Annotated in this window: 49 protein-coding genes and 4 tRNA genes (1 of these 53 running past the window's edge); 31 read left to right on the forward strand and 22 right to left on the reverse strand. The window is 43.6% G+C overall.

What is annotated here, in order from left to right; translation table 11 throughout:
• Positions 1-186 precede the first annotated feature (186 nt).
• The 3 genes from CWC03_RS04480 to CWC03_RS04490 are packed head-to-tail and all read right to left on the reverse strand — an operon-like array spanning position 187 to position 3,642.
• A complete protein-coding gene (locus CWC03_RS04480) occupies positions 187-1,404 on the reverse strand; it encodes an MFS transporter (RefSeq protein ID WP_138580742.1) in 1,218 nt (405 codons plus the stop codon).
• Positions 1,405-1,418: 14 nt separating this feature from the next.
• A complete protein-coding gene (locus CWC03_RS04485; RefSeq protein WP_138580743.1) occupies positions 1,419-2,474 on the reverse strand; it encodes a sugar phosphate isomerase/epimerase family protein in 1,056 nt (351 codons plus the stop codon).
• Between the two features lie 7 nt (positions 2,475-2,481).
• The gene (locus CWC03_RS04490; RefSeq protein WP_138580744.1) at positions 2,482-3,642 is read right to left on the reverse strand and encodes a Gfo/Idh/MocA family protein; all 1,161 of its coding nucleotides are present in this window, start codon (positions 3,640-3,642) and stop codon (positions 2,482-2,484) included.
• Positions 3,643-3,799: 157 nt separating this feature from the next.
• Here CWC03_RS04490 and CWC03_RS04495 point away from each other — a divergent pair, with 157 nt between their 5' ends.
• The gene (locus CWC03_RS04495) at positions 3,800-4,534 is read left to right on the forward strand and encodes an AraC family transcriptional regulator (protein WP_138580745.1); all 735 of its coding nucleotides are present in this window, start codon (positions 3,800-3,802) and stop codon (positions 4,532-4,534) included.
• Here CWC03_RS04495 and CWC03_RS04500 read toward each other — a convergent pair.
• Positions 4,514-5,374, reverse strand: a complete 861-nt coding sequence (locus CWC03_RS04500; RefSeq protein ID WP_138580746.1) for a glucosamine kinase nucleotide-binding domain-containing protein — start codon at positions 5,372-5,374, stop codon at positions 4,514-4,516. The genes CWC03_RS04495 and CWC03_RS04500 overlap by 21 nt on opposite strands.
• Positions 5,371-6,117: a copper homeostasis protein CutC gene (locus CWC03_RS04505; RefSeq protein WP_138580747.1), complete on the reverse strand. Its 747-nt coding sequence runs from the start codon at positions 6,115-6,117 to the stop codon at positions 5,371-5,373. The genes CWC03_RS04500 and CWC03_RS04505 overlap by 4 nt, the downstream gene beginning before the upstream one ends.
• A gap of 384 nt (positions 6,118-6,501) precedes the next feature.
• On the opposite strand from CWC03_RS04505, the gene CWC03_RS04510 reads away from it, so the two are divergent.
• Positions 6,502-9,486 carry a TonB-dependent receptor gene (locus tag CWC03_RS04510; protein ID WP_138580748.1) on the forward strand — a complete coding sequence of 995 codons (2,985 nt, stop codon included), beginning with the start codon at positions 6,502-6,504 and terminating at the stop codon, positions 9,484-9,486.
• A gap of 144 nt (positions 9,487-9,630) precedes the next feature.
• Positions 9,631-12,471: a discoidin domain-containing protein gene (locus CWC03_RS04515; protein ID WP_138580749.1), complete on the forward strand. Its 2,841-nt coding sequence runs from the start codon at positions 9,631-9,633 to the stop codon at positions 12,469-12,471.
• Positions 12,472-12,564: 93 nt separating this feature from the next.
• On the opposite strand, the gene pheA is transcribed toward CWC03_RS04515, so the two are convergent.
• Positions 12,565-13,719, reverse strand: coding sequence for a prephenate dehydratase (gene pheA, locus CWC03_RS04520; protein WP_138580750.1), 1,155 nt, complete (start codon positions 13,717-13,719; stop codon positions 12,565-12,567).
• A 370-nt stretch (positions 13,720-14,089) separates the two neighbouring features.
• Between pheA and CWC03_RS04525 the strand changes: the two genes are divergently transcribed.
• Positions 14,090-17,053, forward strand: coding sequence for a bifunctional diguanylate cyclase/phosphodiesterase (locus tag CWC03_RS04525; protein WP_138580751.1), 2,964 nt, complete (start codon positions 14,090-14,092; stop codon positions 17,051-17,053).
• Between the two features lie 42 nt (positions 17,054-17,095).
• Here the strand turns inward: CWC03_RS04525 and CWC03_RS04530 are convergent, their stop codons facing one another.
• On the reverse strand, positions 17,096-17,425 hold the full coding sequence (locus tag CWC03_RS04530; protein WP_138580752.1) for an SUI1 family translation initiation factor: 330 nt from the start codon (positions 17,423-17,425) through the stop codon (positions 17,096-17,098).
• Positions 17,426-17,568: 143 nt separating this feature from the next.
• Here CWC03_RS04530 and CWC03_RS04535 point away from each other — a divergent pair, with 143 nt between their 5' ends.
• From CWC03_RS04535 to CWC03_RS04550, 4 genes are all read left to right on the forward strand, one after another.
• Complete coding sequence (locus CWC03_RS04535; protein WP_010371095.1) at positions 17,569-17,874, forward strand: STAS domain-containing protein; 306 nt, start codon at positions 17,569-17,571, stop codon at positions 17,872-17,874.
• A 21-nt stretch (positions 17,875-17,895) separates the two neighbouring features.
• Positions 17,896-19,554, forward strand: a complete 1,659-nt coding sequence (locus tag CWC03_RS04540; RefSeq protein WP_138580753.1) for a fused response regulator/phosphatase — start codon at positions 17,896-17,898, stop codon at positions 19,552-19,554.
• A 127-nt stretch (positions 19,555-19,681) separates the two neighbouring features.
• Positions 19,682-20,347, forward strand: coding sequence for a GAF domain-containing protein (locus CWC03_RS04545; RefSeq protein WP_138580754.1), 666 nt, complete (start codon positions 19,682-19,684; stop codon positions 20,345-20,347).
• Between the two features lie 179 nt (positions 20,348-20,526).
• Positions 20,527-21,717 (forward strand): amino acid aminotransferase, encoded by a 1,191-nt coding sequence (locus CWC03_RS04550; RefSeq protein WP_138580755.1) that lies wholly within the window; start codon positions 20,527-20,529, stop codon positions 21,715-21,717.
• Between the two features lie 95 nt (positions 21,718-21,812).
• Here CWC03_RS04550 and CWC03_RS04555 read toward each other — a convergent pair whose 3' ends face one another.
• Positions 21,813-22,133: a YebG family protein gene (locus CWC03_RS04555; RefSeq protein WP_138580756.1), complete on the reverse strand. Its 321-nt coding sequence runs from the start codon at positions 22,131-22,133 to the stop codon at positions 21,813-21,815.
• A gap of 270 nt (positions 22,134-22,403) precedes the next feature.
• On the opposite strand from CWC03_RS04555, the gene CWC03_RS04560 reads away from it, so the two are divergent.
• The gene (locus tag CWC03_RS04560) at positions 22,404-22,712 is read left to right on the forward strand and encodes a ComEA family DNA-binding protein (RefSeq protein ID WP_138580757.1); all 309 of its coding nucleotides are present in this window, start codon (positions 22,404-22,406) and stop codon (positions 22,710-22,712) included.
• 51 nt (positions 22,713-22,763) lie between these two features.
• Here CWC03_RS04560 and CWC03_RS04565 read toward each other — a convergent pair whose 3' ends face one another.
• From CWC03_RS04565 to CWC03_RS04575, 3 genes are all read right to left on the reverse strand, one after another.
• The gene (locus tag CWC03_RS04565; RefSeq protein WP_017216140.1) at positions 22,764-23,069 is read right to left on the reverse strand and encodes a DUF6170 family protein; all 306 of its coding nucleotides are present in this window, start codon (positions 23,067-23,069) and stop codon (positions 22,764-22,766) included.
• Between the two features lie 12 nt (positions 23,070-23,081).
• Positions 23,082-23,591, reverse strand: coding sequence for a disulfide bond formation protein DsbB (gene dsbB / locus CWC03_RS04570; RefSeq protein ID WP_138580758.1), 510 nt, complete (start codon positions 23,589-23,591; stop codon positions 23,082-23,084).
• A 195-nt stretch (positions 23,592-23,786) separates the two neighbouring features.
• Complete coding sequence (locus CWC03_RS04575) at positions 23,787-25,286, reverse strand: amidohydrolase family protein (protein WP_138580759.1); 1,500 nt, start codon at positions 25,284-25,286, stop codon at positions 23,787-23,789.
• 145 nt (positions 25,287-25,431) lie between these two features.
• On the opposite strand from CWC03_RS04575, the gene CWC03_RS04580 reads away from it, so the two are divergent.
• From CWC03_RS04580 to CWC03_RS04590, 3 genes are all read left to right on the forward strand, one after another.
• Positions 25,432-27,189, forward strand: a complete 1,758-nt coding sequence (locus CWC03_RS04580; protein WP_138580760.1) for a winged helix-turn-helix domain-containing protein — start codon at positions 25,432-25,434, stop codon at positions 27,187-27,189.
• Positions 27,190-27,763: 574 nt separating this feature from the next.
• Positions 27,764-28,477: a fatty acid metabolism transcriptional regulator FadR gene (gene fadR / locus CWC03_RS04585; protein ID WP_138580761.1), complete on the forward strand. Its 714-nt coding sequence runs from the start codon at positions 27,764-27,766 to the stop codon at positions 28,475-28,477.
• A gap of 320 nt (positions 28,478-28,797) precedes the next feature.
• Complete coding sequence (locus tag CWC03_RS04590; protein ID WP_010371125.1) at positions 28,798-29,403, forward strand: peroxiredoxin; 606 nt, start codon at positions 28,798-28,800, stop codon at positions 29,401-29,403.
• Between the two features lie 255 nt (positions 29,404-29,658).
• Here CWC03_RS04590 and CWC03_RS04595 read toward each other — a convergent pair whose 3' ends face one another.
• Both CWC03_RS04595 and smrB read right to left on the reverse strand, forming a co-directional pair.
• The gene (locus CWC03_RS04595) at positions 29,659-29,901 is read right to left on the reverse strand and encodes a hypothetical protein (RefSeq protein WP_045990797.1); all 243 of its coding nucleotides are present in this window, start codon (positions 29,899-29,901) and stop codon (positions 29,659-29,661) included.
• A gap of 236 nt (positions 29,902-30,137) precedes the next feature.
• The gene (gene smrB / locus CWC03_RS04600; RefSeq protein ID WP_095727417.1) at positions 30,138-30,689 is read right to left on the reverse strand and encodes an endonuclease SmrB; all 552 of its coding nucleotides are present in this window, start codon (positions 30,687-30,689) and stop codon (positions 30,138-30,140) included.
• A gap of 96 nt (positions 30,690-30,785) precedes the next feature.
• On the opposite strand from smrB, the gene prmB reads away from it, so the two are divergent.
• From prmB to CWC03_RS04615, 3 genes are all read left to right on the forward strand, one after another.
• Positions 30,786-31,721 (forward strand): 50S ribosomal protein L3 N(5)-glutamine methyltransferase, encoded by a 936-nt coding sequence (gene prmB / locus CWC03_RS04605; RefSeq protein WP_138580779.1) that lies wholly within the window; start codon positions 30,786-30,788, stop codon positions 31,719-31,721.
• 47 nt (positions 31,722-31,768) lie between these two features.
• Positions 31,769-32,866, forward strand: coding sequence for a chorismate synthase (aroC, locus tag CWC03_RS04610; protein ID WP_017216128.1), 1,098 nt, complete (start codon positions 31,769-31,771; stop codon positions 32,864-32,866).
• A gap of 65 nt (positions 32,867-32,931) precedes the next feature.
• Positions 32,932-33,363, forward strand: a complete 432-nt coding sequence (locus CWC03_RS04615) for a hypothetical protein (protein WP_138580762.1) — start codon at positions 32,932-32,934, stop codon at positions 33,361-33,363.
• A 60-nt stretch (positions 33,364-33,423) separates the two neighbouring features.
• Here the strand turns inward: CWC03_RS04615 and folD are convergent, their stop codons facing one another.
• Positions 33,424-34,278 (reverse strand): bifunctional methylenetetrahydrofolate dehydrogenase/methenyltetrahydrofolate cyclohydrolase FolD, encoded by an 855-nt coding sequence (folD, locus tag CWC03_RS04620; RefSeq protein ID WP_128726821.1) that lies wholly within the window; start codon positions 34,276-34,278, stop codon positions 33,424-33,426.
• A 420-nt stretch (positions 34,279-34,698) separates the two neighbouring features.
• Between folD and CWC03_RS04625 the strand changes: the two genes are divergently transcribed.
• From CWC03_RS04625 to CWC03_RS04675, 11 genes are all read left to right on the forward strand, one after another.
• Positions 34,699-34,775 (forward strand) — tRNA-Pro (locus tag CWC03_RS04625).
• Positions 34,776-34,816: 41 nt separating this feature from the next.
• Positions 34,817-34,893: transfer RNA gene (locus CWC03_RS04630), tRNA-Arg, on the forward strand.
• Between the two features lie 24 nt (positions 34,894-34,917).
• Positions 34,918-34,993, forward strand: a tRNA-His gene (locus CWC03_RS04635).
• A 19-nt stretch (positions 34,994-35,012) separates the two neighbouring features.
• A tRNA-Pro gene (locus CWC03_RS04640) sits at positions 35,013-35,089 on the forward strand.
• 276 nt (positions 35,090-35,365) lie between these two features.
• Positions 35,366-36,670: a trigger factor gene (tig, locus tag CWC03_RS04645; RefSeq protein ID WP_138580763.1), complete on the forward strand. Its 1,305-nt coding sequence runs from the start codon at positions 35,366-35,368 to the stop codon at positions 36,668-36,670.
• 332 nt (positions 36,671-37,002) lie between these two features.
• Positions 37,003-37,620: an ATP-dependent Clp endopeptidase proteolytic subunit ClpP gene (gene clpP / locus CWC03_RS04650; protein ID WP_010371147.1), complete on the forward strand. Its 618-nt coding sequence runs from the start codon at positions 37,003-37,005 to the stop codon at positions 37,618-37,620.
• 122 nt (positions 37,621-37,742) lie between these two features.
• A complete protein-coding gene (gene clpX / locus CWC03_RS04655; protein WP_010606725.1) occupies positions 37,743-39,026 on the forward strand; it encodes an ATP-dependent protease ATP-binding subunit ClpX in 1,284 nt (427 codons plus the stop codon).
• Between the two features lie 292 nt (positions 39,027-39,318).
• Positions 39,319-41,676 (forward strand): endopeptidase La, encoded by a 2,358-nt coding sequence (gene lon, locus CWC03_RS04660; RefSeq protein WP_138580764.1) that lies wholly within the window; start codon positions 39,319-39,321, stop codon positions 41,674-41,676.
• 216 nt (positions 41,677-41,892) lie between these two features.
• Complete coding sequence (gene hupB, locus CWC03_RS04665; protein ID WP_010371157.1) at positions 41,893-42,165, forward strand: nucleoid-associated protein HU-beta; 273 nt, start codon at positions 41,893-41,895, stop codon at positions 42,163-42,165.
• 173 nt (positions 42,166-42,338) lie between these two features.
• Positions 42,339-44,249, forward strand: a complete 1,911-nt coding sequence (locus tag CWC03_RS04670; protein WP_138580765.1) for a SurA N-terminal domain-containing protein — start codon at positions 42,339-42,341, stop codon at positions 44,247-44,249.
• A 301-nt stretch (positions 44,250-44,550) separates the two neighbouring features.
• A complete protein-coding gene (locus CWC03_RS04675; protein WP_138580766.1) occupies positions 44,551-45,840 on the forward strand; it encodes a polysaccharide deacetylase family protein in 1,290 nt (429 codons plus the stop codon).
• 46 nt (positions 45,841-45,886) lie between these two features.
• Here CWC03_RS04675 and CWC03_RS04680 read toward each other — a convergent pair whose 3' ends face one another.
• The 8 genes from CWC03_RS04680 to pspF all read right to left on the reverse strand — a co-directional run bounded on the left by CWC03_RS04680 (position 45,887) and on the right by pspF (position 54,498).
• Entirely contained in the window at positions 45,887-47,011 is a 1,125-nt protein-coding gene (locus CWC03_RS04680; protein WP_138580767.1) for a nuclear transport factor 2 family protein, read from the reverse strand.
• 69 nt (positions 47,012-47,080) lie between these two features.
• Complete coding sequence (locus tag CWC03_RS04685) at positions 47,081-48,109, reverse strand: helix-turn-helix domain-containing protein (protein WP_138580768.1); 1,029 nt, start codon at positions 48,107-48,109, stop codon at positions 47,081-47,083.
• Between the two features lie 18 nt (positions 48,110-48,127).
• On the reverse strand, positions 48,128-48,889 hold the full coding sequence (locus tag CWC03_RS04690; protein ID WP_138580769.1) for an ATP-binding cassette domain-containing protein: 762 nt from the start codon (positions 48,887-48,889) through the stop codon (positions 48,128-48,130).
• The gene (locus CWC03_RS04695) at positions 48,874-49,881 is read right to left on the reverse strand and encodes a peptide ABC transporter ATP-binding protein (RefSeq protein WP_128726418.1); all 1,008 of its coding nucleotides are present in this window, start codon (positions 49,879-49,881) and stop codon (positions 48,874-48,876) included. Before CWC03_RS04695 ends, CWC03_RS04690 begins: the two co-directional genes overlap by 16 nt.
• Positions 49,881-50,774 carry an ABC transporter permease subunit gene (locus tag CWC03_RS04700; protein ID WP_128726419.1) on the reverse strand — a complete coding sequence of 298 codons (894 nt, stop codon included), beginning with the start codon at positions 50,772-50,774 and terminating at the stop codon, positions 49,881-49,883. Before CWC03_RS04700 ends, CWC03_RS04695 begins: the two co-directional genes overlap by 1 nt.
• The gene (locus tag CWC03_RS04705; protein WP_010371177.1) at positions 50,761-51,795 is read right to left on the reverse strand and encodes an ABC transporter permease; all 1,035 of its coding nucleotides are present in this window, start codon (positions 51,793-51,795) and stop codon (positions 50,761-50,763) included. Before CWC03_RS04705 ends, CWC03_RS04700 begins: the two co-directional genes overlap by 14 nt.
• 1 nt (position 51,796) lies before the next feature.
• Positions 51,797-53,404: an ABC transporter substrate-binding protein gene (locus CWC03_RS04710; RefSeq protein ID WP_502705366.1), complete on the reverse strand. Its 1,608-nt coding sequence runs from the start codon at positions 53,402-53,404 to the stop codon at positions 51,797-51,799.
• 2 nt (positions 53,405-53,406) lie between these two features.
• Positions 53,407-54,498: a phage shock protein operon transcriptional activator gene (pspF, locus tag CWC03_RS04715; protein ID WP_138580771.1), complete on the reverse strand. Its 1,092-nt coding sequence runs from the start codon at positions 54,496-54,498 to the stop codon at positions 53,407-53,409.
• 183 nt (positions 54,499-54,681) lie between these two features.
• Here pspF and pspA point away from each other — a divergent pair, with 183 nt between their 5' ends.
• From pspA to CWC03_RS04740, 5 genes are all read left to right on the forward strand, one after another.
• Positions 54,682-55,341 carry a phage shock protein PspA gene (gene pspA, locus CWC03_RS04720; protein WP_138580772.1) on the forward strand — a complete coding sequence of 220 codons (660 nt, stop codon included), beginning with the start codon at positions 54,682-54,684 and terminating at the stop codon, positions 55,339-55,341.
• A gap of 77 nt (positions 55,342-55,418) precedes the next feature.
• Entirely contained in the window at positions 55,419-55,652 is a 234-nt protein-coding gene (gene pspB, locus CWC03_RS04725) for an envelope stress response membrane protein PspB (RefSeq protein WP_138580773.1), read from the forward strand.
• Positions 55,649-56,050, forward strand: a complete 402-nt coding sequence (gene pspC / locus CWC03_RS04730) for an envelope stress response membrane protein PspC (protein WP_138580774.1) — start codon at positions 55,649-55,651, stop codon at positions 56,048-56,050. The genes pspB and pspC overlap by 4 nt, the downstream gene beginning before the upstream one ends.
• 48 nt (positions 56,051-56,098) lie before the next feature.
• Positions 56,099-57,511 carry a YcjX family GTP-binding protein gene (locus tag CWC03_RS04735; protein ID WP_138580775.1) on the forward strand — a complete coding sequence of 471 codons (1,413 nt, stop codon included), beginning with the start codon at positions 56,099-56,101 and terminating at the stop codon, positions 57,509-57,511.
• Positions 57,508-57,671, forward strand: partial view of a TIGR01620 family protein gene (locus CWC03_RS04740; RefSeq protein WP_138580776.1) — the 5' end (the start) only. The gene runs 859 nt beyond the window's last position; the window shows 164 of its 1,023 coding nt (coding positions 1-164); its start codon is at positions 57,508-57,510; the stop codon falls past the right edge of the window. The genes CWC03_RS04735 and CWC03_RS04740 overlap by 4 nt, the downstream gene beginning before the upstream one ends.

Raw genomic sequence — 57,671 nt, forward strand, 5'->3', positions numbered from 1 at the left:
GCGTAGGAGCACTAAAGAGCCTTTAATACCAATTGAATTAATTCTCTAATCAATTTGAAGGGTGAAATAGCATATTAGCTTCGTTAAAAATTTCTCATTTAGAACAACTAAATAGCAATATTTTCGCCTTGTTATCGACAAGATTTTCTCGCCTCAAAATAGATCACTTAATTAAGCGAATTGGTATTACGCGTATTTCTCAACGCGTTTATTTTTATTGATATAAAGGTAAAGGCCGATAAAAGCGGCAATGAGAATAGCTGGGAATAACAGGATATTTTCAAGCACCGCTTGACCTGCAACTAGTTCTGATTGCTGCGCAGTTAAGTTTGCTGCTTGGGCTTCGAGTCGTGCTGAATCAATCCAACTACCAATTACTGGATTCCACATGCTGACAGCAAACATCCCCGCGCCGCCCATTAAAGACATACCAAGTGCGCCTGTTTTTGGGGTGTATTCAGCAACGCAGCCCAGCATGGTTGGCCAAAAATAAGTGACACCCAAGGCAAATAATATTGCGGCCAAGTAGATTGCTGACCCTTGTGCTTGGCTCATCATGAAAATCCCCGCGGTTGCTAATACTGCAGAGCCGAGTAACACACCTGTTGGGTTAAAGCGATGGACTATTGGGCCGGCAAAGAAGCGACCTAATGCCATCAAGCCTGTGATCAGTGCAAGGATCATCATAGGAGAGGCGCCTGACGCTCCCAGTATGCGTTCAATCCACTGCTGCGTACCAAGTTCAGTTGTTGCTGTTAAGGTCATACAGCAAATTAAAAATAGGTAGAGCGGAGAAAACAGGTGCTTGAGATTGCTGGTGGTGGAATGAACAGTGCGGTCAAATTCAGGAAACTGTGACTTGATCATCATCGCACCGTAAATCAGCGTTGGAATTAATATCAAAGCAACTTGCCATTGCCAATTAAAGCCCGATGCAGTCATGGCATTCGATGCCAGAGCACCAATCACAATGCCGCCTGGAAACCAGACATGGAATCGGTTAAGCATAGTCGTGGTGTTTTTTGGATACATTTCGGCAATCAGTGGATTACAGCCAGCTTCTACTGAACCATTCGCAAAGCCGATTAAAAACGTCGAGATCAGCAGTAACCAAAAACCATCAGCGGTAATGGTTAAAACCAACCCAGCAAAGTGGCAAATAAAGGCGAGGGCAACTAACTTTTTGGCGCCAATGGCGTTGTAGATTGCGCCACCTAACATGGTTGCGACGGGAAAGCCCAGAAATGCCATGGCGTTAACCCAACCAAGTTCTGTATCTGAGAGTCCAAACTGCTCACCTAATTGCCCCAAAATGCCTGCGCGAATAGCGAACGTCATTGATGTGACGACCAGTGCAAGGCAACAGAGCTGAAACACGGTCCGATTATGATTATTATTATTCATGGTCGTAGTCCTGTTTATTTTATGCCGAGGATTTGATTATTGCGTTCGGTATCGGTGCTACTTCCTGCAAAATCATCGAAGGCTTTTTCGGTTGGTCTTATCAAGTGCTGTTTGATAAATTCAGCACCTTCTTTGGCCCCATCTTCAGGGTGCTTAATACAGCATTCCCATTCCAATACAGCCCAACCATCAAAACCGTACTGTGTTAACTTACTAAATATTTTCTTAAAGTCGACCTGTCCGTCACCTAATGAACGGAACCGTCCTGGCCGTTGTTGCCATCCTTGGTATCCGCCGTAAACACCGCAGCGGCCATTGGGGATAAATTCGGCATCTTTTACATGGAACGCTTTGATACGTTCATGATAGATGTCGATAAACGCTAAGTAGTCCAATTGCTGTAAGACAAAGTGACTTGGATCGTAAAGAATATTGGCTCGCGGGTGATTATTCGTCGCCGCTAAAAAGCGTTCAAAAGTCACGCCATCGTGTAGATCTTCACCAGGATGAAGCTCATAGCACACATCGACTCCAACCTCGTCAAAGCGGTTTAAAATAGGCAACCAGCGTTTTGCGAGCTCCTCAAACCCTTGTTCCACTAAGCCATTTGGACGTTGTGGCCAGGGGTAAAAGGTATGCCAGAGCAAGGCGCCAGAAAAGCTTGCGTGACTGATTAGCCCAAGCTTAGCGCTGGCACTGGCTGCTAGCATTAGTTGCTCTGTGGCCCACTCCATTCGAGCCTGAGGCGAGCCATGCACTTTTGCTGGTGCAAAACCGTCAAACATTTGGTCATAAGCTGGATGCACCGCCACTAATTGACCCTGCAAATGGGTTGATAGCTCTGAAATAGTAAGGCCATGCTCTGCGGCAATACCAGTGATCTCGTCGCAATAATCTTGGCTTTCAGCGGCTTTTTGCAGATCGAACAGTCGCTGTTCCCAACTTGGTAGCTGAATACCTTTATAACCTAGGTTACTTGCCCACTGGCAAATACTATTAAAATTGTTAAATGGCGCCTCGTCCGAGACAAACTGCGCGAGAAAAATAGCGGGTCCTTTAATTTGCTTCATTCTTATTTTATCCAATGGTAAAGGGGTGCCACTTAGTGTCTTTTGCACTAGCTGCGACCGCGTTTTCAATAAATGCCATGCCACGGACTGCAGCGTTAATACTTGGCACGTCAAATTCTTCGTGCTGCACATCGGGTTGTTGCTGATGCGCACGAATAAGGCTGGCGAAGTTAAGGTAGATATTTGCAAATGCTTCCAGATATCCCTCAGGGTGACCGGCTGGCACACGAGTTGCGCTAATGGCTGCTTGGCTAAGTGAACCCACTCCTGTGCGGAGCAACTGAGCTGGAGCATTTGCCTCGCGTAACCACAAACTATTAGGCTCCATTTGCGACCATTCGATACTAGCTTTGTCACCATAGATTTTTAAGGTGAGATTATTTTCTTCGCCAAGTGCTATTTGGCTTGCCATCAACATGCCCTTAGCACCGTTACCAAAGCGCAGTAATACTGTGCCGTCATCGTCGAGCTGTCGGCCGGACACAACCGTGTTTAAATCCGCACAAAGCGCCTCTATCTCCAAGCCACTCACATATTCGGCGAGGTTCGCTGCGTGTACGCCGATATCGCCCATACAACAACTCACGCCAGACTTACTTGCATCTAGTCGCCAGCTGGCTTGCTTGCTGTTTTCGTCATCAGTGCTTGCAAGCCATCCTTGACTGTATTCAACGACGACTTTGCGTATTTTGCCAAGTTCGCCATTTGCGATGCGGTGGCGTGCTTCTTTCACCATCGGGTAGCCAGTATAGGTGTGTGTTAATCCGTACAAGCAATTGCTCTTTTGAAGCTGTGTTTGTAGACGAAGAGCTTCAGATAAATTGAGCGTTGCAGGCTTATCACTCAAGACATGAAAGCCGTGTTCGATAGCGGCTGTAGCAATCGGAAAATGCAAATGGTTTGGGGTCACGATGGCAACAAAGTGGATGCGCTCCGACTCTGGTAGTTCCGCCTCTTGTTGTAAGAGTGCTTGGTAGTTGGCATAGCAACGTGATGGGTTAAGCCCGAGTTGCTGGCCCATTGCTAGGCTTTTGTTTGGATCGGCGCTAAATGCGCCTGCAACAAGTTCAATTTGACCATCTAAACGCGCAGCTATGCGGTGCACTGCACCTATGAAAGCGCCTTCTCCACCACCGATCATGGCCATGCGGATTTTGTTATTATCCATCGTTTAGCTCCGTCGAGTTATCGAGGTAAGTTAATCTGATGTTATTGATAATAGGTAACAGTGGCGCCAAAGTGATAATAAAAATTCGGTTGACAATGCAACAAAATCGGCGTTTAAAATAAATTATTATAATTATAAAAAGGCGGTAATTAGGGCAATGGAAGAGCAAACAATATTGAATAAAGCTGGGGTAAATCAATTGATTGCAGCATTTGACCTGATCCCAGACATCCTCTTTTGGGTCAAAGACACAAAAAGTAGAATAGTGCATGCGAACCAACACTTTGTTGAACATCAGGGCTATAAAACCCTAGATCAAATCTTATTGAAAACCGATTTTGATTTTTCACCGCAACACTTGGCATTCCAATACGTTAACGATGATAAACGAGTGATGGAAGGCTTTATCGTGACGGATAGATTAGAACTCAACCAAACCACAAATGGGGAATTGGCGTGGTTTTCCACGTCAAAAAAAGTGTTACTTGATGACGAAAATGCGATTATGGGCACCTATGGTGTTACGCGACATCTAGCGAAAACGTCAAAGGCGTTGTCTCACGTAAGAGCCATTGAAGCGCCCGTTGAATTTATTCGGGCGCATTACCATCGTCATATTTGTATCGAAGAATTGGCGGAACTTGCTCACCTTTCAGTAAGCGCACTGGAGCGCAGATTTAAAAAACATTTAGCCAAAACTCCCAATCAATTTATCAACGAAGTAAGATTGGAAAATGCCCGTAAATTATTGGTCGAAACACGCTTACCAGTATCACAAGTCGCTTATCAGTGTGGCTTTTCAGAGCCAAGTTATTTTAGCAAGCAGTTTCGTCGTTTATTTGGTGAAATCCCGTCGCAATTACGTAAAGAGTTAACGTCGAGCGAGCGTTAACGCTGCGACTTCTGGTGGTAGTGCCGGTGTCACCAGCGTATCTGCGTACTCGGCAGCTAACCAGGGACGTATAGGCATAGCAATGCCCCCGACTAGCGCGACTTTCTGTGCCCCTAAGCTCTGCAAATGACGGACATAACGCTCTATAAATCGTGCCGCGGTACTTAAGATCTGCTCGGCATAGGGATCGTTTGGCGTGGCAAAAACATGTTGAGCAAACTGGGCAAAATACTGTGGAGTGGCGTTTAGCGTGAGTTTGACTAACTGCTCGGTACTGTGGCAATTCATGGCAGTCAAAAACGACTCAATCATCAGACTGCTAGGGGACAGTGTATCAAGCACCTCGATGGCATGCTTCACTAAACTCAAACCGATCCAACTGCCACTTGCACCATCACTGAGTAATAATCCGTGGCCACCGAACTCCCTAAATTGTCCATGCGTCACCAGACCCGCGCAAAATCCGGTGCCAAGAATTATTACACCGCCATCTTCGTGTTGATGCGCACCAAGGCAAGCTATGTGTGCATCGGTTGAAAATTGAAAACGTGCAAAAGGGGAACGCCATTGCAGCATCGCCTCACAAGCCGTCGTGACATTCGCGCCGGCAAGTCCTGCAAAAGCACTGATGTTAGCAATATCGTGATGGGGGATTTTTGCATTTGTCAGCGCTGTCATTGTTGCGCTCAACATTGACTCTTGGGCCTGATGTATTGATGTTGCTATGTTTGCAGGGCCGCTGGTGGCCTCTGCAAGGAGCTGCCCATGTTGATCCTCGAGGCGGACTTTACATTTCGTACCGCCACCATCAATCCCTAAAAATAGCTTCGATGCTGTCATTGTATTGCCTTTTCTGATCCGGTGAGTATTGCATTAACTAGCCTTGGGCAAACTTCATCGCCATGGTGCACGCCAGAGTGAGTATGTAGAGAGAGTGGACCAAATTCACTTAAAAGCCAAAGATCCGCTGCGTTTTTCGTGTTGACCCCTCCACCGATCACAACTTCGATTTCAGCATTGAGTTTTTTCAGTAAGGCAATGAACTGACTGGTACCAAACACTGCGCCTTTGCCACTTTGCCATGTATTGCCGGCGGTTAAGACCCGCTCAACGCCTAGCTCTAGCAGCGTCTCAGCTGCCTGCTGCCAATTTGCAGCGGCGTCAAAGGCGCGATGAAAGGTGACAGAAAGGCCTAAGGATTTTGCCGTGGCAATGAGTGCTCGACAATGGTCAGTCGCTATCTCTTGGTTATCGTCTATAAAACCAAGCGCAACACCGGTTGCGCCCGCGCAAGCAATGCCATCTATCCCTTTTTGTAACTGATAGAGCATGGTGTCATCAATAAAAAAATGCGGTGCTTGGCGTAACATCACAACACATTCGCCAAAGCTTGGTAAATACTGGGCGACTGCCGCTATCGCTGTGGGGTTTGGCGTCAAGCCACCGCAACTCAGTACACCACAGAGTTCTATCCTTGTTGCCCCAGATGCAAAAGCAATTTGTGCATTTCGCTGCAACAAATGAGGATTATCGCTGCTGAGGCATATTTCCAAGTTTTTACCTGAATAGTTTGCCGAATTCATATTTCACTCTTGAAGTTGAATAATTTTAAAGTTTAAAATGCTTGGTTTTGAATATTTAATTAGTTCAATAAAAACATTTGGTTACACATTTTTGGAACGTTTTTAAATTGCCTGATATAGAAACTAATAATGAGTTTTTATGTTAATCAGACTATAAACCAAGGAAATTGAAATTGGATCTTTTTTTGACCTAAACGCCGATTTTGTCTTAGTGCAAACCGAAATTTTATTATCACTTTTTGTAGAGCGCTCCTATTCTGAACGAGTGTTTCACAAACTATTAACCCCTATAGGGAAACAAAAAAGGGTCGTCACAAAGTCATGCGTCATGGAGCAGCAAGGGACGTCGTGGCTTTACAAATTATAAAAAACTTGGAGATAGGAATGGCCAATAATAATAACAGACGCCACGTGACAGGAAGGTCACGGCAATTTAGCAAGTCTGCACTGGTCCTCGCTATGTTATCAGCTACTAACTGGGCAATGGCTGAAGAAACCGAAAAAGAGGAAGCGCAGGAAATCGAAACGATTGAGGTGCGCGGGATCCGCGCATCTATGGCCGAAAACTTGGCGATTAAGCGTTTATCAAACGCGATTGTGGATGCCATTACAGCAGAAGATATTGGCAAGTTTCCCGATAAAAATGTGGCAGATTCACTACAACGCGTACCCGGTGTGGTGATTTCTCGTAGTGGCGGGGAAGGGGAAAACGTCAGTATTCGTGGTCTTTCCTCTGATCTTACTTTTACGCAGTTAAACGGCAATTTTATCGCTTCTTCTCCGGGCTCGCCGTCGCGCTCTTTTAGTTACTCTTTGTTGCCTTCTACCATGGTACAGTCGGTTGAAGTGTTTAAGTCTTCTGAGGCGCGTTTAGATGAAGGAGGGGTCGGCGGAACGGTTATTCTACACAGCCGTAAACCTTTGGATATGGAGGCAAATTCTGGGGCGTTGAATGTTGAATATACCTACGCTGATGTGACTGAAGAGTACGAGCCTAATTTTAGCGGCGTTTATTCTTGGAAGAACGAAGAAGAAACCTTTGGCTTGCTAGTTGGTTATACCAAACAAGACCGCACCAACCGCTCTTTAGGCGGTGATATGTCGGGCGGTGGCGGTTGGCGTTGGGCAACAAGTTCAGACTTGCCAGCAACGGACACGGCGGGCAATGTGATTGCCGATAGTACACGTCGATTTGCAGCGTTAGAAGATGCTTATGGTAACGTTTATGATGGTGTTTGGGCACCGCAAGTTGCAGGTGTTGGGGTAACCAAAGAAAAACGTGAACGTCAGGGGTTACAAGCCACCATTCAATGGCGTCCAATAGATGATTTATCTTTAACATTCAATCATTTTCATTTTGAGCTTGGGCAAAATCGCACCACGTCACAAATGTGGATCCCAGAATGGAAGTACAACCCAGATTATCTTACCGGTATTACCCTAGACGAAACCGGTACGATTGTGACTGGCATGGACTTTACCAGTGGCGCTGGTGGCACTGAAGGGAATCTTGAATTTCCTTGGATCATTGGTAGTTATACGGTAGAAAAAGATACCTCGGATACCTACGACTTTGCTTTTGAATATGCTGGTGACTTATATGATTTGCGCGGTAAATTTGGTCACACTGAAGCCAGCGGAGGCCCTTCAGAATCTTGGAGCGCGGCATATAAAAGCGGCCAACCTGCGAGTCGTAGTGATTCCGGACAGGTTGAAAACGCCGCTTCATTTGCTGGATGGCGATTAGGTGATAGAGTGTCGCTGTACGCCGATCCCGCTTTACTGTCTAACCTTAAGGCTGGTATTGCTGGCGATCCCGATCCGGGGTCGACAGGTTCAAGCTTTGTCGTCAGTAACTTAGAAGAAGACTATGCCCAGTTAGACCTTGATTATCGCGTCGGGTACGGCATCGTTGATACGCTGCGTGTCGGTGCTAAATATCGTAAAGCGACACTACACCGCGAAACCAACAACACCTTCTTCATTACTCAAGATGGGGCTGACAGAATTGCCAGTGGCGAGCTTGATCCATTCAGTCAAGGTGCCATTGATGAGGTGTCTTATCAGTGGATTGGTGGTATGCCAAAACTGGAAGATATTTTGAATGCAACGTCTGAAAAAAATATCCCAGGCGGTTTTGAAGTAAATACCATGCCCACGATCAATTGGGATAGATACCGCGAAATCGTGACCAGTGAATATGTTAAGCACACGCGCCGTGAGCCTGATTTTGTGTTCGACATAGAAGAAGAGATCATGGCCGCCTATCTACAGGCCGATTTTTCTTTTGGAGATTTTAGAGGAAACATCGGGGTACGCTATGTCGAGACTGAAACGCAGATTATGTCATCGGATAAAATTAACTACTTTTTAGATGACATTGATGATGTCACCGAAGAGGATATTTTAGGTGATGAGCGCCTTATTGATGTTGAAACCACCACTGTGCGTACCGTAACCGACTCACAATTTTTGCCTAGCTTCAATATTGTTTGGGATGCCAGCGACAATCTTGTTATACGAGGTGCTATAGCCAAAACGATGTCTCGAGCTCCGTTCAACGACATGGGGGCGCCCGAGCAGTTAACCTTTATCTCTCAAGAATGGGCAGACGACAGGCTCGAGTTCAGGGGCAACCCTGTGGAGCCAGGATGGAGTGGCTCAGGGGGTAACAAGGCCCTAAAGCCATTTGAATCGGTACAGATGGATTTATCTGCGGAGTATTATTATGGCGAAGGATCTGCGGTTGGCATTGCGGTATTCAACAAAGACGTAGATAACTTTATCGTGCCCTTGATCATTACCTCAGTAAGGCCATTTGAGGGCTTTAATAACCCTTTTACCGGTGTTGAAATTGTGCCGCCGGGTGATATTACTGTCACGCCGTTTACCACCACCGCCAATGGTACAAACGCAACCTCTCGGGGAATAGAGCTGTTTGCACAACATGCATTCGATAATGGCTTTGGTCTCAACGTTAACTACACCCTAAACGATACCAATCAGGCAGACATTAGCGTAGATGGTGAAAAGGTCGGTGAGTCTGCACTTGTCGGCAGTGCCGATAATCAATTTAACTTCTCCGCCTATTACGAAAATGACACTTTCAGCGTCAGGGCATCATATAACCGCCGAGGAGAAACCGCTCTGGGGCTTGCAGACGGGCTAACTGTATATCAGGAACCATACCAACAAGTTGATGTGAACGCTTCTTATAACTTGATGGAAAACTTGATCCTAACCGCGTCTGTGATCAACTTAACCAAAGAAGAACCGAGAACCTTTTATGGTGAAGATTCTAAAGCGAGGTTGCGCAGCAGCAGTTACACCGGCCAGCGCTACTATGCTGGGATCACCTATCGATTTTAACTTTGGCGATAACCATAAAGTGATGCAAACAGGGTGAAGTCGTGTCAGCACAACGAGAAATAATATCACGGCTTATCACCTGCTTGTGGTGCGTTTATATCAACCTAGTCTCAAAAGTAGGTTGATATGTAAGAAGGGGTAAATATGAACACGTTAAATAAAATAAGAAATGCAATCCCGCTCATTGCCGTTAGCAGTTTATTGGCTGCATGTGGCGGCGGGAGCGATGATCCAAAAGTTGAAGAAGTGCCAGTTACCCCCGCTGTGACGACGGCAGAAGTATCAGGTTCAGTGATAAAAGGCGCGTTGAGTCAAGCCCGCATTTCGGTGACGGCGCTCAATGGCTCTAGCATGATGATGGATGAGAATTCGGCAACCAGTCAAACGGGGGAGTTGTTTATTGAGCTGACGGGTAAAGCCGGGTTTGGTATTAATTCTACTATTAAAGTGACCGCCACAACGAGCGAAGGCTCGCAGATGCGCTGCGACGCGAGTCGCTGTGGCTCAGTAGGAATTGGGGAGCAGGTAAGTGGCGATTACATTGCTGGTGTGACTTTGGCTACTCTAAGTCATGTTGCCGTGCCGTTTGGTTCAAATGCCGATGGTAGTGCTGATGCTACCTTACAAATCAACGCCTTGACGACACTAGCAACCATGCTGGTGGAGCAGCAGATTGCCGAGGGGCGTAATGTCTCCACTCCTGAATTAATGGCACTGGCAAAAGCCCAGATGTCTGAGTTATTGCTTCGGGCTCTTGGCTGGCAAACAGGGAACACTAATGTTTTTGAGTTACCTGTGGTTAGCGCTGATCAATTAACGAATTTTGAATTAGGGGAAACTTGCACAACCTCTGACTCTGGTGAGCAAAGTTGCGAGATGACATATGTTTCCGAGAGTGTGCAAAAGCTTTCCCTATTCAATGCTGCATTTGCACAGTTTGACGAGCAAGGCTCCTTACAAGGTGTCTTAAGCGACTCTGCTAGCAATCTTAGCGCCGCACTTGGCGGTGATGAAGCTGCACTTGAAGCATTTCGGTTACCAATCTACAGCGCGCTGCAAGCTCACCCATTAACTTCAAGGCTTGGTCTCAGTGCCGATAGTATTATGGACTTAGCACTACCACTATTTGATGAGCCGGTATCCACCGGACCCATGCAGCAAGTCGTGACATCAGGTGCCACTATTACAGCAAGAAATGCGATTAGTGACGCCGAGAGTGCAGACAAAGCATTTGATGGCGAACCGCAAACTAAATGGCTTGACCACAATGATTGGCAGGGGCCACCGACAGAGGAAGCACCATCTTGGATCCAAGTGGATTTTCCCACTCAACAAGCAATTAGCGGTGTTTACATTACCAGCGCTAATGATGCCCCAGAGCGAGATCCAGAAAACTTCTCGTTATTAGCTTCTAACGATGAGGGCGCGAGTTGGATTAATTTGGGCAATGTGGTTGGTGCGTCGTTTGAAGCGCGCTTTGAACGTCAAAGCTTTGTATTTGGTAATGCGCAAAAATATACAAGCTACCGAATTGCAGTGACAAAAAACAAAAATAACGATGGTTTACTGCAAATTGGAGAAATTCAATTTGTTGGGCCGGTTTATCCGAGCGTTGACCATACAGATACTGAGACGTTTGCGGTCATGGCAAGCAACAGTATTGGTGAGGCAGAAAACCAAGATAAGGCATTTGATAACGACCCAACCACTAAGTGGCTGGATCATAATGATTGGCAAGGCCCACCTACCGTCGAAGCGCCTTCATGGGTCCAAGTAGATTTTAATGAGGCGGTGGCGGTTAATCAGCTTGCGATAACGAGCGCCAATGATGCTCCAGAGCGAGATCCTGAGAACTTTGCTTTATTTGGCTCTAACGATAACGGAGTTACATGGCAGCGGTTGAGTAATTGGGTTGGTGAATCTTTTGAAGCAAGAGGAGAGCGCCAAAGCTTTGCGGTAGCGAATCAATTGCCATATCAAAGCTATCGCCTTGAGATAACCAAGAACAAAAATAATGATGGTTTGATGCAGCTTGCTGAGATTGAATTAATCGGCCCAGAAATCTCTGGATTAGATCATGCACAAGTTCAAGGTGCGAGTTACACGGCGCGTTTTAGTATTAGTGATTCAGAGAGCGCAGCGCAAGCATTTGATAAAAATGTTGAAACTAAGTGGCTCGATCACAACGATTGGCAGGGGCCTCCTACTGTTGAAAATCCAGCTTGGGTTCAAGTTAGCTTGCCACAGGCACAGGCGGTAAATACTTTGTACATTACCAGTGCCAATGATGCGCCGGAGCGTGACCCTGAAAACTTCCAACTTTTGGCATCTCACGATGGGGAAGTATGGCAAGTATTAAATACTTGGGTAGGGGAGTCGTTTGAATCGCGTTTTGAACGTCGAGCCTTTGCGTTTGCTAATGGCTTGGCTTACACACATTATCGCTTGTCTATCAGTAAAAATGCGAATAATGATGGGTTAGTGCAAATAGCCGAAATTGAACTCGCTGGACCTCAGTATGCACTTGAAGACTTGTCTGACTTGGCTGGAACAAGTTTTACCGCGCGTAATCGTATTGGAGATGCGGAAAGTGAACAAAAAGCGTTTGATAATGATACCGAGACAAAATGGCTAGATCATAATGAATGGCAAGGCCCGCCAACAGAGGAATCACCATCTTGGATCCAAGCTGATTTTACTGCGTCACAGATTGTGAGTGGTTTGGCTATCACCAGTGCCAATGATGCGCCAGAGCGCGATCCCGAAAACTTCCAGTTACTGGGATCTAATGATGGCGGTGAGACGTGGACAGAAGTCGCAGTTTGGGTAGGTGAGAGTTGGGATGAACGCTTACAACGAAGAGTATTTACTTTCTCCAATGCTTTTGCCTATAGCAGTTATCGTCTAAACATTAGCAAAAATGCGAATAACGATGGCCTAGTACAGATCTCAGAAATTGAGCTCCTTGGTCTTAGCGGCGAATAGCTTGAATTAAATAAATCTCAACCAAAAAAGCCAGAATGCAATTTGCGCTCTGGCTTTTTATTTTTCTCAATGAGAGTGACTTAGTATGATCTATTATAACACATCTACGGCTTGCAAAGACTCGCTCTGGTAGCAGCCCAGTAAGCGTACAAACTGGGTATGATCTTTTAACTCTTCAAGTGCCACTTGGACTTGTGAGTCTGCAATATTGGCAAGCAAATCTACATAAAAGACTTCTTCCCAAGGGTTACCAGGTACTGGGCGTGACTCTAACTTAACCATATTGATATTGTGCTGTTTAAATACCATCAGCGCGTCAGCAAGTGAACCTACTTGCTGTTTGGTAGCCATAATTAAACTGGTTTTAGTTGGGATTTGAGTGGACACTTGAAGTGCTTTTCTTGCTACTACAATAAAACGGCTATGGTTTTCGGTCTGATTCGCAAGGTCAGATTTCACCACTTCTAGGCCCATATTCTTACCGGCCTGTGCAGATCCAATCGCGGCACTATTTGGGTGCTCTGCTGCTTGCTTTAATGCACTAGAGGTCGAGTCGCAAGTTTCATGCTGAATATCCCCCAGACCTTGAATAAAACGGCTGCACTGGGCAAAAGGTTGAGGGTGCGCATAAATTTTGTCGATCGCTTGTAATTCTGTATCTGGTAAAGCTAGGAGGCAATGCTCAACGGTATGCGTTACTTCGCCCACAATGGATACTTGCGCATGTTGCAATAAATCGAACACTTCGTTGATACTGCCTGAACTGGTATTTTCAATAGGTAAGATACCAAAGTCCGCTTGGCCTTTCTCTACCTGCTCGGTGATTTGCTCAAAGCTTTGGCAACCCATTTCCACAAGCTTTCCGGGACGACGGCTAAAATATTTATGGCATGCTAGTTGGCTGTAAGACCCTTGCCCGCCAAGGTAAGCAACGCGATGAGTATCACCTACGGTATCGGGGTTTAAGTTCTTTTGCAGCATGGCTTGCTGGTTTAATACAGAGTCTTCTAAGATAGTTTGGAAAACGCTGTTTATATAAAAGGCATCAAGACCCAGAGATTTACCGTATCGGATCAGTTTCTCCAGCAGTGCCTGTTCACGTGCTTCATCACGGATAGGTTTGTTGTTGGCAATCTTATATTCCAGCACGCCATGACTAATGCGACGTCGCTTTGCCAGTAAAATCAGTAATTCTGAATCTATCTCATTGATGTCATGCCTAAGGGCATCAAGTGTGTTTTGTGTCATAGGTCCTCACTCCCATTTAGCCAAAAAAAAGCCTCCCGAAGTTGGGAGGCTTAGCTATTCTTTTTCACTCGCGAACAGTCAAGCCTCTTCACCTAAAGAAGCTAAAAAAGAAATATGTGTTGCTGTTGCGTGTGATGAAATTCATTTATTCAAACCTTACTTTGAAAGTGAATACATTATTAGCATAGAACTAAACGGAAAAACAAGTACTACTTTGGACTAATGGGTAAAAACCTAAGTTATCTGGCAGATAGGCGTGCAATCTTGGTGAGATAAGTACGTTAATCAAACGTAACTTATTGGCGAGTCGAAAAATATTCTGGTATATTCAGGCAACACCACCACTGTAAATAAAAGAATAGGTTAACTTGTGGGCAATCGTCGTCCCCCATCAAGATATGGTGCAAGCTCTTTAAGTGTGAAGCTGTCGATGTTGATTTCGGCCGTGTGTTTGATCGCGGGCGTTTTTGCTGCGGCATTGATGCTAAAATCTGAAGAAAAGCAGTTAATCTATGAAGAGTATGATGAGCTCAAGCGTTTTAGTGCACAGGTGAGCAATCAGTTCTCAAACTACCTCGAGCTTAAAGCCAACTTGGCCGAACAAGCCAATTCAGTTGTCTCCAAACATTTACTTTATGGCTTACAAGATTTGTCTGGTGCACATGCGAGTGTCGAGAAACGTGGCGAAAACTTAGCGAGTACAGCCAAAAATGGCCTCTCCGCAGCTATGTATACTGGTGATTTAAAATTGCAGTCAGTGCAAAAGTTATTTTCTGAATCTGAATTGCTTTGGAATATTCTAGCGCCACCACTGTTACAAGATTTCTTTAATTTTTACCTATCTACAAAAGACGGGTTTGTCCGTGTTGCGCCTCCTAATGCACTATTAGCGAAAGACCCGAGGCTGGTAAATAATCAGCTTCATAACTTGCCTGTTTTACATTCTGAACAAAACCCAACGAGAGAAGCGGTATGGTCGGGCGTATATTTTGATAGGGTTTGGAACAAGTGGGTGGTCAGTATTTTGGTGCCTTTATACTTACATGACAGATACCTTGGGTTAACGGGTAGCGACATAGAGTTGACTACCTTACTCGAAAAATTACCTAAATCCGATCAGCAGCAAGGCTTTATCGTCTTTGATAAACAGGGGCGACTATTGGCGGCTCCAGGCCTGTTTAAAACCACCGCTGCGACTGGGCAGTTGTTAGATCACAGCAAACTACCCGAAGACTTAAGTAAAATAGTGCAAGCTGCACTTATTACTAAGCTGCCAAATATCCAAGATGAATTTAGGTACAAAGACAACTGGCATATTATGCACGTGACCCATATTGCTAATTTAGATTGGTACATTGGGATCTATAAGAAGCGGGCGTCAGCTATTTCGGCCATTGAAGAGCTCAAAGTAAAGTTCTTTGGTTTGTTTATTCTGTATGCCATTTTTGTCGCGATATTACTGCATCAGGTTTTATATCAATTAGTACTCAAACGCATCAATGCGCTCGTTAAAGCAGTGAAAGGATTTGGCCGAGGGCAGTGGGATACACCAACGTTGCCGCATACCGATGATGAAATAGGTCAATTGAACGCTTCATTTAATGACATGAGTGTTGAAATTAAACAGCTTGTAAATGGCCTAAATCAACGTATTACAGAAAAAGAAATCGCAGAAAAGGCGGCAAATCGTTTGTCAAAAGCTGTGGCTTTCTCTGGTACAGGCGTTGTATTGACCAATGAACATTTTCAAATCGAGTACGTCAACCCAAAAATGCAGGAAATGACGGGCTATGATGAGCAGCATTTTATTGGCTCTCCGCTTTTGAGTATTATTTCAAAAGACATGGCAATTTTAATTGATGATATCGATATTGACTTGCGCAGCCGCAATTATTGGCGTGGGGATACCATGTTAGCGGGTAATAAAGAAGCGCCTATTTGGGTCAGTTTGAGTGTGTCACCTATCCGTGAAGAAGGTGGTGCAATTTCAAGTTATGTCGCCTCAGCTCAAGATATTTCGTTTGTAAAAGAAAGCCAGCGTAAAATGGAAGAATTGGCTTATTTTGATACCTTAACAGGCCTTGCCAATAGAACGTTTTTCAGGATGCAGTTACGTAAATCCATGGCGCTTGCCGAACGTGGTCATTACGCCTTTGCTTTATTTTACTTTGACTTAGATGAGTTTAAACGTATTAATGATACCTTAGGACATGACGCGGGTGACCGATTATTGCTAGAAGTCGCGACGAGATTGAAAAAGCGCCTCCGTGCAGAAGATACCATTGCCAGATTGGGTGGGGATGAATTTGCGGTGTTACTGAGTGGCATCAATGAGCGAGAAAATGCCATGGAAGTTGCCAATATCATTCAAAAGACTCTCGCGGAACCAATAAAGCTGGGGAATAACGAAGTGATCGTCAGTGCGAGTATTGGTATCACCATGGCTCCATTTGACAGTAAAGAAGAAGAGCAACTGCTTAAACATGCTGATTTGGCAATGTATCAGGCCAAAGCAAAAGGGCGGAACACTTACCATTTCTATAGCCAAGATTTAGACGAAGCCGCTAACGAGCGCTTACATATAGAAAACGAGCTGCGCATAGCCATTAAAGCGCAACAATTTACCTTGCACTATCAGCCACAAGTGAATAGTGAAAGTGGAGAGGTTGTGGGCTATGAAGCACTTATTCGCTGGTTCCACCCAAGTGAAGGAACCATTCCACCAAGCAAGTTTATTCCAATTGCTGAAGCGACAGGTCTAATCGTGGAGCTTGGTGCATGGGTGTTAGAAGAAGCATGTCATTTTTCTCGCCGTTTAAAAGCCTCGGGCAAGACTGCCAATATATCCATCAACCTTTCTGCGAGACAGTTTAAAGACGCACAATTGATCAGCACGCTGTCAGATATTATTGACAGAACTGATATGGAGCCGACTTTACTACACCTTGAACTTACCGAGAGTATGCTGATGGGAGACGTGGAAGCGGCAATCATACAACTTAGAGATATCAAAGCGCTTGGCGTTTCACTGTCTATAGATGACTTTGGTACAGGCTATTCCTCTTTGAGTTATATTAAACGTTTCCCTGTTGATATACTTAAAATCGACCGCTCCTTCGTAAAGGATATCCCCGAAGATCCGAATGATATGGAAATCACTGCGGCTATCATCGCAATGGCGCAAAAATTAAATTTGCAGGTTATTGCTGAAGGGGTCGAAACAGAGGCTCAGATGACGTTCTTGGCGAAAAATAACTGCTATATTGTACAAGGTTATTACTACAGCCCGCCGCTAAGCGAAGCCGAAATTTTGAGGTTTGCCCCAGCGGTATAGCGGCTCAGCCCCAAAAGTTTGGAGCTGAAAAATAGTAAGCACTTAACCACCTGCGATTTTCACTTTGAAGCCTTGGCCTTCTAATAATTGCTTAAGCTTTTCTCGGTCATCGCCTTGAATTTCAATAACGCCTTCTTTAACTGCGCCACCTTGACCCATTTTAGATTTGAGCGTTTTTGCCAATTTCTTTAAATCATGCTGTTCACTATCGATGCCGACGACAAGCATAACGCCCTTGCCTTTGCGCCCTTTAGTTTGTCTTTCGATACGAACAGCGCCGTCTTTAAAAGTTTTACCTTGAACTTCTCGTTTTGGCTCTTTGGTGTCAATACGGCCTACATCTGTGGAGTACACAAGTCTTGATTCTGACATTGATTCTGGTCCTCTTACGGGTTCTTTGCAGAGATCATAGCAAAAAGCAGATTAGATGTTTTTTATTTTTTGCTAAATGATTTTTAAGCGTTATATTTAAATTGGTGAGGGGAAACAAATCAAAATAATTTAGGAGCTTAATGATGAGCTTGAGTAAAAACGCTTCTGCTGACGGCAAGACACTAACTATTCAAATTAGGGGAAAGTTCGACTTTAATTTGGTGCAATCATTTCGTCAGGCGTATGCGGAGGTGAATGATCAAACCGAAAAAGTTGTTGTGGACCTGCGTGAAACCGACTATATGGATAGCTCCGCCTTGGGTATGTTGTTAAATATGAAAAAAACGCTAGGAAGCTCAGTTTCTAGCATTCAAATTAGTAATTGTCGTCCACAACTTAAAAAAATCCTCCAGATCTCTCGTTTTGACAAGAAGTTTGATATTGACTGATCGCCGGTAGGTTCGCCCCTCATGAATATCTTGGTAGTCGACGATCAGGTATTAAATTGCAAGCTGCTTAAAGCAATGCTCGAGCAGCAGTTTTATACTGTTTTTTGTGCGAACAATGGTCGTGATGCATTAAAAATTCTCGAAAGTCAGGACATCGACATCGTGCTGCTAGACGTTGTTATGCCGGTTATGGATGGCTTTGAGACTGCCCCCAAAATAAAGCAGTATGCGGGCGATGTATATCTTCCCATCATCTTTATCACCGCACTTGAAGATCAAGGTAGCTTTGAAAAATGTCTTGCTGTAGGAGGCGATGACTTTATTCATAAACCGTTTGATAAAGTTATCCTATCAGCCAAAATCAAAGCGCATGCAAGGACACGTAGGCTCAGCCAACAAAGCAACGAACAACGCCGCCAACTGGAGTATCACTATAATCAGATAGAGCGAGAGCATGAGATTGTTGAGCACATCTTTAGTAATGCGCTTGCACAACAATCTGAATATCCTGAGATTTGTGAATACCACTTGTCACCTGCGTCAATGTTTAATGGCGACATGTTTTTAATGGCCAAGAGCCCGATGGGTGGCTTTTATTGTTTACTTGGTGATTTTACAGGCCATGGTTTAGCAGCTGCGGTCGGCGCCCTTCCCGCATCGCGCATTTTCTATACGATGGTTCAAAAGGGGATGGCGGTTAGTGATATAGCCGTTGAGCTCAATACCGCCCTTAGTGAGTTATTACCCGGCCACATGTTTTGCGCAGCAGCGATCATCGAATTGAGCAGCTCAGGGAAAAGTGTTTCTGCTTGGCTTGGCGGTTTGCCAGATTTATATTTGATTGACCAAAATGGTAGCGTTATTAAAACCATAGAGAGCCAACATATGGCACTCGGCATTTTAGAAGTCGATGAGTTTGAACGTAATCTGCTGCATTTTGAAGTCAGCCCCGACCAACGCCTCGTAATGGCGACTGACGGTATCATCGAATCTGAGTCTGAGCGAGGTGAAATGTATGGCGAGCGACGGTTAAAGCGGTTACTGGCGAGTAGACAGCATATTTCCACGGATCAAATTATCTCTGAAGTTCGCGAGTTTTCTGGCAATACGGAGCAACAAGATGACTTAAGTATCGCGATTATTAATTGCGTTGCTAGCGATTCAATTGTTTCTGCGCCTAACCATTATTCAAGTTTGCCGTTTAATATTTCGTTATCTTTAGATGCCAAGCAGATGAAAAGTACAGATCCGATACTTGAGCTGGTGGATTTGCTTAGTGAGGTTGACGGTATTTCAGCGCATCGCTCTAATATCTTCTTACTACTCTCAGAAGCCTACAATAATTCTTTAGACCACGGAGTGCTGGGGCTAGATTCTGAGATTAAAAATAAGGAAGATGGCTTTTTTGAGTTCTATAGTCTGCGAGAGAGTGTTTTGAAGGAGCTAAAAGAAGCGCTCATTATTATTTCAGTGCGCTACAGCCCTGAAGAGCTAAAACTATACTTCAACATTTGTGATTCAGGTAATGGCTTTGAATCAAGTGAGCGTAACAAAGCGCAGCAAGAGCATAGCCACGGTCGAGGTGTTAGCTTACTTAACGAAATTGCCCAAAGCGTTAGCTACAACAGTGCTGGAAATGAAGTAGAAATGATTTATTCACTCACCTCTAAATCGGTCTAAATTCCACTCAAGCGTGTTTCACTTCAGCTTTAGCTTGTTATCTACTTGTATTGTTCTATGTACCTGTTTTTTAGTGTTGGCAAGGTATAAAGAGCGTGGTAAAGTTGCATTAACTTTAGATGTTTAGATGGCTAAAATGTCAGATTATATTTCATTGAGTGGATTATCTATCTCCCGCGAGTTGCTTTTGCTGCAATTAGAAAAACTAGATGCTTATATTGAGCAAAACTCAAGCCCTGCAGTGTGGTCATATCAGATCCCTGAGCTTGGGGAAGGAGGCGCTTGCAGCTTGTTTGGGCACCTTCAGGAAGCGCCTTTTTTATTAAGTGACCACGTTGAAAAGAACACAGTGAATGAGCAATTGCTTGCCAAGCTGCAAACGATAGTGTCAGCGATAGTTGAATTTACAGCTGTTGATTGGTTTGGCATATACCAAGCAAGAGCGACAAATGAAGGGAAACAACTTCTCAAATTAGCGTACTCTGGCGCGCCGAGTAGACCGCTATTTCCAATAACGGAGGCTTTTGCCGCGACCTCAAATAATATCCAAACGGTATTGAGCGCTAAAGCTCGGGTGATTAATGACATTCCTCATTATGTCGCCAGTGGTGGAGAGTACTACACTTGCGATCCAAAGGTGAAAGCAGAAACCTGTATGCCATTATTCGATGATGCACAAAATTGTATTGGCATTATTGATGCAGAAGCGTTTTCTGAGTCATTTTTCAACGAAGAAATTTTAGCATTGCTTGCTGCGGCATGTACGAGAATCCCTGACTATTTACCCAAGTAATTATCGGAATGTCCGGCTGTAAACTTGACGCCTTTGTGGTGCTGCCAAGTTTACAAAAATGAATAAAATTCTAGATAAATATGGTAACTGAGATGCAAGTCTCTATGTTACCATCAAGTCTACTGGAATCGGGCGTCAGCCGCTCGAGTTTGCATTAATTAAAATAAAAGAGATAAGCCATGTTCTCAGAGCTAAAACCACTTCCAACAGATCCTATTTTAGGCCTGATGGCCGCTTATAAACAGGACACTAACCCAAAAAAAATTGACCTTGGTGTAGGTGTTTATAAGGACGAGCAGGGAAACACGCCGGTACTTAGAGCGGTTAAAAAAGCGGAAGCGTTTCGTTTAGAAAACGAAACGACAAAATCTTATATTGGTTTGGCTGGTAACTTAGACTTCTGTCAAAAGATGGAAACACTGTTACTTGGAGAGCATAGTACATTATTGGCAAATCGCGTACGTACGGCGCAAGCACCTGGTGGTACTGGCGCATTACGTGTTGCTGCCGAATTTATTAAACGTTGCAACACCAATGCAACTGTTTGGGTTACGACTCCAACTTGGGCAAACCACATCAGCCTATTTGAAGCAGCTGGTCTAACAGTTAAAGAGTATCCTTACTACGACTACGAAAACAAAGGGTTGTTGTTTGATGAGATGATCAATGCGCTGAAGCAAGTACCTAAGGGTGATGTAGTACTACTTCACGCATGTTGTCATAACCCAAGTGGAATGGACTTAAATCAAGCGCAATGGAAAGTAGTTGCTGAACTTGCGAAAGAGCAAGGTTTTACGCCATTAATTGATATTGCATACCAAGGTTTTGGTACTAGCCTTGAAGAAGATGCACAAGGCCTTAGAACAGTTGCAGATACGGTTGATGAAATGATCATCTGTTCGTCTTGTTCTAAGAACTTTGGTCTTTATCGCGAACGTATCGGTGCGTGCTCAATCATTGCAAAAGACAGTGCAACTGCTGATGTCTCAAACTCAGTATTACTTAGCGTTGTGCGTAGTATTTATTCAATGCCGCCAGCACACGGTGCTGATATTGTAAATACCATTCTAAGCAGTACTGAACTTACGCAAATGTGGTACGACGAACTTGACGAAATGCGCGGTCGTATCAATGGTCTACGTACGTTGATCAAAGAAAGCCTAGCTGCAAAAGGTGTTGAGCAAGACTTCTCGTTCATTGACCGTCAGCACGGTATGTTCTCTTTCTTAGGTATTAATAAAGAGCAAATTGACAGACTACGCACTGAATATGCTATCTATATGGTAGGCTCTAGCCGCGTTAACGTAGCTGGCGTAAGCAAAGACAATATTGATTACTTTGCTGACGCAGTGGCAAGCGTGATTAAATAATACCAGGCTACACAGAACAATATAAAAAACCGCAAAACATGCGGTTTTTTATTTTCGGCCCTAAACCACCTACTTCAGTAGGTGGTTATTATCATTTAGGCTTGCTTAATTTTGGTCACTTTATCTGGATCTGACGCTTTTTCGTTTTCAGATTTGTTTTTGGCGTTGGCATTGGCCTTTGGTGCTACTTTGCCACCTTTTAACACAGACACAAAGTCATCTTTTTGTTTTGCAATTTCAAGCGCTAGGGATTCAACTTGTTGTTCACTCAGCGGCACGTCAACTTTCGTTAGCATGTCTTCCAATGCTTCAGCTACATCTAGCATCTTATCATAAGCATCAGCTTCTTTTTTAGACGTGAAAGTCATACGCTCGACTCCATTTCTTTCAACAACATATTTGATGATAACGGCCATGGTTATTCCCCTAGTCACTGTTTTTTTATACAGTAAATTGAATTGAGTGATTAAGCAAGTTATTTTGAAAATTTTTCAAGTGCTGTTGAGTGAGGGGAAATTAATTAAATTAATTAAAAACAAAAACTTAATGTTTGTTTAGGTTTTTGAAAGAATGAATGTTTTTTGACAAAGTCAATGTTCCTATCTTTATTTAAAAAGCTTCTGCAATCACTCACCGAGGTAAATGCAGTAAGCTTTGGATACTTTTTACGCACAAGGAGTGTATATATGTTCAATAAACCCATCATGCTTTCTATTTTATTGGCGCTAGGTTTAAGCTGTTCTAATGTGCTCGCAAAAACTGCGGAGCAAGCAAAGCCAGCTTCTCAAACACAGCAACAAAGTGCTGTACTCGATATTAATTCCGCTGACGCTTCGGCGCTTTCAAGTTTACCAGGGATTGGTATTCGTAAAGCTGAAGCCATCGTAGAGTACCGTAACAAAATGGGGCGCTTTAAAACAACAACGGAGTTGCTGGAAGTAAAAGGAATTGGGAAAGGAATATTGGCAAAACTGGAGGGGAAGATTAGAGTCTAGTCGTAGTTATTGTGTGCGAGCTTAGCTGCTCGCACACAGGTAGATTGAAGATCAGGGCTTATTCGAGGCGTTAAACTCAGCGATTGCCTGAGCTAACTTGGGTTTGCCAAACTGTATTTCCAATGGTGTGGTCAGTAGCGGATAAATTAATCCTGCTACCAATAAGACAGGTAATAGCAACCAGCCTTCAAATACGACCAATGAGGCAAAAAACGGTGTGAGCAGTAGCAACTTGGCGATTCTTAACACAACCTTTGTTTTTGCATCAAGGTGGCTAAGTGCAAGACGTAAGATCATCTGCTTGTCACGTAATTTAAACGCTCTCAGTTGCTCAATTTGGCTTAACCTAAAATGCATGAATGTGATATCTCAACTTCTTTTGGTAACGTGGAAAAATAAGAAAAGAATAAATGCAACACTATAAAATGCAAAGATAATTTCCATCCATCCAGGCATAGATAATCCTGCAAAAGACCAATCTATGTTGCCGCAGTCACCTGTTGCAGCAAAAAAGCTTGGCAGCCATTCATGAAGCGGCATAAACGCAGGAAAGTTTGGTACAAAGTCACAGGTAAAAGCAAATGGATCCGTTGTGGTTTGCATACTGATATGTTCACGGGCGATAAAATAACCCCAAATGCTGCCTATGCCCCATGAAACAAATGCCAGACTACGCAGTGCGAAAGAGCGAGGGGAAATCATACCGATTAAACCAGCTGCTAATAACCCCAACATAGCAAAACGCTGATAGATGCACATAATACAGGGCTCTAAACCCATACCGTATTGGAAATACAGTGCAACGGCTTCAAAAATAGCAGCGGATAGTGCTAGCAATCCCCAAGATTGCCTAGAGAGATGAAAAGATGAAATCTTCATTATAGAGAAACCCTTTTTGTTTTATTATGCTTTATCTGGCCGCGTTAGAGCAACCTTACTTCGGCAGTGTGCGCTATCTTTGCGACGATTTTTCGACTCTTGTTACCAGCAGAAGTTCGAAAATATCAGAATAGAACACTTGATTAAGGCAATTGGGGTGAGACCGACATTCTCAGCCTTTCTATTCTGGCGTATTTACTCACTTTTCTCGAGGGCATCGATGTGAAAAGTAGCGCGCTCAATGGCGGAGCCGTGTAAGATAACATATTCAATATCATTATAAGCCGCGACTGACTGCAAAGGGTTACTATTTAAAAGTAATAGATTTGCCACTTTCCCAGCTGCGATACTGCCGTACTGGTTGTCTATGGCAAATGCTTTGGCATTGTTAATGGTTGCAGCAGATAGCAAGCTAACGAGGCCTACTCCGGCTTGGTCCATCATCGTTAATTCTTGATAAGTCGATAAGCCAGGTTGCGAGACATAAGTTGGTGCGGGTGGCGTATCTGAGCCAAGCAGCAAGGTTGCGCCATTTTTATATAGATAATGTAGTGCTCGTTGCCCTTGAGAGAAAACTTGCTCAAGTTTAGCGACCTTTTGTTGATTACTTATTTCACCCCAGCCTTGACCCATTTCTCGAGAAAACCAGCGACCAGGTTCACTTTGATACCAAGCAATTTGAAACGGAGGTAATACGGTACGATATTCAGAGGAGAAGGTAAAAGTGTTGTCAGTCACTTTCGCCAGAGCATTCATCACATTTAATGTGGCTTGATATGCGATGCCTTTTTCGATGATGGTATCCAGCACAGCTTTTACATTGGTTGGCAGTTCGCTTTCGCTAGGGGCTGTATTTGGCGATAACCAGTTCCAAAGTCCATGCGCCATAACGTTGATATTGGCATCTACAGCAAGTTGTTGCATATCAACGGCATTCGCATGTGCCATTACGGGTAACTTCAATGAGTTTGCGGACTCGACTAATTGTCTAGCAGTTTCTTGGTTAATAAGCGGTATAGCACTGTTTTCTCCAAAGCCATCTTCAAAGTACAGTTTGGCACAAGTTGCACCGTCAGATTTCATTCGCGTCAAGGGCTGAGCTCCTTGGTGAGCGTGTGCTTGAGATGGCGTCAGCTCATAAGCAGGATCGCCGTGTTGTGCAGCAAAGTAGGGTTTATGTTGATGTAGCTGTGAGTAACTAAGGCCTTCAGCATTATACCCTTGGTAAACCGGCATTGCGCCACAAAAGTAGGCGTCGGGTGCGGGGCCATTTGCTGTAAATTCGGTCATGCCGGTTGCAGTGTTTGACGGGTCAATAACTTGCGTGACGCCATAGTAAAGATAATTAGCGCCTTGCCGTTGTAAAAATGCTGCCTGCATTTGGCGAGCTTTAGGGGAAGTGTTAAGCAATCCCGGCATAGTTTTTAGGTGCACATGGCTATCGGTTAACCCTGGTATAAGGTATTGACCATGAGCATCAATGACCTGTGCTGCATCCGGTTTTTGACTTGAGTCAGAGACTTGTATAATTTTGCCATCTTGGATGGCGAGCCAATGATTGGAAATGATATTGACTTGGTGCTTATCAATAGGATTTAAAATGGTAGCATTGTCGATACGAAGGTCCACTGCTGCAAATAATGCATGAGAAGACAGGGCGCAACAGGCCGCAAATATTAATGTTTGTTTTTTCATAATGAAAACCAGTTAGTGTCGTATTAGATGCCTTCGAGCATAACTGGCGAGGTACTTTGTGTTTTAATTTTCATATAAATTAACTCTGAAATTTTTCTTAATTTAATTAAAATTATAATAATCAATAACATAAGGTGTTCTTGGGTTGAAAAATTTGCTTTTGGGAAATTGGCTTGTTGTGCCTAAATTGAACCAGATTGTGGAGTATCCGACTGGCCGTGAATATACCGTCACTCCAAAAGTGATGAAATTACTGTTGGTGCTGGTCGATGCGAAACCTGAGCCTCTGAGTATTGATAACCTCGTCGAGTTAGTTTGGCACCCGAAGGTGGTGTCTGACAACTCGGTCTATCAAGCTGTGGCGCAGTTAAGAAAGATTTTAAACACAGATCCGCAATACCAAGAATACATAGAAAGAATATCAGCTCAAGGCTACCGTATTCATCCAAACATTGCGCTTCGAGAGCATAAAGCGGCTGTGATGTCAGTGAGCAAAAAGCGAATTTGGCTGCTTGGTGTCACCATTACGTTGCTCGCTCTCATCGCTTTTTTTGCTTTTTATATTCAAACTGCTCAAAAGCACAAGGCACAAAACAACCCGTATTTTGATGAGATCACTCTTGCCACACACCTATCCCAAAGTACAGCGGTGGAGGAGTTAGCGCGAGCGAAAACGATTTATCAACAAGTGTTATCTAAACAAAGTGATAATGTCGAGGCTCTTAGTGGCTTGTGCAATGTCTTTATGGGGCTTGGCGTATATGGCGCGGTGTCAGAGTATGAATCGCTTGCCTTGTGTCAGCCATTGTTAGAGAAGGCAAGGATCTTAGATGATACAAATATTGAAGTGATAACCTCTCTTGCGCGCTTTGCGGTGATGGAGAAGGAAATTGAGCAAGCACAGAATTATTTTAAGCGCGGTTTTGAGCTCTCAACCAAGCATGCTCGCCTATGGCATTGGTATGGTCGATTTCTTCGGGACCAACACAAAATACCCGATGCAATTGCTGCGCATAAACAAGCGTATCAGTTAGCACCAAACGATGCGGTTATTATCCGAGGGTTAGCCTATGCCTATTTGAATTTTAGAGAGTTAGTACTCGCGCAAAAATATTTTGATCGTAGCGTTGCCGTTGCCCCCCACACCAAAAACAATCCACTCTATGCGCTAGACTTTTATCCGCTTACCCAGAATAGGGCAAGCCAATATTTGCAGTGGTACCAAAACAATCACATCAGTCATAGTAAATTGTACCCCGCTCAGCAATTGAGCCACATATTAGTGTTATTGAGTTTAGGACGAACAGAAGAAGCTGAGGAGAAATATCAGCAAGCCGCAAATTTAGGTTCAATTTCTACAGCATTTAGACTCTATGTTGAAGCCGGGATCGCATGGCGACAAGGTGATGTAGAAAAGGCTGAAGGACTCTTAAAGCAGCGATACGAGCTAGACTCAAAGGGTAATCATTATGTGATGCCTTATATTCTTGCTTTACTTGCACAGCAGAAAATACAATCCGCGCTAACGCTTTTTGAACAGCATTTTGCTGATATCGCGGCGCTTACATCGCCAGAGGCAGGCAATGTAGGGCAATATCTTACTTATGCCCTGATGCTGAAACGTACAGGTGGACAAAGCAAGCTCAAGCGAGTAACACAGTTGTTGGCACAATACCTTAATCAAGGAAATCAGCTAGATGCAGCGTTATCTCCTTACTGGTTCGCACTTAATAATGACGCAGCAGAAACACAACAAGCGCTAACGCAGCTGTTCAACACTGGCTGGTTACCCGATTACAATGATAGTTTTTTTGCTACGGACCTTTATCTAGCTTTGACATCAGACCAAGAATTTAAACAAGCATGGCTGAATAAGCTTGAAAGCAGACAGAATGAGCTCTAATACGTTTGGTTACTCAGGCATAAAGTTTTGCTTTGTGATGTAAAAATAGGGAGCGAATTTTCTTGGTGATTCCTTGAATAGGGGTTCTGTGTTTCGGCAGACTTTGATATTAGCTTTTAAAAACAGGGTTCGATTTTGTTGCCTATGAGTTTTGGCTTTTCTTAAGCTGCTTTGTTGTTTGCAAGTAAAACTCAAAAGTAAATTGCAAAAGATGTCCAATAACATTATTACATGCCGCTTTTTCTGTCTATTTCGCAGTCGTTTCGTGTGCACTTTAGGAGAAGTATTTGTGTTATACAAAATGAAAGCAGAGGCTGGATGGTCTGATGAGGAGCAATTTGTTTACATTAACAGCTCAGTGTTTAGCGAAGATGAGCTCGTTCAGGCCAAGTCTAAATCGCCTTAATTGAGTTTTAAGTCTCACACCGCATCACAATCTCACCTGCATTAAATATGGCTATTTTCAGCTTGGGTGATTTGTAGCTTGTTAGTTGAGCTTCATCTGGTACAATCAGTGGATTAACAAGCACAACCTGCCAATCAAGGCATTGATGTAATAATAAAGTGGTGTGAGATGAGAATTTTCAAAGCCAAGAGCCCAGCTGGATTTGCTGAAGAATATATTGTTGAGTCAATTTGGAACGGCGAATTTCCTCCGGGATCCATTCTACCTGCTGAGCGTGAGCTTTCTGAACTCATTGGTGTAACAAGAACAACACTGCGCGAAGTATTACAAAGGCTAGCTCGTGATGGCTGGTTGACTATCCAACATGGTAAGCCAACCCGAGTAAATAACTTTTGGGAAACGTCGGGTCTTAATATATTAGAAACCTTAGCGCGTCTTGATGAAGATAAGATGCCTGAGTTGACCGATCAGCTGCTGTCAGCGCGTACCAATATTAGTGCTATCTATACGCGTGCGGCGATAAAATTCAACCCGCAGCGTGTTATCGATATTTTATCTAAGCATGAAGAGCTAGAAGACACCGCGGAAGCGTTTGCCGATTATGACTACCAAGTTCACCATGAGCTGGCAGGTGCAGGACAAAACAAAATTTATGTGCTTATTTTAAATGGCTTCAGAGGCTTATACTCAAAAATTGGTTGTCATTACTTTTCAGATCCTAGAACGCGAGGACTGGCGAGACAGTTTTATGCAGATTTAACCAAACTGGCGGAAAATCAAGAACACGATGGGGCTATTTCATTAATGCGTAAGTATGGCCACCAATCAGGTGAAATTTGGCAGCAGCTCCGCGGTGATATGCCAGAAAACATTATGGACTAATGTCTATCGAGCGATATACATGTTAAAGAGGCTTCTTCGTGAAGCCTTTTTTGATCTCCGAATGGCATCCTGAGCGGAGGTATTTGCGTCTCATCGAATTTATAGATTGATGCTATCGCTAAATTCGATTGTTAATTATGGCACTTGCCAAATACACTAGGCGCAGTTTTTGGTGGTGAGAATGACAAAGATACTTTGGTTATGAATCTAGCTAGGGTTGTTTTTTCATAAGCACGCCACAATATTATGAACAAGATATTTTGGTCTCGACACGAGATACCAAATAAGATTGGAAATAAACCTAACTATTGGAGATAAAAATGGGTGTATTAGTAGGCCGCAAGGCACCAGACTTTACAGCAGCAGCAGTACTAGGTAACGGTGAGATCGTAGATAGCTACAACCTGCACGAGCGTATTAAAGGTAAAAAAGCGGTTGTTTTCTTTTACCCACTAGACTTCACGTTTGTTTGTCCTTCAGAGCTAATCGCGTTCGACAAGCGTTACGAAGAGTTCCAAAAGCGTGGTGTTGAAGTGATCGGTGTTTCTATCGATTCTCAATTCTCACACAACGCATGGCGTAACACTCCAGTAAACGAAGGCGGTATCGGTCAAGTTAAATACGATCTAATCGCTGACGTTAAGCACGAAATCTGTCAAGCATACGACGTTGAGCACCCAGAAGCTGGTGTTGCTTTCCGTGGTTCTTTCCTAATCGATGCCGAAGGTAATGTTCGTCACCAAGTAGTTAACGACCTACCACTAGGCCGTAACATCGACGAAATGCTTCGCATGGTTGATGCACTAGCATTCCATGAAGAGCACGGTGAAGTATGTCCAGCTGGTTGGACTGAAGGTAAAGCAGGTATGGATGCAAGTCCTGAAGGTGTTGCTAAGTTCCTATCTGAAAACGAAGGCGCACTATAATTTAGTGTCGACTTTGTGATATCTCGCTGATATCAAAAAAACCCGCCAATTGGCGGGTTTTTTTAATGGCTACTGATACCTCAATAGCTTTCAGAGGGTAAAACTTTGACTACTCGGCTACCTTGCCTACTTTAGCAAGTGCCATGCTAGTTAAAGTTGATAAACTGACCCAGTGATTTTATCAGTTGAATGCTTAGGTAAGCGGCAAATAAACTGATCACGGGAGTTGCGAGCAGACTCAGAAGCTCGAGCTCATTAATCATTAGTCTCTTCCTTTTTTTCTTGCTCGTTGTTATTAGTTGTTTGAAACGCTTTCTCTAAAGACTGTTTGGTCTCAATTTTTATTTCTTCTAGATTCGCTTTGATTGACTCAGTGATAGCTTGCGTTACTTTGGTTTTTACTTCTTGAAGTAATGAAGCATCAATTTCTGCAGCTGTTGTTGTCATGCTTGCTGTAAACAGTAAAGTGGTCATGGTGATTTTCGCTAAAGTAGTCATAATAAGTTTCCTTGTAATTTGTTAGTCGCAATAACTATTACAAAGGTTGTGCCAAAATGAATTTAATTTTTATGTTATTGATTTTTATGTGTTTTAATATTTTCTTGGCACAGGGGAATTTATGGGGTGGTGAATTTGACCAGTGCAGGATGGGTAAAGTGGCTAAGATTTAGTTAAATTTATTAAGGCTGGATTAAGCGAACTAAGAAAGGATGAAGAACAATGTTTGGGCCGAATTAACGGCCAAAGCTAGGGTCATCAGGTAGGTCCACCAAGATTAATACAGCCCCTTTACCGCCATATTCTAAAGGTGCTTGGTGCATCGCCAGTATATCTGGATGCTGGACAAGATACTGCGGTACTTTATGTTTAAGCACACGCTCACCAATTCCATGCACCACGCACGCACAAGCAATATGTTGTTTCTTACAAGCATGAATTAATGCTGCTAGTTCTTGTTTTACCGTTTCTTTATTTAGCCCGTGTAAATCTAAGATGAGTTCGGGCGCGTAGTCACCACGCCTTAGCTGCTTTGCTAAATAGCGATCAGCTCCGGGCTTTACGAAATTGATGGTTCCTGACGTATCAATATCAGGAATATACTCGTCAGAAAAGTAAAACTCAGATTGCTGCTGCTTGACTTGTTGCTTCAGCTCAATGCTCTGAATTTTTTTCTTTTGTTTGAGCTGCACCTGATCTTGTTTGAGGGGTTTTACACCATTCAAAGACTCACGAAACATCGCGAAATCGTCATTTAGGTCAGCATTAGTGTTAGATTCTCTGTTCATGGTGACATTTTAAATAAAAAAAGCATAAAAACCTAGCTTAAAAACCGCTACAATAGCGCCATATAGTTTGATCTTTAGAGAGTCACCATGACGGAAATGTCGCAACCACTTATTACCGAAGAAATGGCCGTTGAGGCCTTTCAAGACTTACATACCATTCAGGACTGGGTACGCTGGACAGCGAGCCAGTTTGTGAGTAACGAGGTGTTTTTTGGTCATGGTACGGATAATCCTTGGGACGAAGCGGTCAGTTTAGTGCTTCCGGTGCTGCATATGCCAATTGATGCCCCCAAAGAAATCATGCATGCGCGCATGACACAAACTGAGAAAGCGCATCTGATGGAGTTTATCAAAGCACGTATCGAGCAGCGTATTCCCGTCGCCTACTTAACCAATCAAGCTTGGTTTGCTGGTATGCCGTTTTATGTTGATGAGCGCGTATTAGTACCACGCTCACCATTTGCGGAGTTAATTGCAAAACATTTTGCCCCTTGGGTAGCTGCACCGAATAAAGTAACGCGTATCTTAGATATGTGTACGGGTTCTGGTTGTATTGCGATTGCATTGGCTAAAGCATTTGAGCGTGCACAAGTAGATGCAGTAGATATTTCTTTTGAAGCCTTAGAAGTGGCTGAACACAATATCAATCAGCATATGATGCAAGACAGAGTCTTTGCTATCCAATCTGATGTATTTAGTGGTGTACCGGGTCAAAAGTACGATTTAATCGTAGCAAATCCTCCTTATGTTGATGCAGAAGATATGTCAGATCTGCCAGAGGAGTTCCATCATGAGCCAGAGCTTGGCTTGGCGTCAGGAGAAGATGGCCTTGATGTGACCCGCACACTACTAGCAGAAGCGGCCGATCATCTAAATGATGATGGTTTGTTATTTGTCGAAGTTGGCAATTCTATGGTACATATGGAGCAGCAATTTCCTGAAGCGCCATTTACTTGGTTAGACTTTGAGCATGGTGGTCTAGGGGTCTTTGTCGTATCCAAACAACAACTATTGGAATACTTTAAAAACTGATAGGGAGCCAATGCTCTCTATCGTCTATTTAGGAATGAGGAAAAACGATGGCAGGCAATAGCATTGGCCAATTATTTAAGGTGTCGACCTTTGGTGAAAGCCATGGCGCCGCGCTTGGTGGCGTGGTGGATGGTGTGCCACCTGGGCTTGAGATCACTGAAGCCGATTTACAAATCGATTTAGATAGACGCAAACCAGGTCAAAGCCGCTACACAACGCAGCGCCGAGAAGGCGATGAGATAAAAATTCTCTCGGGTGTGTTTGAAGGCAAGACCACAGGTACGAGCATTGGGTTGTTGATTGAAAATACCGATCAACGTTCAAAAGATTACTCAAATATCAAAGACTTGTTCCGTCCGGGTCATGGCGACTATACCTACTGGCACAAATACGGACATAGAGATTATCGCGGTGGTGGCAGGTCGTCGGCACGTGAAACTGCCATTCGAGTTGCAGCAGGGGCAATCGCGAAAAAATATCTCAAGCAAGTCCACGGCATCGAAATCAATGCCTGTCTTTCTCAATTAGGCCCGATTAAAGCCCAGCATTATGATTGGTCAGCGGTTGAAAACAATCCATTTTTCTTTCCCGATGAATCTAAGCTAGAGGCGCTAGATGAATATATGCGTACGCTGAAAAAAGAAGGTGATTCAGTCGGCGCGAAGGTAAAAGTCGTGGCGAAAAATGTGCCTGTTGGCTTAGGTGAGCCAGTGTTTGACCGTTTGGATGCTGAGATAGCGCACTCCTTGATGAGCATTAATGCCGTAAAAGGCGTAGAGATTGGTGATGGTTTTGATGTGGTTGAGCAAAAGGGCTCTGAGCATAGAGATGAGCTAACGCCACAGGGATTTACTTCTAATCATGCAGGCGGCGTTTTAGCGGGTATTTCTACAGGGCAAGATATTATCGCATCAATTGCGCTAAAACCGACATCAAGTATCTCGGTACCGGGACAGAGTATTGATACTCACAACCAACCGCAAGAAGTTGTGACGAAGGGCCGCCATGACCCTTGTGTTGGTATTCGTGCCATTCCAATAGCAGAAGCCATGTTGGCTATTACACTCATGGATCACTTATTACGTCACCGTGGTCAAAACCAAGACGTCAATTTGCCGCACAAGCCAATTCCTGGTCATATCTAGCCAGTAGCGAGTAAACTAATTTGGCACAGTGATTGCTTTTCTTGGACAAATCAAGGAGAGCAATCATGATCACTTACCAAACCCACTCCGCAATTCGTACCACTGAGTCCGTTTCAGAGCAGCGAAGCCTTGCCCAAACTAAACCAGCTAATACCGCTGCGCAGGAGCAAAACTATGTCGCGGCTGCTAACATCGCAACCGAATCATCCCCAGTACTCGATAATAAACCCGACGAGCCATATAAATATGAAGTGGTGGAGCGTAATCAGTCATTTCTAGAAAAAATGAGAGAAGCGGTAATGTTTAGCCGCTTAGGGGCAAATAAAGAGAAAATAGACGAATTAAAAGAGAAAGTGACAGAACTTGAAAAGCTTGCGGCTGAGGGAAAAATTTCACTTGAAGAATTAGAAGAGCGGATGGCTGCCTTACAAGAAGCGATGAGAGAAGCGGTAACTCAGGAAGAAAACAAAGCGAACAAGGACACGTTAATGAGCTAGTGAGGCTTAAAATAGTAAAGCCTCAACTGAGGCTTTATTATAGCTATAAACGAACAGCGTTTAGCTGTGATATTTTTCACACGCTTCTAGCGTATTTTCGATTAAGCTTGCTACGGTCATTGGACCCACACCACCTGGCACCGGGGTAATAAAGCTCGCGCTCTGTTCTGCGATGTCGTATTGCACGTCACCTACCAGTTTGCCAGATTCTAAGCGATTAATACCTACATCAATAACAATCGCGCCTTCTTTAACCCAGTCGCCCGGAATAAACTCTGGTTTGCCTACCGCCACAACCAGAAGATCGGCACGACGCACATGGGTTTCGAGGTCTTGCGTAAATTTATGGCAAACGGTTGTAGTACAACCAGCAAGTAGCAGCTCTAGTGACATAGGGCGACCAACGATGTTTGAAGCACCAACCACAACAGCATGCATGCCTTTATAACGCACACCGGTAGAGTCGAGTAGGGTGATGATCCCTTTTGGCGTACAAGGTCTCAGTGCTGGCATTCTTTGGGCAAGACGGCCTACGTTATATGGGTGAAAGCCATCGACGTCTTTGTGAGGATCAATACGCTCTAACACTTTTTCTGCGTCTAGGCCTTCAGGTAGCGGCAATTGTACTAAGATCCCATCAACTTCAGGATCTGCATTAAGCTCATCAACAAGCGCAAGTAATTGCTCTTCGCTTGTATCACCTGGTAAGTCGAAAGATTTAGAAACAAATCCGACTTCTTCACAGGCTTTACGCTTTGAACCAACATAAACTTGGCTCGCAGGATCCTGGCCTACTAATACCACAGCCAAGCCAGGCGCTCTTAGACCTTGCGCTAGTCTGTCTTGAACTCGTTGTGCAACAGTAGAACGAACTTGTTTCGCGATAGCTTTGCCATCAATGATGTTTGCCGTCATGATTGACCTATATTAAGGGTTAAAAAACTTGAACGATGATAGAGCCTTTAAATTCTTCCATACAAGCACTTTCATGTATTGATGAAATGATTGCTTAATAAAGATGAAAAATGGGGTCGCTCTATTTATATGTCCCTTTAGTTATTACAAAGGAGGACATTTGCCCGCTATTTTCTCAAAAAACAGCCAGTCCGCCAAGTTTGCATTGCGTAAAAGCAAAGGTTTTCATGATCTGTTCTACAAGAAGCGTTCAAAAATTGTTTAAGTCAGCTGTTTTATCAACAATTTGTGGCAAAATTAGGCAGTTGAAACAAAAACTAAAAAAAATATTTGACCTACTTCGGGCAAATCACTATTATGCACCCCGTTGCCAACGAGGACTCACCGATAAAAAGGTTCTTAGTTCTCCAAGGTCACAGTCGGCGATTAGCGCAGCTTGGTAGCGCACTTGGTTTGGGTCCAAGGGGTCGCAGGTTCAAATCCTGCATCGCCGACCACTTTTAAAATAAGAATGTAGCATGAAGATGTTTACGAGTTTGCGCCCTTAGCTCAGCTGGATAGAGCAACGCCCTTCTAAGGCGTCGGTCGAAGGTTCGAATCCTTCAGGGTGCGCCATCTTATTTTAATCCACATGTAGTGGCGGCTGTAGCTCAGTTGGTAGAGCCCTGGATTGTGATTCCGGTTGTCGTGGGTTCAAGTCCCATCAGTCGCCCCATCTACATGCCAAAATTATTCGGCGATTAGCGCAGCTTGGTAGCGCACTTGGTTTGGGTCCAAGGGGTCGCAGGTTCAAATCCTGCATCGCCGACCACTTTCCCTCTAGTATCTCAGTCATTTATTTCAAATTTACTAACTTTTAATCAATTAGCACCAATATGCCTAATTATTTAACCTGATTGCTCGACTCCGTCGTTGAATAGGTTATAATGCCGCGTCTATTAATTAACGTAGTGCCCGTAGGGCAGGCAACAAGCGTCACATGCAACGGAGAGTTTGGCAATTTAGCTGAAGGCCCATAAAAGCATGATGGTTGTCTTGTTAGTAAGGAAGGCGCTTTGTCGCCCAAAAATGAAGATTGAGGTAAATCATGCAAGTTTCTGTTGAGACGACTCAAGGCCTTGAGCGCCGTCTGACCATCACCGTTCCTGCAGAGAACGTTGAGACTGAAGTTAAAAAACGCCTACAACAACTGTCAAGAACACAGCGTATCGATGGCTTCCGCCCTGGTAAAGTTCCGGTGTCAATCATCACTAAGCGTTACGGCGCGGCTGTACGTCAAGAAGTTGCTGGCGATCTGATGCAGCGTAACTACATCGAAGCAATCATTGCTGAGAAAATCAACCCTGCAGGCGCACCATCTTTTGCTCCTAAGTCACTAGAAGCTGGTAAAGATCTAGAATTCGATGCAACTTTTGAAGTATACCCAGAAGTTGAACTTAAAGATCTAGACAAAATCACAGTTGAGAAGCCTGCGGTTTCTGTAACTGATGAAGATCTAGCGAACATGCTTGAAACGCTTCGTAAGCAACACGCTTCTTGGACCGAAAGCGATGCAGCTGCTGGTGAAAAAGACCGTGTAACAGTTGACTTCGTTGGTACAATCGACGGTGAAGAGTTCGAAGGTGGTAAAGCTGAAGACTTCCCTCTAGAGCTTGGTCAAGGTCGTATGATCCCAGGCTTCGAAGACGGTATCGTTGGCAAAAAAGCAGGTGAAGAAGTTGTTTCTGACGTAACTTTCCCTGAAGATTACCACGCTGAAAACCTAAAAGGTAAAGCGGCTCAATTCACTATCACTGTGAAGAAAGTTGAAGTTCAAGAGCTTCCTGAACTAACTGACGAGTTCGCAACTAAGTTTGGTGTTGCTGAAGGCGGTGTTGACGCACTTAAAGAAGAAGTTAAGAAGAACATGGAGCGTGAGCTAAACCAAGCGGTTAAAGCTAACGTGAAAGATCAAGCGATCAAAGGTCTTCTAGAGACTAACGAAGTTGAAGTGCCAAAAGCACTAATCGACCAAGAAATCGACGCTCTTCGTCAACAAGCGGCACAACGTTTTGGCGGCAACGCACAAAACATGCCTGAGCTACCTGCAGAGCTATTCCACGAGCAAGCAGTAACACGTGTGAAAACTGGCCTATTACTGGGTGAAGTGATCAAAGCAAACGACATCAAAGCAGATGAAGGCAAAGTGGCTGAATTAATCGACACAGTTGCTTCTGCATACGAAGATCCAAGTGAAGTAGTTGCATACTACAAAGCAAACGATCAACTAATGCAGCAAATGCGCAATGTTGCGATGGAAGAGCTAGCTGTTGAAGCTGTACTTGCTGCTGCATCTGTTTCTGATGTTGAAAAGTCATTCGACGACATCATGAATCCACAGGCTGATCAATAAGTCTTTGAAGAAATCATTGACTTACAGCTAAGCTGAAGTTTAAATGGCTCGAGTTACTCTAATAGAGAATTCGGGCCATTTTTGTTTTTAAGCCTTGATATTGAAGCATTAAGTACTTATATCTTGAGGCATGGCTTATTTTATTAGCTATACTTATTTTACGAGTCAGATTTCGTTGAGTATTACTGATACAGTTATATCTACTCGTTTCAATTCGCTCAAAAAAGTATTAGCCTAAACACCGATCACAGAATGTTTTTATGGGCCGCGCTAAGTCCAATAAAGTTGCTGCGAATAGGCAATAGATTCTGTGCTAATAAGGAATAAAAAACATGAATGATGGTATGATCGATCCAATCAATGCGTTAGTACCTATGGTCGTGGAGCAAACGGCTAAAGGCGAGCGTTCTTACGATATTTACTCACGACTGTTAAAAGACCGTATTATTTTCTTAACTGGTCAAGTCGAAGACCATATGGCCAATCTAATTGTGGCGCAGATGCTGTTCTTGGAATCAGAAAGCCCTGACAAAGATATATTCCTATATATCAACTCGCCGGGTGGTTCTGTGACTGCTGGGATGTCAATCTACGACACGATGAATTTTATCAAGCCTGACGTTAGTACGGTTTGTGTTGGTCAAGCTGCGAGTATGGGGGCATTTTTGCTATCTGGCGGTGCTAAAGGTAAACGTTATTGCTTACCTAATTCTCGTGTGATGATCCACCAACCTTTAGGTGGTTTCCAAGGTCAGGCTTCTGATTTTGAAATTCATGCCCGTGAAATTTTGGCGATCAAAGAGAAATTGAATCGCTTAATGGCGGAACATACCGGTCAGCCTTACGATGTGGTTGCGCATGACACAGATCGAGACAACTTTATGACTGCAGATCAAGCGTTAGAATATGGCCTGATTGATGCGGTTCACTCTCGTCGAGAGCTTAAGTGATTATGAATTAGCCGATGAATTGAATTCATCGGCTTCTACTGTGCCAAAGCTAATTTTCTTTGGTATAGTTAAAAGAAATACGATGTTATCTAGAGATAACAGCAATTGAATGAGGTAGCTGAATGTCAGACACTCCAACAGACGGCGATAAGAATAGTAAGCTACTCTACTGCTCATTTTGCGGTAAGAGCCAGCATGAAGTTCGTAAGTTAATTGCCGGTCCATCTGTCTATATATGTGACGAGTGCGTTGAACTTTGTAACGATATTATTAGGGAAGAAATCAAAGATATTGCGCCTAAGCATGACGCGTCTGATAAATTACCTGTGCCAAAAGAGATCAGAAATCACTTAGACGACTATGTGATAGGGCAAGACCACGCTAAAAAAGTCTTGTCTGTTGCGGTTTATAATCATTATAAGCGCCTGCGCAATCAAGGCGGTAAAGGTGATGTAGAACTTGGCAAAAGTAATATTCTACTAATTGGTCCAACGGGTAGTGGTAAAACCCTTCTTGCAGAAACGCTTGCACGTTTACTTGACGTTCCTTTCACAATGGCAGATGCGACGACATTAACCGAAGCTGGTTATGTGGGTGAAGATGTTGAAAACATCATTCAAAAGCTTCTGCAAAAATGTGATTACGACGTTGAGAAAGCACAGCGTGGTATTGTTTACATTGATGAAATCGACAAAATTTCAAGAAAATCTGACAACCCATCAATTACCCGTGATGTGTCAGGTGAAGGTGTACAACAAGCTCTACTAAAACTGATTGAAGGCACGGTTGCATCTGTTCCACCACAAGGTGGTAGAAAGCACCCGCAACAAGAATTTTTACAAGTAGATACTTCTAAGATCTTGTTTATCTGTGGTGGTGCGTTTGCAGGCCTAGACAAAGTCATCGAGCAGCGCAGTACAAAAAATACTGGAATTGGCTTTGGTGCTGAAGTTAAATCTAAAGACTCTGAGCGCTCATTAAGCGAGACGTTTAAAGACGTAGAGCCTGAAGATTTAGTTAAGTACGGCTTAATACCTGAATTTATTGGTCGTTTGCCTGTAGTTGCGACTTTAACTGAACTAGACGAAGAAGCACTAATTGAAATCCTAAATGAGCCGAAGAATGCACTCACTAAGCAATACGCGGCACTATTTAAGATGGAAGGTGTTGACCTTGAGTTCCGTGAAGATGCGTTACGAGCGATTGCTCATAAAGCGATGGAGCGTAAAACAGGTGCCCGTGGTCTGCGTTCGATTGTCGAAGGCGTATTGCTTGATACTATGTATGAGCTTCCTTCATTAGAAGAAGTGAGTAAAGTCGTCATTGATGAAACGGTGATCAAAGGCGAATCAGACCCAATTATGATTTACGAAAATAATGGTAAAGAAAAAGCTGCGTCTGAATAGCTCAGTATGAGATTAAAAAAAGGAGCCTAGCGCTCCTTTTTATTTCTTAGTCCACATCAGATAGAAGCCAATATAGTCAAATAGCTATAACGATAAAGGGCAATAGCGAGACAAGTTTTAGGGGGAATTTTTTATACATTCCACCACGATAAATTGAGTGTCAAAACTAAGCTTTTTATCCGTTAAATTGATCTCTACTTGATGCGGATTACTATAAACTATTGAACTTTATCTGCGTTATCCCCATATAGCTCAGTATTCCCAAAATTAATTGAAGTGCGAAGAGAACATAATGACGCTTGAAAGAACGGATCGAGTAGAAATTCCAGTGCTAGCGCTACGCGATGTAGTGGTGTATCCGCATATGGTGATCCCGCTGTTTGTAGGCCGAGAAAAATCAATAAAATGCCTAGAAGCTGCGATGGACAATGACAAGCAAATCTTTTTAGTTGCGCAAAAAGACGCCTCAGTTGATGACCCAAGCACTGATGATGTCTATCAGACTGGTACCATTGCAACGGTATTACAGTTACTCAAACTACCTGATGGCACAGTGAAAGTGCTGGTTGAAGGTACTCAACGCGCAAAAATAGATGAGTTTCTAATTACAGACGAATATTTCTTGGCGCAAGCTCAGTATATTCCATCTCAGGATGTGGATGAGCAAGAGCAAGACATATTGGTTCGCAGCGCAATAAGCCAGTTCGAAGGCTATGTGAAGTTGAATAAAAAGATTCCACCAGAGGTACTAACTTCGGTGTCGGGTATCGATGAAGCTGCACGCTTAGCGGATACGATGGCTGCTCATATGCCAATTAAAGTACCTGAAAAACAAAAGGTGCTAGAAATTAACGATGTGACCGAGCGTCTCGAATATTTGATGGCGTTGATGGAAGGCGAGATTGACCTACTTCAAGTAGAGAAAAAGATCCGCTCACGCGTTAAAAAGCAAATGGAGAAATCCCAGCGTGAGTACTATCTGAATGAGCAAATGAAAGCAATTCAGAAAGAGCTTGGTGAGTTGGATGATGTACCTGACGAATTTGAAGCTCTGAAAAAGCGTATTAGCGAAGCGAATATGCCGCAGGAAGCGGAAGAAAAAGCGCTTTCAGAGCTTAACAAACTTAAAATGATGTCACCTATGTCTGCGGAAGCGACGGTTGTACGCTCGTACATTGAGACGATGATCAACGTACCTTGGAAAAAGCGCTCAAAGGTGAAAAAAGACCTAGCTGGTGCACAAAAAATACTCGATGCCGATCATTATGGCCTTGAGAAAGTGAAAGACCGCATTATCGAATATCTAGCGGTACAGCAGCGCACCAATAAGCTTAAAGGCCCTATCTTATGTTTAGTCGGTCCTCCAGGCGTTGGTAAAACCAGTTTAGGTCAATCTATCGCGCGTTCTACTGGCCGTAAGTACGTACGTATGGCGCTCGGTGGCGTGCGCGACGAAGCTGAAATTCGCGGGCACAGACGAACTTATATTGGCTCAATGCCGGGTAAACTGATCCAAAGCATGTCGAAAGTTGGCGTAAAGAACCCACTTTTCTTGTTGGATGAAATCGATAAGATGTCATCGGATATGCGCGGCGATCCTGCATCTGCTCTACTAGAAGTGTTAGACCCAGAGCAAAATAGCAACTTTGCAGACCACTATTTAGAAGTGGACTACGATCTGTCTGATGTGATGTTTGTTGCGACTTCTAATAGCTTTAACATTCCAGGTCCATTATTAGACCGTATGGAAGTCATTCGTCTTTCTGGTTACACCGAGGACGAAAAACTAAATATTGCCAAGCAGCACTTAATTCCAAAGCAAGTGAAACGCAATGGATTGAAAGAGTCTGAAATCAATATAGAAGACAGCGCGATCATTGGTATTATCCGTTATTACACGCGTGAAGCGGGTGTACGTAATCTAGAGCGCGAAGTATCTAAGTTGTGCCGAAAAGCAGTTAAGAACATCTTGCTAGATAAAAATGTTAAGCAAGTTGTGATTAACCAAGAAAATCTTGAAGACTTCTTAGGTGTACAACGTCACGATTATGGCAAGGCGGAAGACGGCGATAGAGTTGGTCAAGTTACTGGTCTTGCATGGACGGAAGTAGGGGGTGACTTACTCACTATTGAATGTGCGGCAGTACCAGGTAAAGGCAAACTTACTTACACTGGCTCGTTGGGCGATGTGATGCAAGAGTCAATTCAGGCGGCAATGACCGTGGTGCGCAACCGTGCCGACAAACTACGCATAAATGATGATTTCTACGAAAAACGTGATATTCATGTTCATGTTCCTGAAGGTGCAACACCGAAAGACGGCCCGAGCGCCGGTATTGCGATGGTAACAGGCTTAGTATCAAGCCTTACTGGCAATCCAGTACGTGCAGATGTTGCGATGACAGGTGAAATTACCTTGCGTGGTGAAGTTCTGCCTATCGGTGGTCTGAAAGAGAAATTATTGGCAGCACACCGTGGTGGAATTAAACGAGTTTTAATACCGAAAAAGAACGAGCGTGACTTAAAAGAAATTCCTGACAATGTTCTTGAAGGGCTTGATATTCATGCGGTGTCATGGATTGATGAGGTATTATCACTGGCGTTAGCGCACCCAATAGACAGTTTTAGTGTGGAATCGCAAAAAAACTAAGAAAAAAGCCAAAAAATTGAGTGAAAAGGCTTTTCAAATCTAAAAGGTGTGTTAAGTTAGGCACTGTATTTAAGCCTACTGGTTCGGAAGCCCCGTAATCACTAGGCTTGAGAAAGATTTCGAGAATTAGAGAGTCGCTGTGATGTCTCTAAATGAATAGCAAAAGTTACCAGTAAGAAGTAACTTTTGACAATAACTATGGAAGAGGATGATATTGTGAATAAATCTCAATTAATCGATCAAATCGCAGCTGATGCTGACATTTCTAAAGCGGCTGCTGGTCGTGCGCTAGATTCATTCATTGAGTCTGTAACGGGTGCACTAAAAGACGGTGACTCTGTTGCACTTGTAGGTTTTGGTACTTTCTCAGTGCGCGAGCGTGCTGCACGTTCTGGTCGTAACCCACAAACTGGTGAGACTATTCAAATCGCAGCAGCTAACATCCCATCTTTCAAAGCGGGTAAAGCGCTTAAAGACGCAGTAAACTAATTCAATTTGAATTAGGCGGTGCAGAGTCATCGCGAACTGCTTCAAGATAAAAGGCGTATCTGCTAAGATACGCTTTTTTTATACCATCACTAATCTGATTGGTGTAATGCTTAACCCAAATCTAGCAAACACAAAGTGCTTTGGTGCTTTGACTTAGATAAGAGAAACAATAAATGCTTGAAAAGATCAGAGAAGGCTCGCAAGGCCCGGCGGCTAAAATCGTATTAGGTTTAGTCATCTTATCTTTTGCGTTAGCAGGGATCGGTGGTTACCTAGGTCAAACCACAGAGCAGCCTGTCGCAGAAGTGAACGGAGTAAAGATTTCACAAACTAAGTTTTCTCGTGCCTACTCAAATGAACGTGCACGACTAGAACAACAGTTTGGCGAATACTTTGCACAGATTGCAGCCGATCCTAATTATATGGCGCAAATTCGCCAAGGTGTTGTTGACCAATTAGTACAACAAGAATTACAAACCCAACTAGCCAAAGAGCTTGGTCTTCGTGTGAGCGATGAGCAGGTTAAAAAAGCGATTGTTGAAATGCCATATTTTCAAATTGGTGGAGAATTCAGTAACGACCGTTACTTACAAGTTATCCGTCAAATGAACTTCCAGCCAGATAGCTTCCGTGAATATCTTCGTGACGAGATGACTCGTGCGCAGTTAATCTCAGCGGTTGCTGGCACTGATTTTGTACTGAAAAACGAGCTTCAACAATCTATTGCGCTACAGCAACAAACTCGTGCTATCGACTATGCGGTATTGAGCAAAGAGTTGGTGAAAGATGAAGTATCAGTATCAGATGAAGAAGTTCAAAACTACTACGATTTGAATCAAACTCAGTTCCAAGCTCCAGAACTGGTGGCGGTTAACTATATTGAGCTAAAAGCTGAAGATCTGGAACCTGCAGAACCAGTGACTGAAGAAGCGTTAAAAACGTATTACGAAGAGCAAAAAAACCAATATCTTGAACCTGAAAGACGCCGCGTGTCACACATTCTTGTTGATGCAAGCGAAGATGCTGAAGCCGCTAAACAAAAAGCGGATGAAATTCTGGCTGAATTGAATAATGGTGCTGATTTTGCCGTTGTTGCAGAAGAAAAATCTGACGACGTGGTGAGCGCTGAGCTTGGCGGTGATCTAGATTGGATTGAAAGAGACATGATGGATCCGGCGTTTGAAGATGCAGCATTTGCGCTTGCCTCGGTAGGTGATGTATCTGAAGTAGTTGAATCTGAGTTTGGTTTCCATATTATCAAGCTAACAGACATTCAGCGCCAACAGGCACAATCTTTTGATGACGTAAAAGACGACCTTCGTGCAGAGCTTGAAAAAGCAGCTAAGATTGATGCGTTTTATCAAAAGCAAACCCGTGTAGCTGAACTTGCTTTTGAAATGGCTGACTCGCTACAAGATGCTGCCGAAGCCGCAGGCGTTGAGATCAAATCAACTGAACTGGTAAGTCGTAATGCGCTTCCTGAGCCACTGAATTCACCAGCGATAAGCAATACTATCTTCACGCCAGAGCTGCTAGAAGACCGCGTAAACTCAGAAGTGTTAGAAGTTGCACCAGAGCATATCGTGGTGGTTCGTGTTGCTGAGCATAAAGCGGCAGCGACTAAGCCACTTGAGGAAGTCAGCGCGCAGATCAAAACGCAGTTGAGCAATGAAAAAGCGTCGACATTAATTGCAGAGAAAGCACAGTCGCTATTTGAGCAACTACAAAGTGGTTCTACTTTAGCTGAGATTGCCAAAGCACAGAGTATCGAAGTGAAGAGCGTGTCTGAGCTTAAGCGTCGTAGCTACGACGTACCACCAGCTATTGCAGCTGAAGCATTTAAATTGCCTCAGCCGGGTGTGGCAGAAACAGAATCTGCACTTGTAGAGCTTGGTAATGGCGATTCGGCATTTGTGGTGCTGAAGTCAGTCACCACGCCTGAAGTTGATGGCAAGGTTGATGCGCAGCAGAAGCAGTCAATAACCGCTTCTTACGCAAACAAAAACTATCTTGAGCTACTAGCAGCACTTGAAGCTAAGTCTGAAGTGAAAAGACCACAGTTACAGGTCACAGAGCAGCAATAATCGTTTTTAGATAGCAGAAAGGCGCCAACATGGCGTCTCAGATTGATAATAACCCCCACTTTTTAAGTGGGGGTTATTTTTCAATTGCAGATAGCATTCCTCCAGCTTTATTTTTGTGTTTTTGACCTCTCATTATAGTACTTGCCTGTCAAATGTAATTTATGAAAATGTAGCTCAAACGCTGTAGTCTTAAGTGGTTAATTTAAAAAATAAAATATTTACTGTTCCGATATTGACAAATGTTAACCCCCCTATTTAGAATTACCGGTTTTCAGTACTTTGTGCATTAAATAGGAACTTTATGAAATATAGATATAGCGCATGGATTGTAGCTTTATTGCTATTAATATCAGGATGTAACAGTGACAGTAAGACTGCTATAGAGCCACCTGTAGAGAGAGGTCAAGGAGATAACACTTCAACTGACAAAGATGGAGCTGATACCGATAATTCAGATAAAGATAATTCCAATAGCGACGATTCAAATTCAGAAAATACTAATTCTAATAACTCCACGAAAGAAACAAAAGAAGAGGTAATTAAGCGTATCCTGAGTGCACAAGGAGCAGAAAATATTACTTCTCTTGCTTTAAAAGACTTTGAAATTGCCGAATTTGGATGCGTGACCGCTGCAAATCTATCTGTAATTCAGGGATATTTTAATACAACACAAGATGAATTACAGTTAACGACTCTGAGGGATAGATTATGTAAAGTTGTTGAGCTTTTCGAGCTAGATAATAAATCTTTACTCACTCCTAGCATGCTGAAGGATGTTGGACTTCGGGGGTTGTTTTTTCAAGATGGTACGCTAGATCAGTGGGCTTATGACGAACTAATTTTAACGATACCTGAGCGCAACTTTGAGTATGCTGCACTTCAAGAGGCAGTTGAGGATTTCCATCATAATCAAAGCTCTGTTTGGCCTAAACAGATTAATATTTCTTTCGATGATGGTGGCGCACTAAATTCTATCTATGAACACCTTGACTTGTTTGATAAATATAACGCAACATTTACCTATTATGTTAGCCACTATTCCACTATTGATCATGAAAAAGTAGCGGATATAGAAGATAGAGGCCACGAAATCGGCCATCATGGGGTAATACACCGACATGCGAAGATTTACTCCGAAGAGAATGGTGTTCAGAAGTGGATAACAGACGATATTACACCACAACTTGACGCGATGAGAAGAGATGGCTTGACAGTGACCTCTTATGCGTACCCATTCGGAGCTTATACCAAAGAAACTGACCGTGAGATTAAGAAATATTTCACCCATGTAAGGAAGTTTGCTTCGTGGTCTTCTGTTGTTTACAGGGGAGAACGTAGTGATAGACCGATAACCACGGGACTATCTATAGATTCACATCGCTTTGATTTGGATAAGATCCGTAATGCGATTGATACTTTAAAAGGCGGAGAAACGCTATACTTAGCAACGCATGTCATTGGCAAAACGGGGAACGAGTGGTATATCACTCCTGAAAACCTTGAGAAGGTGTTGGCTTATGCAAGTGCGAAAGGTTTAAAGTTTTGTCACACCAGTGAGTGTATGAACTTTAAGGGTAACGCTAATAACTAGAAAGATGCTTTAATAGGGCGGCATATGATGGCCGCCCTTTTTGTGTTTAAAGTAAAGTCAATACAGTGCTTGCAACCGCTAATGAAGACTGATAATTCTGGCCAGTCACTATGCGGCTATCTACCTTGATAAAAGATTCATTCCGCTCTCCATACTCAAAACTCCCTCCAAGTTCTTCCACTTTAGGTTGAATTTGAAAAGGAAAATGCTTGAAATACGCTCTATCTGGATTTTCAAATGCGGTAGGGTAACCGGTGATTTGCTTTCCTTTGATAAGGTATTCGCCATTTTTCAAGCGCAAATTAACGATACCAGCTGTACCGTGGCATACCGCGGCAACAACACCTTGGTTTTGTTCATATATATGCATAGCAATACGCTGTAGAGTAAGGTTTTCTGCTACTTCATACATGGCATTACTGCCGCCAACATAATAGATTGCCGCATATTGGCTAGGGTCGATTTCAGCTGGACGCATTGTGTTGCTGAGCGCATACATATAGTCAGGTTGGTAAAGGTACTTTTTATGTTCGCCATTTGAAGTATTTATATAGCTCAGGTTTAACGCGCCACCTTGTGTGCTGACGAAATCAACGATTAGCCCTGCTTGAGTAAATACGTCATAGGCACTGAGCAGCTCTTGGAAGCTTGTGCCAGCAGGCAGCTGACTATCGCCGTGAAAGGCCTTGCTTGATGCGACAATGAGCACTCGGCGACCCAAGTTCGTTACTTGCTCGGAAGTTAGCGTGGTTTGCTGCGCCGATTTACTGATGATTTGCCACGTTCCAGCTATTTTCTTTAAGAGTAGGTGGTCGATGTACTGCACGTTTGATTTCAATATATCGATGCGGATTTTGGCCTGTGCAAGGTGATCATTCACACTGATATTTAGAATTTTGGCGCGCCTGCCAGTGTCTTTTTTCGAGCCTTTATACCAACTCAAATACTCTTTCAACGGGACTTGCCACATCGCTTGGTCTGACTTTTCTAAAATAAGCATCGCATCTGGATGAAATGCTTTTTTTATCTCTTCTGGCTGATTATTGGCAGTACCGCTAATGTAGTGGTTCAATGTAGCGGTAATATTTGCAGTTTCATCCTCAAAAGCGACAGCGTTGCTGATTTGGAAAAGTAGTAAAAATAACAATGTTACTAGTTTTGATAGGGTCATAAGTTTCTCCTGTAATGACTCAGAAGAAACATAAACTTATTTAATTAAAGCAGTCACCTAGAGTATATTCTAGGAACCTGAGAGTATGTTCTCGGAGTGCTTAAAGCTATTTGGAGAATGCCCTGTGAGCTTCTTAAATGCGGCAAAAAATGTGGACGCAGAATTAAAACCACACTCCAGTGCAAGGTGTTCCAGCGGCATGTTGGTGGTCGGAAGCAAGTGTTTCGCATATTCCACTCTCAAGCCATTGAGATACTGTTTAAAGTTACAATGATAGTGACGATTCACTATTTGCGATAATTTATTGTGGCTCGTGCCCAATCGTTTGGCTAATCTGGGGAGCGTCAAATCTGGCTCGGTAAAAAGCTTGCCTTCCGTCATTAGCGACTCAAGTTTGGCTATGAGCTGATTGTATTCATCGTCGCTTATGTGCGTATTGGCATATTTCTTTTCATTAGCAGTTGGTTTTCGTAGTAATTTGGGTGCGAAAAGAATGCTTAGATAGAGCACAAGGCTGAACGTGAGTGCTCCTGTGATGTAAGAAGTGAGTGACGAAAAGAAATAAGCTGCCCAAATGAGCCAGCAACCGCAGATCACAACCAAAGATAAATGAGACTCAGTGTTGCCATTGGCGTTTTTAGTTGCTGTTAGGCGGTAAAAAGTATAAGAACTCACCAGTAAGTAACCCAGCCAAAAATAGGATGTGCCTTTGTAACCCCACGTTTGCCAAATTTCAGGGTGAAGCTGATAGGGCATAAGTATACCAAATCCAATAATAAAACCGCTTAATGCCAAAAAATGTATTGCTAGATAACGATTTCTGGTTTTACTGTAGCTTGCGAGTACAAAATTAAGCAGGCAAGGACCGAGCAAAAAGTAGGCACTAAGACCTATTTGCAGAATCGTTTTATCCAGCTCTGGGTTAAAGTAAAAAAGAACTGATTTACCAATTCGAATACAGAGTAAAATGAGAAGCACCGATACCCAGCGCAGAGCCTTTGCCGCCTGAAATTTTATTAGCAGTAGGGCACTGAGAATAAAGCCGTTAAATACTCCAACAAGTGAGAAGAAAAATAACAGATGGGCATTAAAATCCATTTCTCACTCCCCTCGAAATTAAGCTGATAGCAGCTTCTGCATGGTTTTAGATTTTGGTGTATTGAACACACATTCCGTTTCGCCATATTCGACGACTTTGCCGCGATTTAATACCAAAATCTCATCACTCATATGGCGAACCAAACTCAAATGATGCGTAATAAGCACATACGCAAGTCCCGTTGCTGCTTGTAGTTCTAGCAGTAGGTTCACGGTTTGGGCACGTACGGATGGGTCTAATGATGACAGCGCTTCATCTAATACCAATACTTTAGGATCTAAAATAAGGGCTCGCGCTAAAGCAACCCGCTGTAACTGCCCACCACTAAACATATGTGGATAATAGTCTATGTGTTCACCAAGTAGCCCAACGCGGCTGAGCGTGATACGAATTTTCTTATAGCGCTGCTCTTCAGTGAGTTCAGTATTGTACTGCAGACAATCATCAAGCATATCCCCTATGGTGAGACCAGGGTTAAGCGAGCGAGTTGGATCTTGAAAGATAAGGCGAATGGTGCGGCAGTCATGATTACGAATACCTGTGTCTTCTACAATCTGGCCATTCAGTAATATTTGCCCAGAGTCGGCCATATCAGCACCGGCCAGTACTTTGGCGAGCGTACTTTTGCCAGAGCCTGTCTCTCCTATGATTGCTAGCGTTTGTCCGGGAGCAAGCGCAAATGACACATCTCTGAGTACCTGCAACGAGCGGCGCCTGAATAGTCCTTGACGAGAAGTGTAGGACTTGTTTAAAGACTGTACTTTTAAGACGGGTTGCATTTTTGCTTCACCTTAATTAACGGAAAGTGACAAGCATAACTATGACCATGCGAGCGACTTTGTCTTGGCGTGACGACACATTCTTTTTGCGCTTGAGGGCATCTCGGCCCCAAGCGGCATCCTATGGGTAAATGCTGTAACGGGGGAATAGTCCCTTTTAAAGCATAAAATGCTTCTTTATGGCCGAGCCCTTGACCAAAGTCGGGCAAACTCTTAACCAGCGCTTGGGTATAGGGGTGTAATGGCTGTTTAAAAATAGCCTGAGTAGGACCTGCTTCAACCATCTGCCCGCAGTAGAGCACATGCATTGCATGGGACCAGTCTGAGATCTCTTCCAGCTCATGTGAAATCATTAATATCGACATGTTCTTAAGTTGATTTAATGCTTTGAGCAATCGAAATACTTGCGCGCGAGCGGTGCTCTCAAGTGCAGTGGTCGGCTCATCGGCTATCAGTAGTTGGGGGCTTCTGGCTATGGCCATCGCAATCATGATCTTTTGACACATTCCTTCTGAAAGCTCATGTGGGTAACTGCTGCAGATCTTTTTATCATCTCGGATCCCAGCTTTGTGCAAGAGTGCTCGGACCTTTTCTTTTCGAGCTTTTCTACGACCAAAAAAACCACCTTTTAAGACGCTATCAGGGATAGATTCCGCGACTTGATCGAAAATAGTGGCGGTTGGGTCAAGGCTTCGACTTGGCTCTTGGTAAATCATCGCAATGTCTTGGCTGACTAGCTTTCTGCGTTTCTCTGAAGACAACCGCATAAGGTCTACACCACGCCAGTGCATGCGGTCTGCGGTTACCGTCCAGCGCTGATTGAGTACCCCCACAATAGCTTTGGCGATTAGACTTTTACCAGAGCCTGACTCACCGACAAGCGCATGTACTTCGCCTTCTTTAAGGCTAAGGTTGACCTTATCAACTGCGCGAATAACGCCGTCTTCTGTATGTAGTTCAATGGTGAGGTTCTTAATGTCTAGCAATTGCATTAATCTGCCTTACGTTGTTTCAGCGCTTCTCGGAGCCCATCACCAACCAAGTTGGTGGATAGTACCGCCAAAAAGAGTAATACACCTGGGAGGCCTACAGTCCAAGGCGCGAGATAAATTAAACTTAAGTTTTCTTGTAGAATAGCACCCCATTCAGTAGATGGAGGCTGCGCACCGAGCTTTAAAAAACCAAGTGCCGCAATATCCAAAATAGCAGTCGACAGCGCCATGGTAAAAATAACCACGATATGCTCATAAATGTTAGGCAGTATGCCACGGACGAGCAGTTTCCAGCGTGTTGCACCATCAAGCTTAAAGGCGATGATATAGTCTTTACTCAGCTCAGTGACCACTAAGTTTCTAATCGAGTGGATATATTGTGGTAATAGCGCGAAGATAATCGCCCACACTGTATTCATCAAACCTGGCCCCAATATAGCAATGATGATAATGGCCAGCAGTAACGAAGGAATGGCGAGCGTAATATCCAATAAGTGATTAAGAAAGCTGGATTTTAAGCCTCGACTGGCGCCAGCGAGCGTACCAAGTACGACGCCGAGCGCTGTGGTAACCAAGGCCGCAATGATAGATAAACCAAACGTGTAGGTCGCCCCGTTCATTAAGCGAGATAAGATGTCTCGCCCCAAATCATCTGTACCGAGTATAAAGCGCACATCGCCATCATCATGCCAAGAAGGTGGCAGTAACAGGGCATCAGCATGCTGCTGGTTAACACCATATGGCGCGATCAGCGGCGCTGTTAAAGCCAATACCGTCAAGGCAACAAACAGCCACAAACCCACTAGTGCAATGTGGTTTGAGCGAAATTTACGCCATAACCTGAATAAAGGTGAGCGATTAGACTCTTCGGTAAATAAGTTAAACTTTGCCATGAGCCTGATTCCTTGCAAGCGGATCGAGTATCGAGTGAATAAAATCAGACAACATGTTGGCAATGATAACAAAGAAAGACACCGCGAGCAGTCCCCCTTGGATAGCGGGGAAATCACGTTGATAGATGCTTTCAATTAACCATCGACCGATCCCAGGCCAAGAGAATATTACCTCTGTGATCATAGCAAGTGTGATGAGGGTGCTAAACTGGAGGCCAATTTGTTTTATCACTGGCAGTAGCGCATTTCTCAGTGCGTGATGAATGATCAACTGGCTGCGGTTAAGGCCTTTTGCTCTAGCTGTTTTAATATAGTTTTGGTCGAGGACTTCGAGCATAGAGTCGCGAGTAAAGCGGATTAAAACTGTCGTTGGGTACATAGCCAGCACAACGGTTGGCAGCGCTAAATGATGAAGTGCATCCCAAAATGCGGCACCACCATAGGGAAACCCTTCAAGATAAATATCAATCAGAATAAAATGCGTGACGGGCTGTATTTCATAAAGTAAGCCTATTCTACCGGACATGGGGAAAAGCCCAAGACCCAGACAAAATGCCATAATAAGCAGCAGTGCTAACCAAAAAACTGGAATGGAAAACCCCATCAAGCTTAATGAGTTAATGAGCTTATCTGGCCACTTTTTGTGATAGGCGCTGGCTATTACTCCACTTGGTACACCAATAATGACTGCAACCGTCAACGCATATAAACATAGCTCAAGCGTTGCTGGAAATAGGTGTTTCACATGAGAAAGAACAGGTTGGCCTGACGACAAAGATAAACCCCAGTCGCCTTCAAACATACGAGCCATAAACGCGCCATATTGCACAAAGATATTTTCTTCAATTCGGTATTTTTCAACTAGTGCCTGCGTTTGGGCATAGCTTGAGTTGACTTCGCCACTAAAGTTAGTAATTAACTCGCCTGGAAATAGATAATTGAGAGCGAAAGTAAATATCGTTAGGGTAAACAACATAAAGCAAAGCAAGCTCAGTCGTCGATAAGCATATTTTGCAAACATGTTAGTTTCTCCTTGCCTCTGCGAGCGAAATACCACCAAATGGACGTAGTGAAACGCCTTTGATATCAGAGCTAGTTGCTTGGAACCTTAGTCCGTGAGCAATTGGAACGAGAGGCAGCTGCTCAATTACCATTTTTTGTGCCTGCTGATAATAGTATTTTCTTTCTTCCATATCGTTGGTGTCTAACGCTTGAGTGAGCAATAAGTCAAACTCCGGATTACACCAGTTGGAAGGGTTTTTGCCGCTAAATGTTGCAGTACAACTTAATAACGGGCTGAAGAAATTATCTGGATCAGGGGTATCTGCTGCCCAGCCTAATAACACGCTATCGTGCTCATGGCGGCCAACGCGCTCAATAAAGGTATTCCATTCGTACTCGACGATTCTGGCATTGACGCCAATATCACGTAAATCACGCTGAATAAGCTCTGCCATTTTCCGTGCGTTAGGATTGTAAATTCTCGACACTGGCATGGCCCATAAGGTCATGGAAAAACCACCCTCAAGGCCGGCTTGTTTCAAATACTCTTTGGCTTTTTCAGGGTCATATGTTGGCATTTTTTGCTGCGCTTCAAATGCCCATGAAGAAGGGGGAAGCATCGAGCGGGCTAAAATCCCGTTGTTGTAAAATACCGCTTGCATGATTTTTTCAAAATCTATGCTGTGTGCCAGCGCTTTTCGGACCAGCGGATTATCAAATGGTGGCTTTTCGGTGTTGAATGCCCAGTAACCTATATTCAGATTAGCGGCCTTTTCAACTTCTATGTCTTTTCTTTGCTCAAGCACGGTGAGTTGTGTGGCACTGGGGTGCGCCGTAATATCACATTCTTTAGTTAGCATTTTCGCGATGCGGCTAGTACCATTGGTGGTGATGTCGTAGACCAATTGTTCCATATGTACCGGGTGTTTCCAGTAATCCTCATGGCGATAATATCGGATCAAATTATCACGTAAAAATTCACGGTACTTATATGGACCTGTGCCAACGGGCTTTTGATCAAAGTCTTGTTTGTGTTCAAGTTCTATAAGCTGATCGGCATATTCTTTAGAAAGAATGACGGCGAAGTCTGTGGCGATATTAGACAAAAAGCTACTTTCCGCGTTGAACAGATCAAAGCGAACGGTATGTTCATCCACCTTTTTCACTTGGCGGATCAGTTGGTCGAGTCCAATACTTTGAAAATAAGGATAATTTGCGTCACCAACAAAGTGGTACGGATTGTAAACATCAAATAAACGGTTAAATGAGAATACCACATCATCGGCATTCATTTTTCTTGTTGGTGTGAAGTAGAGGGTATCGTGAAATTGGACATCGTCCCTCAGGGTAAAAGTGAAAGATTTACCGTCTTCGCTGACCTGCCAAGACGTTGCCAATTCTGGTAAGAATTCGCCGCTTTCAGGATCAATACTGATCAAGGTGTCATAAAGCTGATTGGCAATAATATCAATCGTAGACCCTGTTGTGGTCACTTGTGGATTAAATGACACAGGGTTTGCTTCTGCACAATATACTAAGCCTTGTGACTTATCATTCACTTTATTTGGTGCCTGATCCGTACAGCCAAATAAAGCGGTACACAGCACACCAAAAAACAATTTACGCACCACTATGCCTCTTGTTTTTGGTTTTGGTCCAGTAGGTTGTATTTTTTCAAATAACCTCTCAGTTGATGATACGTCAAACCAAGGTTTTGTGCAGTTTTCTTTTGATTAAATTGACTAAATTCAAGCGCTTTTTGTAGCATTGTAATTTCATAGTCGTTGGAAAGCGATTTCAAATCACAAGGGAAGTCAAATTCGAGGGTTGTATCTGCCCGCTGTTCATTACTCGGTTGTGCCACAGGTAAAGGCTCAACTTTATGAGTGGTTGAAGTTGTTGGCTGGGCATTTGGCGCTTTGATCCGTTGACTCGGCCTAAATGGGCTTGCAAAGGGGTCAAGCACAATATCATGAACCGGAATTTGGTCGTTGCCATGGCGATATAAACTACGTTCAACTACATTTTTCAGCTCACGGATATTACCGGGCCACGGGTAATCAAGCAGCTTTTCGATGGCTTTACGGGTAAAGCCGCTAAATAACTCCCATCCTAAATCCCGAGCCATATTTATCGCAAAATGTTCGGCCAATAATAAGATGTCTTCTTTTCTTGCTCTTAATGGCGGTAAGGTGATGACGTCAAATGCGAGACGGTCTAATAAGTCGTGTCTGAACTCTCCTGCATCGGCGAGAGTGGGGAGATCTTCATTGGTAGCGCATACCAGTCTAGTATCTACTTTTACGGTTTGCTTGCCGCCAACTCGCTCGAACTCGCCGTATTCAATTACACGCAAGAGCTTTTCTTGCACCATTGCAGAGGTATTGGCTAACTCATCTAAAAACAGTGTGCCACTGTTAGCACGTTCAAATCGACCTTCATGGCGCTTGCTTGCACCAGTAAAGGCACCGCTCTCGTGACCAAATAACTCACTCTCTAAGAGGTTTTCGTTTAGGGCTGCGCAGTTTAGTTTGACGTATTCCTGATCCCACCGCTCAGAGAGATAATGCAAACGCGCCGCAATTAACTCTTTACCTGTGCCACGCTCGCCAATAATAAGCACTGGCTTTTCTAAAGGAGCGAGCTGTGAAACCTTGTCTAGCACAGCTAAAAAGCTGTCAGATTGGCCTAATAAATTATCCTGTTGGCGAAATCGGCTCATATTGCCTAACTCTTAGTGGTTTTTACTAATAACTAGTGTATTTCAAAAAAAGGGATAACTAAAGGACTTTTAAAAATAAAATAACCTTATGATTTTATTGTGTTTTTAAATTTGTTAAAGTTGGCAAGCTATTTGATACATAGACAGTAAGCAATTTAGCTATTAACCAAAGAGGTAACCACTATGGGAATTTTTTCTCGTTTTGCAGACATAGTGAATTCTAATATCAATGCTATTTTGGATAAAGCCGAAGATCCAGAAAAAATGGTTCGCCTAATTATCCAAGAAATGGAAGATACACTAGTCGAAGTAAGATCGACCTCAGCAAAAACACTTGCTGAGAAAAAGGAGTTAACACGCCGTCTAGAGCAGTTAAAAGCACAGGTAGATGATTGGCAAACCAAAGCAGAGCTTGCACTAAGTAAAGAGCGTGAAGATTTAGCACGTGCTGCTTTACTTGAAAAGCAAAAGTCTGCGGAGGATGTTGCAGCCCTTGAAAAAGAGCTAGAGCATGTAGACACGCACATTGAAAAGCTGCAGCAAGAAGTCAGTACATTACAAGATAAACTGGCCGACGCAAAAGCGCGCCAAAAAGCGATTGTACTGCGCCAGCGTTCAGCTGAATCTCGTTTAGAGGTGAAAAAGGCACTAGACAGCAGTAAAGTAGATGATGCACTAAATCGCTTTGAGCGTTATGAGAGCAAAATCGATGGCCTAGAGTCGCAAATCGAATCTTACGATTTAGGTAAGAAATCTTTAGCGGATGAGATTGCTGATCTGCAAAAGAACGAAAAGATTGACGATGAGCTTGAACAGCTGAAAAAGAAAATGGCTGAAAAGTGAAAATAATCGCACCTACTGTCAGGGTAGGTGCTAACCAACTACAATAATAACAGCCAGGTTGAAGGCAGGAGAAGATTATGTTTGACGCAGAAGTTTTGATGGCTCCGTTGATTATTTTTATGGTCATCGTGGCACCACTTTGGTTAATTTTGCACTACCGTAGCAAAAAGCAGGTAAGCCAAGGGTTAAGTGAACACGAGCATCGTCAGCTTATCGAATTAGCCAATAAGGCAGAAAAAATGGCAGACCGTGTTGAAACGTTAGAAGCTTTACTTGATCAAGAGTCACCACAATGGAGACGCAAGTTATGAGTAGACTAAAGCGAGAGCTATATCGTGACCCAAGTCGTGGCAAGGTAGCTGGAGTATGCGCTGGTCTTAGTGATTATTTCAACATGGAGTTATGGCTTGTTCGGATCTTATTCATCACAGCCGTGCTATTATCTGGTGGTCCATTATTTATCGTGGTGTATGTGGCTTGCTGGTTTATTCTAGATAAGCGTGAAACGACGCCAAATCGTTCACCTGATGCGAAAGATGAAGATAAGGTATCTGTGAAGTTTAAAGTGTGGCAAAAGGGTGAACCGCCAAGACAGGCACTTTATGACCTAAAAGACAGGCTATCACGACTTGATGGTCGCATTCAGAACATGGAACGCTACGTAACTTCACCTGAATTTACGGTTAGCAGAGAAATTGACAAGCTATAAGGCGGTATTGGCCGCCTTGGCATTTTCTTGAGGGGCACTTTTCTATTTATGACTACGTCACGCTTTCGAACCCCATCTTCCTTAGATAAATTAAAACAACAAGCCAAAAAAACGCTCCACCGCTCTTTTGATAAGCACATAAAGCTTGCCGTAACTGGGTTTAGTGGCAGCGGGAAAACCGCATTTATCACGGCTCTTATCAAGCACCTGACTACCCAAACGAGCACCGACAACTTACCGTTTTTAGATGTCGTGAGTGAAGGCCGTCTTGTTGCGTGTCGCCCTGAGCCCCAGAAGGCACTGGTGGTGCCCACTTTTGACTATCAACAAGCAATAACTTGTTTGTTGGAGGAGCCGCCAACATGGCCTGCGTCAACCAAACGTATCAACACCTTAACACTGGCGTTTAAGTATCATAGTGAACGCGGACTCAAACAGCACTTAGCGCAAACCCATACACTATACCTTGAACTATATGATTACCCAGGTGAATGGTTAATGGACTTGCCACTGCTTAAAATGACTTTTCCCGAGTGGTGTGAGCAGCAATTTGCATTATTAAATAAGCCTAAATATCAGCCATTTGCACAAACGTTTTTACAGCTCCTCGAGCAGTTTGATAGTACTGCAGCGGTGGATGAAAGTAAGCTGAAAACGCTTGCACAAAGTTACCATGCGCTTTTAGCGCAGCTGCAGCGGGACACTCGTTTATCTAACTTGCAACCTGGCCGAGCGTTGATCCCGGGAGACCTTGAGGGAGCGCCAATATTGCTGTTTTTCCCAGTACAAGTTCACCCCAACGACATTACCGAACATTCACAATATCAACAGCTTGTGGAGCGTTTTGAAGCCTATAAAAAGCAAGTAGTGGCGCCATTTTACAAAGATTACTTTTGCCAATTTGACCGCCAAGTCGTGTTAGTTGATCTATTGGGTAGCCTAAGTGATGGCTATGACACACTGAAAGAGCAAGAAGTTGCGTTAAAGCAGATCCTCGCCATGTTTTCTCATGGTAAAAGTGGCTTTTTGTCTCGTTTATTTAACCCAAAAATAGATAAGGTGCTATTTGCCGCCAACAAATGTGATGGTGTCTTGAACGAGCAGCAGACCAATTTGACAAGGTTGTTAAATGAAATGCTGGTGGACAGTGCCAATGAGCTTCGCTTCAACGGGGTAACCGTGGATACGATGTCTCTTTCTTCGGTGAGAAGTGTTGAGTCAAGGGCGGTGAAAGAGGGGACGCAACATGTGCAATGTATCTACGGCAAACCAGTCGGCGAGCAGCAGTTTATTAATTATGTGCCACCAACCCCGCCTGATCATGTTCCAAAAGCGCAGGCTTGGCCCCAAAATGGGTTTGAGTTTTTAGCGTTTGAGCCGCTACCCGCGAGGCAAGGAAACTTATCGCATATCAGGCTTGATCATGCTTTGCAGTTCTTAATTGGAGATAAATTAAGATGACAGATCAGACAAAATCCTACCAAGGTTCGGGTAGGCGCTTAAACATCGACGCTGAAAGCCAAAATGAGTCTCACCTGGGTGGAGAAGGTAAAGTTCTCGGCAATGAGCTGATTGTGAGCGAGAACCTTGATACTGTGCCTGAACCCGAATTACCGAAAAT

This window comes from Pseudoalteromonas sp. S2755 (assembly GCF_005886535.1).
In the GTDB taxonomy this organism is placed as follows: domain Bacteria; phylum Pseudomonadota; class Gammaproteobacteria; order Enterobacterales; family Alteromonadaceae; genus Pseudoalteromonas.

Coding starts and splice junctions, on each gene's coding strand:
- CWC03_RS04480 (WP_138580742.1), bottom strand. CDS start 1,404: ATGAATAATAATAATCATAATCGGACCGTGTTTCAGCTCTGTTGCCTT.
- CWC03_RS04485 (WP_138580743.1), bottom strand. CDS start 2,474: ATGAAGCAAATTAAAGGACCCGCTATTTTTCTCGCGCAGTTTGTCTCG.
- CWC03_RS04490 (WP_138580744.1), bottom strand. CDS start 3,642: ATGGATAATAACAAAATCCGCATGGCCATGATCGGTGGTGGAGAAGGC.
- CWC03_RS04495 (WP_138580745.1), top strand. CDS start 3,800: ATGGAAGAGCAAACAATATTGAATAAAGCTGGGGTAAATCAATTGATT.
- CWC03_RS04500 (WP_138580746.1), bottom strand. CDS start 5,374: ATGACAGCATCGAAGCTATTTTTAGGGATTGATGGTGGCGGTACGAAA.
- CWC03_RS04505 (WP_138580747.1), bottom strand. CDS start 6,117: ATGAATTCGGCAAACTATTCAGGTAAAAACTTGGAAATATGCCTCAGC.
- CWC03_RS04510 (WP_138580748.1), top strand. CDS start 6,502: ATGGCCAATAATAATAACAGACGCCACGTGACAGGAAGGTCACGGCAA.
- CWC03_RS04515 (WP_138580749.1), top strand. CDS start 9,631: ATGAACACGTTAAATAAAATAAGAAATGCAATCCCGCTCATTGCCGTT.
- pheA (WP_138580750.1), bottom strand. CDS start 13,719: ATGACACAAAACACACTTGATGCCCTTAGGCATGACATCAATGAGATA.
- CWC03_RS04530 (WP_138580752.1), bottom strand. CDS start 17,425: ATGTCAGAATCAAGACTTGTGTACTCCACAGATGTAGGCCGTATTGAC.
- CWC03_RS04535 (WP_010371095.1), top strand. CDS start 17,569: ATGAGCTTGAGTAAAAACGCTTCTGCTGACGGCAAGACACTAACTATT.
- CWC03_RS04540 (WP_138580753.1), top strand. CDS start 17,896: ATGAATATCTTGGTAGTCGACGATCAGGTATTAAATTGCAAGCTGCTT.
- CWC03_RS04545 (WP_138580754.1), top strand. CDS start 19,682: ATGGCTAAAATGTCAGATTATATTTCATTGAGTGGATTATCTATCTCC.
- CWC03_RS04550 (WP_138580755.1), top strand. CDS start 20,527: ATGTTCTCAGAGCTAAAACCACTTCCAACAGATCCTATTTTAGGCCTG.
- CWC03_RS04555 (WP_138580756.1), bottom strand. CDS start 22,133: ATGGCCGTTATCATCAAATATGTTGTTGAAAGAAATGGAGTCGAGCGT.
- CWC03_RS04560 (WP_138580757.1), top strand. CDS start 22,404: ATGTTCAATAAACCCATCATGCTTTCTATTTTATTGGCGCTAGGTTTA.
- CWC03_RS04565 (WP_017216140.1), bottom strand. CDS start 23,069: ATGCATTTTAGGTTAAGCCAAATTGAGCAACTGAGAGCGTTTAAATTA.
- dsbB (WP_138580758.1), bottom strand. CDS start 23,591: ATGAAGATTTCATCTTTTCATCTCTCTAGGCAATCTTGGGGATTGCTA.
- CWC03_RS04575 (WP_138580759.1), bottom strand. CDS start 25,286: ATGAAAAAACAAACATTAATATTTGCGGCCTGTTGCGCCCTGTCTTCT.
- fadR (WP_138580761.1), top strand. CDS start 27,764: ATGAGAATTTTCAAAGCCAAGAGCCCAGCTGGATTTGCTGAAGAATAT.
- CWC03_RS04590 (WP_010371125.1), top strand. CDS start 28,798: ATGGGTGTATTAGTAGGCCGCAAGGCACCAGACTTTACAGCAGCAGCA.
- CWC03_RS04595 (WP_045990797.1), bottom strand. CDS start 29,901: ATGACTACTTTAGCGAAAATCACCATGACCACTTTACTGTTTACAGCA.
- smrB (WP_095727417.1), bottom strand. CDS start 30,689: ATGAACAGAGAATCTAACACTAATGCTGACCTAAATGACGATTTCGCG.
- prmB (WP_138580779.1), top strand. CDS start 30,786: ATGTCGCAACCACTTATTACCGAAGAAATGGCCGTTGAGGCCTTTCAA.
- aroC (WP_017216128.1), top strand. CDS start 31,769: ATGGCAGGCAATAGCATTGGCCAATTATTTAAGGTGTCGACCTTTGGT.
- CWC03_RS04615 (WP_138580762.1), top strand. CDS start 32,932: ATGATCACTTACCAAACCCACTCCGCAATTCGTACCACTGAGTCCGTT.
- folD (WP_128726821.1), bottom strand. CDS start 34,278: ATGACGGCAAACATCATTGATGGCAAAGCTATCGCGAAACAAGTTCGT.
- tig (WP_138580763.1), top strand. CDS start 35,366: ATGCAAGTTTCTGTTGAGACGACTCAAGGCCTTGAGCGCCGTCTGACC.
- clpP (WP_010371147.1), top strand. CDS start 37,003: ATGAATGATGGTATGATCGATCCAATCAATGCGTTAGTACCTATGGTC.
- clpX (WP_010606725.1), top strand. CDS start 37,743: ATGTCAGACACTCCAACAGACGGCGATAAGAATAGTAAGCTACTCTAC.
- lon (WP_138580764.1), top strand. CDS start 39,319: ATGACGCTTGAAAGAACGGATCGAGTAGAAATTCCAGTGCTAGCGCTA.
- CWC03_RS04670 (WP_138580765.1), top strand. CDS start 42,339: ATGCTTGAAAAGATCAGAGAAGGCTCGCAAGGCCCGGCGGCTAAAATC.
- CWC03_RS04675 (WP_138580766.1), top strand. CDS start 44,551: ATGAAATATAGATATAGCGCATGGATTGTAGCTTTATTGCTATTAATA.
- CWC03_RS04680 (WP_138580767.1), bottom strand. CDS start 47,011: ATGACCCTATCAAAACTAGTAACATTGTTATTTTTACTACTTTTCCAA.
- CWC03_RS04685 (WP_138580768.1), bottom strand. CDS start 48,109: ATGGATTTTAATGCCCATCTGTTATTTTTCTTCTCACTTGTTGGAGTA.
- CWC03_RS04690 (WP_138580769.1), bottom strand. CDS start 48,889: ATGCAACCCGTCTTAAAAGTACAGTCTTTAAACAAGTCCTACACTTCT.
- CWC03_RS04695 (WP_128726418.1), bottom strand. CDS start 49,881: ATGCAATTGCTAGACATTAAGAACCTCACCATTGAACTACATACAGAA.
- CWC03_RS04700 (WP_128726419.1), bottom strand. CDS start 50,774: ATGGCAAAGTTTAACTTATTTACCGAAGAGTCTAATCGCTCACCTTTA.
- CWC03_RS04705 (WP_010371177.1), bottom strand. CDS start 51,795: ATGTTTGCAAAATATGCTTATCGACGACTGAGCTTGCTTTGCTTTATG.
- pspF (WP_138580771.1), bottom strand. CDS start 54,498: ATGAGCCGATTTCGCCAACAGGATAATTTATTAGGCCAATCTGACAGC.
- pspA (WP_138580772.1), top strand. CDS start 54,682: ATGGGAATTTTTTCTCGTTTTGCAGACATAGTGAATTCTAATATCAAT.
- pspB (WP_138580773.1), top strand. CDS start 55,419: ATGTTTGACGCAGAAGTTTTGATGGCTCCGTTGATTATTTTTATGGTC.
- pspC (WP_138580774.1), top strand. CDS start 55,649: ATGAGTAGACTAAAGCGAGAGCTATATCGTGACCCAAGTCGTGGCAAG.
- CWC03_RS04735 (WP_138580775.1), top strand. CDS start 56,099: ATGACTACGTCACGCTTTCGAACCCCATCTTCCTTAGATAAATTAAAA.